The 44,480-nt window shown below is 49.0% G+C and carries 44 protein-coding genes; 16 read left to right on the top strand and 28 right to left on the bottom strand.

Features of this window, described 5'->3' with window-relative positions:
• The first annotated feature begins 318 nt into the window (after positions 1 to 318).
• Positions 319 to 873, top strand: coding sequence for an HD domain-containing protein (locus tag BGK46_RS00330; RefSeq protein WP_069586474.1), 555 nt, complete (start codon positions 319 to 321; stop codon positions 871 to 873).
• Here the strand turns inward: BGK46_RS00330 and nadE are convergent.
• Positions 855 to 1,694 carry an ammonia-dependent NAD(+) synthetase gene (nadE, locus tag BGK46_RS00325; protein ID WP_069586473.1) on the bottom strand — a complete coding sequence of 280 codons (840 nt, stop codon included), beginning with the start codon at positions 1,692 to 1,694 and terminating at the stop codon, positions 855 to 857. The two genes, BGK46_RS00330 and nadE, sit on opposite strands and share 19 nt — an antisense overlap.
• Before the next feature lie 207 nt (positions 1,695 to 1,901).
• Between nadE and BGK46_RS00320 the strand changes: the two genes are divergently transcribed.
• Entirely contained in the window at positions 1,902 to 2,426 is a 525-nt protein-coding gene (locus BGK46_RS00320) for a nicotinate-nicotinamide nucleotide adenylyltransferase (protein ID WP_069586472.1), read from the top strand.
• Here the strand turns inward: BGK46_RS00320 and BGK46_RS00315 are convergent.
• Positions 2,423 to 3,091 (bottom strand): hypothetical protein, encoded by a 669-nt coding sequence (locus BGK46_RS00315; RefSeq protein ID WP_069586471.1) that lies wholly within the window; start codon positions 3,089 to 3,091, stop codon positions 2,423 to 2,425. The two genes, BGK46_RS00320 and BGK46_RS00315, sit on opposite strands and share 4 nt — an antisense overlap.
• Before the next feature lie 195 nt (positions 3,092 to 3,286).
• Between BGK46_RS00315 and BGK46_RS00310 the strand changes: the two genes are divergently transcribed.
• Positions 3,287 to 4,429 (top strand): 1-acyl-sn-glycerol-3-phosphate acyltransferase, encoded by a 1,143-nt coding sequence (locus BGK46_RS00310; protein WP_069586470.1) that lies wholly within the window; start codon positions 3,287 to 3,289, stop codon positions 4,427 to 4,429.
• Positions 4,430 to 4,440: 11 nt separating this feature from the next.
• Here the strand turns inward: BGK46_RS00310 and BGK46_RS00305 are convergent, their stop codons facing one another.
• The gene (locus BGK46_RS00305; protein WP_069586469.1) at positions 4,441 to 5,370 is read right to left on the bottom strand and encodes a LysR family transcriptional regulator; all 930 of its coding nucleotides are present in this window, start codon (positions 5,368 to 5,370) and stop codon (positions 4,441 to 4,443) included.
• Between the two features lie 467 nt (positions 5,371 to 5,837).
• Here BGK46_RS00305 and chrA point away from each other — a divergent pair, with 467 nt between their 5' ends.
• Positions 5,838 to 6,983, top strand: coding sequence for a chromate efflux transporter (chrA, locus tag BGK46_RS00300; protein WP_069586468.1), 1,146 nt, complete (start codon positions 5,838 to 5,840; stop codon positions 6,981 to 6,983).
• A gap of 220 nt (positions 6,984 to 7,203) precedes the next feature.
• On the opposite strand, the gene BGK46_RS00295 is transcribed toward chrA, so the two are convergent.
• Positions 7,204 to 8,238 (bottom strand): Gfo/Idh/MocA family oxidoreductase, encoded by a 1,035-nt coding sequence (locus BGK46_RS00295; protein ID WP_069586467.1) that lies wholly within the window; start codon positions 8,236 to 8,238, stop codon positions 7,204 to 7,206.
• Here BGK46_RS00295 and BGK46_RS17530 point away from each other — a divergent pair.
• Positions 8,237 to 8,413, top strand: a complete 177-nt coding sequence (locus BGK46_RS17530; protein WP_175418614.1) for a hypothetical protein — start codon at positions 8,237 to 8,239, stop codon at positions 8,411 to 8,413. The two genes, BGK46_RS00295 and BGK46_RS17530, sit on opposite strands and share 2 nt — an antisense overlap.
• A 370-nt stretch (positions 8,414 to 8,783) precedes the next feature.
• Positions 8,784 to 9,668, top strand: coding sequence for a TPR end-of-group domain-containing protein (locus tag BGK46_RS00290; RefSeq protein WP_084781167.1), 885 nt, complete (start codon positions 8,784 to 8,786; stop codon positions 9,666 to 9,668).
• A 54-nt stretch (positions 9,669 to 9,722) separates the two neighbouring features.
• Here the strand turns inward: BGK46_RS00290 and yciH are convergent, their stop codons facing one another.
• Positions 9,723 to 10,046 carry a stress response translation initiation inhibitor YciH gene (yciH, locus tag BGK46_RS00285; protein ID WP_069586466.1) on the bottom strand — a complete coding sequence of 108 codons (324 nt, stop codon included), beginning with the start codon at positions 10,044 to 10,046 and terminating at the stop codon, positions 9,723 to 9,725.
• Between the two features lie 102 nt (positions 10,047 to 10,148).
• Positions 10,149 to 10,511: a DUF3319 domain-containing protein gene (locus BGK46_RS00280; protein WP_069586465.1), complete on the bottom strand. Its 363-nt coding sequence runs from the start codon at positions 10,509 to 10,511 to the stop codon at positions 10,149 to 10,151.
• Between the two features lie 213 nt (positions 10,512 to 10,724).
• Here BGK46_RS00280 and BGK46_RS00275 point away from each other — a divergent pair, with 213 nt between their 5' ends.
• Positions 10,725 to 11,678, top strand: coding sequence for a tyrosine-type recombinase/integrase (locus BGK46_RS00275; RefSeq protein ID WP_069586464.1), 954 nt, complete (start codon positions 10,725 to 10,727; stop codon positions 11,676 to 11,678).
• A 3-nt stretch (positions 11,679 to 11,681) separates the two neighbouring features.
• On the opposite strand, the gene BGK46_RS00270 is transcribed toward BGK46_RS00275, so the two are convergent.
• Together BGK46_RS00270 and BGK46_RS00265 are read right to left on the bottom strand one after the other, a co-directional pair.
• Positions 11,682 to 12,686 carry a D-alanine--D-alanine ligase gene (locus tag BGK46_RS00270; protein ID WP_069586463.1) on the bottom strand — a complete coding sequence of 335 codons (1,005 nt, stop codon included), beginning with the start codon at positions 12,684 to 12,686 and terminating at the stop codon, positions 11,682 to 11,684.
• Between the two features lie 226 nt (positions 12,687 to 12,912).
• The gene (locus BGK46_RS00265) at positions 12,913 to 13,395 is read right to left on the bottom strand and encodes an SPOR domain-containing protein (protein WP_069586462.1); all 483 of its coding nucleotides are present in this window, start codon (positions 13,393 to 13,395) and stop codon (positions 12,913 to 12,915) included.
• 268 nt (positions 13,396 to 13,663) lie between these two features.
• Between BGK46_RS00265 and BGK46_RS00260 the strand changes: the two genes are divergently transcribed.
• On the top strand, positions 13,664 to 16,363 hold the full coding sequence (locus BGK46_RS00260; RefSeq protein ID WP_069586461.1) for a bifunctional acetate--CoA ligase family protein/GNAT family N-acetyltransferase: 2,700 nt from the start codon (positions 13,664 to 13,666) through the stop codon (positions 16,361 to 16,363).
• A gap of 5 nt (positions 16,364 to 16,368) precedes the next feature.
• Here BGK46_RS00260 and BGK46_RS00255 read toward each other — a convergent pair whose 3' ends face one another.
• Entirely contained in the window at positions 16,369 to 17,280 is a 912-nt protein-coding gene (locus BGK46_RS00255) for a LysR family transcriptional regulator (RefSeq protein ID WP_069586460.1), read from the bottom strand.
• A 241-nt stretch (positions 17,281 to 17,521) separates the two neighbouring features.
• Between BGK46_RS00255 and BGK46_RS00250 the strand changes: the two genes are divergently transcribed.
• Complete coding sequence (locus BGK46_RS00250) at positions 17,522 to 19,153, top strand: DUF2813 domain-containing protein (protein WP_069586459.1); 1,632 nt, start codon at positions 17,522 to 17,524, stop codon at positions 19,151 to 19,153.
• On the opposite strand, the gene BGK46_RS00245 is transcribed toward BGK46_RS00250, so the two are convergent.
• Genes BGK46_RS00245 through BGK46_RS00195 form a run of 11 tightly spaced genes read right to left on the bottom strand, consistent with a single transcriptional unit; the run spans position 19,154 to position 28,387 of the window.
• Positions 19,154 to 19,705, bottom strand: a complete 552-nt coding sequence (locus tag BGK46_RS00245) for a DUF3833 domain-containing protein (protein ID WP_069586479.1) — start codon at positions 19,703 to 19,705, stop codon at positions 19,154 to 19,156.
• Positions 19,706 to 19,713: 8 nt separating this feature from the next.
• Positions 19,714 to 20,250, bottom strand: a complete 537-nt coding sequence (locus BGK46_RS00240) for a hypothetical protein (protein WP_084781166.1) — start codon at positions 20,248 to 20,250, stop codon at positions 19,714 to 19,716.
• Complete coding sequence (locus tag BGK46_RS00235; protein ID WP_069586458.1) at positions 20,250 to 20,765, bottom strand: DUF2878 domain-containing protein; 516 nt, start codon at positions 20,763 to 20,765, stop codon at positions 20,250 to 20,252. The genes BGK46_RS00240 and BGK46_RS00235 overlap by 1 nt, the downstream gene beginning before the upstream one ends.
• A 4-nt stretch (positions 20,766 to 20,769) precedes the next feature.
• Positions 20,770 to 22,011, bottom strand: coding sequence for an SAM-dependent methyltransferase (locus BGK46_RS00230; RefSeq protein WP_069586457.1), 1,242 nt, complete (start codon positions 22,009 to 22,011; stop codon positions 20,770 to 20,772).
• A 2-nt stretch (positions 22,012 to 22,013) separates the two neighbouring features.
• The gene (locus tag BGK46_RS00225) at positions 22,014 to 22,751 is read right to left on the bottom strand and encodes a DUF1365 domain-containing protein (RefSeq protein WP_069586477.1); all 738 of its coding nucleotides are present in this window, start codon (positions 22,749 to 22,751) and stop codon (positions 22,014 to 22,016) included.
• A gap of 8 nt (positions 22,752 to 22,759) precedes the next feature.
• Positions 22,760 to 24,016: an NAD(P)/FAD-dependent oxidoreductase gene (locus BGK46_RS00220; protein WP_069586456.1), complete on the bottom strand. Its 1,257-nt coding sequence runs from the start codon at positions 24,014 to 24,016 to the stop codon at positions 22,760 to 22,762.
• Positions 24,013 to 24,744 (bottom strand): SDR family NAD(P)-dependent oxidoreductase, encoded by a 732-nt coding sequence (locus BGK46_RS00215; protein WP_069586455.1) that lies wholly within the window; start codon positions 24,742 to 24,744, stop codon positions 24,013 to 24,015. The genes BGK46_RS00220 and BGK46_RS00215 overlap by 4 nt, the downstream gene beginning before the upstream one ends.
• Complete coding sequence (locus BGK46_RS00210; RefSeq protein WP_069586454.1) at positions 24,741 to 25,181, bottom strand: nuclear transport factor 2 family protein; 441 nt, start codon at positions 25,179 to 25,181, stop codon at positions 24,741 to 24,743. The genes BGK46_RS00215 and BGK46_RS00210 overlap by 4 nt, the downstream gene beginning before the upstream one ends.
• Positions 25,181 to 26,620 carry a deoxyribodipyrimidine photo-lyase gene (phrB, locus tag BGK46_RS00205; RefSeq protein ID WP_069586453.1) on the bottom strand — a complete coding sequence of 480 codons (1,440 nt, stop codon included), beginning with the start codon at positions 26,618 to 26,620 and terminating at the stop codon, positions 25,181 to 25,183. The genes BGK46_RS00210 and phrB overlap by 1 nt, the downstream gene beginning before the upstream one ends.
• Positions 26,611 to 27,441, bottom strand: a complete 831-nt coding sequence (locus BGK46_RS00200; RefSeq protein ID WP_069586452.1) for a MerR family transcriptional regulator — start codon at positions 27,439 to 27,441, stop codon at positions 26,611 to 26,613. Before BGK46_RS00200 ends, phrB begins: the two co-directional genes overlap by 10 nt.
• Positions 27,431 to 28,387 carry a YbgA family protein gene (locus tag BGK46_RS00195; protein ID WP_069586451.1) on the bottom strand — a complete coding sequence of 319 codons (957 nt, stop codon included), beginning with the start codon at positions 28,385 to 28,387 and terminating at the stop codon, positions 27,431 to 27,433. The genes BGK46_RS00200 and BGK46_RS00195 overlap by 11 nt, the downstream gene beginning before the upstream one ends.
• 279 nt (positions 28,388 to 28,666) lie before the next feature.
• On the opposite strand from BGK46_RS00195, the gene BGK46_RS00190 reads away from it, so the two are divergent.
• Positions 28,667 to 30,916: a putative bifunctional diguanylate cyclase/phosphodiesterase gene (locus tag BGK46_RS00190; RefSeq protein WP_084781164.1), complete on the top strand. Its 2,250-nt coding sequence runs from the start codon at positions 28,667 to 28,669 to the stop codon at positions 30,914 to 30,916.
• A 24-nt stretch (positions 30,917 to 30,940) separates the two neighbouring features.
• Here BGK46_RS00190 and BGK46_RS00185 read toward each other — a convergent pair whose 3' ends face one another.
• Positions 30,941 to 31,216, bottom strand: coding sequence for a GIY-YIG nuclease family protein (locus tag BGK46_RS00185; protein ID WP_069586450.1), 276 nt, complete (start codon positions 31,214 to 31,216; stop codon positions 30,941 to 30,943).
• Between the two features lie 5 nt (positions 31,217 to 31,221).
• A complete protein-coding gene (locus BGK46_RS00180; RefSeq protein WP_069586449.1) occupies positions 31,222 to 31,905 on the bottom strand; it encodes a YceH family protein in 684 nt (227 codons plus the stop codon).
• A gap of 213 nt (positions 31,906 to 32,118) precedes the next feature.
• Between BGK46_RS00180 and BGK46_RS00175 the strand changes: the two genes are divergently transcribed.
• Together BGK46_RS00175 and BGK46_RS00170 are read left to right on the top strand one after the other, a co-directional pair.
• The gene (locus BGK46_RS00175; RefSeq protein ID WP_069586448.1) at positions 32,119 to 32,556 is read left to right on the top strand and encodes a bactofilin family protein; all 438 of its coding nucleotides are present in this window, start codon (positions 32,119 to 32,121) and stop codon (positions 32,554 to 32,556) included.
• A gap of 40 nt (positions 32,557 to 32,596) precedes the next feature.
• Positions 32,597 to 33,025, top strand: a complete 429-nt coding sequence (locus tag BGK46_RS00170; RefSeq protein ID WP_069586447.1) for a DUF3069 domain-containing protein — start codon at positions 32,597 to 32,599, stop codon at positions 33,023 to 33,025.
• Between the two features lie 65 nt (positions 33,026 to 33,090).
• Here BGK46_RS00170 and aroG read toward each other — a convergent pair whose 3' ends face one another.
• A complete protein-coding gene (aroG, locus tag BGK46_RS00165) occupies positions 33,091 to 34,170 on the bottom strand; it encodes a 3-deoxy-7-phosphoheptulonate synthase AroG (RefSeq protein WP_069586475.1) in 1,080 nt (359 codons plus the stop codon).
• A gap of 246 nt (positions 34,171 to 34,416) precedes the next feature.
• Between aroG and BGK46_RS00160 the strand changes: the two genes are divergently transcribed.
• The gene (locus BGK46_RS00160) at positions 34,417 to 34,953 is read left to right on the top strand and encodes a hypothetical protein (protein ID WP_069586446.1); all 537 of its coding nucleotides are present in this window, start codon (positions 34,417 to 34,419) and stop codon (positions 34,951 to 34,953) included.
• Between the two features lie 216 nt (positions 34,954 to 35,169).
• Positions 35,170 to 35,367 (top strand): hypothetical protein, encoded by a 198-nt coding sequence (locus BGK46_RS00155; protein ID WP_131825065.1) that lies wholly within the window; start codon positions 35,170 to 35,172, stop codon positions 35,365 to 35,367.
• A gap of 523 nt (positions 35,368 to 35,890) precedes the next feature.
• On the opposite strand, the gene BGK46_RS00150 is transcribed toward BGK46_RS00155, so the two are convergent.
• Positions 35,891 to 37,207 (bottom strand): DEAD/DEAH box helicase, encoded by a 1,317-nt coding sequence (locus tag BGK46_RS00150; protein ID WP_069586444.1) that lies wholly within the window; start codon positions 37,205 to 37,207, stop codon positions 35,891 to 35,893.
• A gap of 124 nt (positions 37,208 to 37,331) precedes the next feature.
• Between BGK46_RS00150 and BGK46_RS00145 the strand changes: the two genes are divergently transcribed.
• Both BGK46_RS00145 and BGK46_RS00140 read left to right on the top strand, forming a co-directional pair.
• Entirely contained in the window at positions 37,332 to 37,862 is a 531-nt protein-coding gene (locus tag BGK46_RS00145; RefSeq protein WP_069586443.1) for an NUDIX hydrolase, read from the top strand.
• 94 nt (positions 37,863 to 37,956) lie between these two features.
• On the top strand, positions 37,957 to 38,436 hold the full coding sequence (locus BGK46_RS00140; protein WP_069586442.1) for a PaaI family thioesterase: 480 nt from the start codon (positions 37,957 to 37,959) through the stop codon (positions 38,434 to 38,436).
• 302 nt (positions 38,437 to 38,738) lie between these two features.
• Here BGK46_RS00140 and BGK46_RS00135 read toward each other — a convergent pair whose 3' ends face one another.
• From BGK46_RS00135 to BGK46_RS00120, 4 genes are all read right to left on the bottom strand, one after another.
• Positions 38,739 to 41,807 carry an efflux RND transporter permease subunit gene (locus tag BGK46_RS00135; RefSeq protein ID WP_069586441.1) on the bottom strand — a complete coding sequence of 1,023 codons (3,069 nt, stop codon included), beginning with the start codon at positions 41,805 to 41,807 and terminating at the stop codon, positions 38,739 to 38,741.
• The gene (locus BGK46_RS00130; RefSeq protein ID WP_069586440.1) at positions 41,804 to 42,901 is read right to left on the bottom strand and encodes an efflux RND transporter periplasmic adaptor subunit; all 1,098 of its coding nucleotides are present in this window, start codon (positions 42,899 to 42,901) and stop codon (positions 41,804 to 41,806) included. Before BGK46_RS00130 ends, BGK46_RS00135 begins: the two co-directional genes overlap by 4 nt.
• A complete protein-coding gene (locus tag BGK46_RS00125) occupies positions 42,898 to 43,935 on the bottom strand; it encodes an efflux RND transporter periplasmic adaptor subunit (RefSeq protein WP_069586439.1) in 1,038 nt (345 codons plus the stop codon). Before BGK46_RS00125 ends, BGK46_RS00130 begins: the two co-directional genes overlap by 4 nt.
• A 123-nt stretch (positions 43,936 to 44,058) precedes the next feature.
• Positions 44,059 to 44,480, bottom strand: a 422-nt coding sequence (locus BGK46_RS00120) for an Hpt domain-containing protein (RefSeq protein ID WP_217492710.1), incomplete at its 5' end; no start/stop codon positions are given.

Below are 44,480 nucleotides of genomic sequence, written 5' to 3'. Positions count from 1 at the left end.
AGAGGTGAATAATAGAGAGAGGTGAAAAAGAGAAAAGAAAAGGGATAAGAAGGAAAAGTGGGAGAAATGAAGCGAGAACGGTAGAAAGGTATGCAATGCCCAACCAGTGGTTAGAGGAGGGGGGGAAAGTTAATATTGAACAGGTAAGGACAGGGCATGTGTTTAGCATTTATGCTGAATGGAAGTGTGCATGAGCCGTATACGAGGTCCGTATGTACGGTTCTGTGAGAGGGATGAGGCGGCAACGCCTCACCCTACTCGATACAATTCACCGGATCCCTGATTTATTTAATAGTAGAGAGGTCAAGGGAGTCGGGGATGAGTCACGCGGTCGAACAAGCAAGAGAGTGGGCACGAGTCAGGCATGCGCTGCAACGATATGGTGCGCAGCCTTATCGCTGCCATCTCGATCATGTAGAGCGTATTGCTGCACCATATGGTGAGGACGCACGTATTGTCGCTCAGTTGCATGATATTCTTGAAGACACCGCCACGCGTGTCGAAGAGATCGCCGAACGCTTTGGGCCAACGATAGCGCGAGCGGTTATGCTGGTGACCGATCCGCGCAAACCGACCCGACATGAGAGAAAGCGGGCACTCAACCAGCGTTTGATCGCACTGGATCCTAGCGATGACGCCGCATGGCTTGCCCTGATTGTTAAAACCTGTGACCGTCTTGCCAATGTGATCGCAAGCAGTGAGCACAGTCCACCGCGTTTTCAGCAATACCAACGAGAGCATGGCGGCTTTCGGGTGGCCGTATACCGACCTGGTCTATGTGACAATTTATGGACGGAGTTAGATGGGCTGATTGATGCCGGCCAGCAAGCCGACCGGCATCCCGATCACCAACTTCACGCTTCGATATCGTAGATAGTCGGAATAGGTTGACGTTTGTGCTGGGTGGCTTGATAGACCTGAATGATCCTCTCTTTAACCGCCTCATCGACGGGCTTGCCTTCTAAGAAGTTATCAATTTGCTCATAGGTCAGCTGAAGCGCGTCTTCATCAGCTTTTTGCGGTGACAACTCCTCCAAATCCGCGGTCGGGATTTTATTGACCAATACCTCTGGCGCACCCAGTGCCGCAGCCAATTGGCGCACTTGTCGCTTGCTTAATCCAAATAGAGGAGCAAGGTCGCAGGCGCCATCACCGTACTTGGTATAGAAACCAGTAATGTTTTCCGCAGAATGATCGGTCCCAATCACTAATCCCTGAGTTAGTCCAGCAATCTCGTATTGAGCGACCATGCGAGCGCGTGCTTTGACGTTACCTTTGACGAAATCAAGGGTGCCTTCGTTATCGGGTAACAGATCCACCGCCGCGACGGCATCTAATACCGCACTGTGCGTGCCATCAACACCGGGTTTAACATTGACCGTGACCGTCTTGCTTGGCTTGATAAAGGATAATGCCAATTGTGCTTCGTCTTCATCTTTTTGCACGCCATAGGGCAAACGCACCGCGATAAATTGATAGTGATTGCGGCCGATCTCTTCGTTCAATTGCTCAACGGCTAGCTGGGCTAATCGACCACAAGTTGAAGAATCAACGCCCCCGCTAATACCTAATACCAGGCTGCGTGTTCCCGAGCGGGTGAGCATGGTCTTAATGAAGTGAATGCGGCGTGCAATTTCTGCTTGTGGATCGATAGAAGGTTGAACGCGCATTTCTTCGCGGATGTGTTGTTCCATGTTGTGTTCCTCTTGATTTCGCTTGCATGCGACCGACGTGATGATTCTTATTGGGTTTATTGTGCATGATCTCGCAAAGCTTGGGTATAGCTACGCCAAGATTAACCGTTATCACTGGTTACGAGATGGCCAATAACGTCGATCCGCTTCGCCGATGGTCGCGCAATCAGGCAGATACATGTAAACTTCGTGGCAAAGAGGAATGATATGACTGAAAAAATTGCCATTTTTGGCAGCGCGTTTAATCCGCCCACACGCGGGCATGCTTCTGTTATCGAACAGTTGACGCATTTTGATCGCGTACTGCTGGTACCGAGTTATAAGCATGCGTGGGGAAAATCGATGGCCTCGTTTGAGCAGCGTTGCCAATGGGTTGATGCCTTTATTCACGATTTGAACATGCCGCAGGCCACCTGCTGTCGCCTTGAAGCTGAGCTGGGTAAAAATAGTGACGCTGTCACAACTTATATGTTGCTGACCGCGCTGCAGGCACACTATTGCCACGCCGATCTGACTTTCGTCGTCGGGCCAGATAACTTATTAAAATTCGGCCAATTTGCACACAGTGAGCAGATCCTGGCGCGTTGGTCTGTGCTAGGAATGCCAGAATCCGTGAATGTACGCAGTACGTATATCCGCGATCGGCTGGCAAAAGGGCTGCCAGTCGACGACTTGACGACCCCAAGTGTTGCTAAGCAACTCAGCGATACAGCATTCTCGTTCTCTGATTAAGCGAGTACAGCGTGATATTCGTCGGATAGCGCAAGGGCGACATCGTAAGATAGCCCAAGCGACGTTGCCGCAGCTTCCAACTTGTTGCCGGATTTAAGCTGCGCCCTTAACTGGCGGACAGTGAGGTACTCGCACAACGCTGAATAGGTAAGCTGAGTGCAGGCCTGGAAGGTAAAATGCGCGTTGTCACCTTCGAGAGGCCGCCCAGCATTCGCTTGATCAACACAGGCCGCTACACATTGATAGCTAGCGTCCTTTGCGATTGCGGGTGATAGCGTCACCAGCTGATCGAGCAATACCCCATGCAGGCGACGCGTTGCCGGCGTGTTTTGGTTCGCACCGGATAACGGCTCAAGTGCTGTGAGTCCGGCATGCAATAATGCGCTGGGTATCACGTGGCCCGCAGACTGAGGAAGTGACACGGTCACTCTAGGCGATACCGTTAGCTGATGCAGGCTAGTGTGTGGCGTGATCATCAGTGCGTATAGACAATCAAACGGAAGCCAAAAGCCTTGGCCAGCGTACACGGGAATATCGTGTTTACCGAGACGTACGAGAACTAAACCGATTTCTACGTATAAGAAAGTGGCGGTATGGCGACGCTTTCGCGGGGTAAGCACGAGGCGATCTTGGTGATAGGCGGTGTATTCGCTGGTGTACTTCATGTCTGGCTCTCATTTTTACAGGCCGGCAATGTTGAGCACTTTTAAACAAGAGGTCAAGCCCCAATATGATTGAGGGAACTCATGAGTACAGTATAGGTCTGACCTCCAACCTCTATAAAATGTCGCTGGATTAACTTTGAATCCTTGTTTGACCGCGTAGAATGGCGCGGTTTTTATCAAATGAAACGGAAGAACGTGCAAATAGTTAACGATCCTTACCAAGACATCCGCCCTTATCATGATGATGAGGTACCTGCAGCGATTCATCGCTTGATCCAAGACGATGAGTTTATCAATGCGATCTTATCCTATCGTTATCCTCATGCTTCGGGCCCGCTAGGGTGGTTACTTAAGCCCGCACTTAAACTTTACCTTACCCAAAAGTGGCGCAACATTAAAACTGTACAAGACGTACAGCTGCATGTAGCGAGTTACATGCGCAAGATGATCAAAACATCATGTGACAACGTCACTGTTTCGGGGGTCGAGCACCTTTCGCCGGATAAAGCGTATCTCTTTGTCTCTAACCATCGTGATATTGCGATGGATCCCGCGCTGGTCAATTGGTGTTTGCATCAGCAAGGCTTAGATACAGTGCGTATCGCTATTGGTGATAATCTATTGCGTAAACCCTGTGCGACCGAGCTGATGAAGTTAAATAAGAGCTTTATCGTCAAACGCTCCGCCAGAGCGCCGCGTGAAATGATGAAATCGCTCTCTCAGCTGTCGGCGTACATACGCCATTCATTAGATGAAGGCCAGTCTATCTGGATTGCTCAGCGTGAAGGGCGTGCAAAAACAGGATTAGACATGACCGATCCTGCCATCCTCAAGATGTTCTACATGGAAGGGCGCAAAAACAAGCAATCCTTTGATGAGTACATGCAGGCGCTAAATATCGTGCCGGTGGCCATCTCATATCAAAATGATCCTTGCGACTTAGACAAAGCGACTGAGCTAGATGCCGTCAATCGTTTGGGCGCTTATGAAAAGAGTGAATTTGAAGATATTCAAACCATTGTAAAAGGCATTGTGGGGCAGAAGCGTCAAGTTCATGTCGCCTTCGGTGCGCCCGTGACGGTGTCACAAGCAACACCAGAGACGCTAGCGTCAGATATCGATCGCCAAATTCACTGTTTATATCGACTTTACCCTGCTAACTATATCGCTGCGGGGGAAGCGCATGACAGTGTTACCGCCGAAGAGCGCGCGCTGTTTGAACAAAAGTTGGCGCAAGCACCCGAGGCAGCACGCGATTATATTCGTCAGATGTACGCGAACCCGGTGATCAATGCGCAACGTGCCGCCAGCGATCAAGCGACGATATCGATAAATTAAGAGTGACAATGTCACTTATTGCTAGCGTGAAGGCGATCCCACACGGGCGGATCGCCCACTTCTTCGAGCATAAAGTCGATAAACTCGCGCACTTTAGGGGCTAAATGTTTGCGGCGAGGATAGACGATATAAATCGGGAGCGCGAGGCAGGGACGCCAGTCTGGTAAGATCTCAACCAGCTCACCTTTTTGAAGTTCATCATCGAGGAGGTAGGTCGCTAAATAGGCAATCCCCATCCCCGCTTTTACAGCTTCAAGCACGGCAGGGGCATTATTGATGTTGTAGCGGCCCGATACGCGAACGACTTGCCCATTGCCTGCTTTATTGAATGGCCATTTATCATAGCTGCGTTCGCGACTTTGATAAGTGATACAATCATGATGCCTCAAATCACTTAATTGACTTGGTGTTCCTTGCCGAGCTAAATAGTCCGGCGAGGCAACCAGTTTAAATTGGCAATCTGCGAGCTTGCGAGCCACCATTCCCTCCGGCGGTTGTTCATGGATCGCGACCCAGCAATCATAGCCTTCTTCAACCAGATTAGGGCGATGATCAAATAGTGTAATATCGAGATCGAGCGCAGGGTACTTTTGCCGAAATGTGGCAAAACTGCGAGTGATCAGCGTGTTACCAAATGACTGTGCGACACCGATACGCAATTTACCTGTTACTTCGTCACGATAACCTGCCACCATGGCTTCCGCTTCGTCTAGCGTTGCCATAAGTTGCGCACCATAGTCGGCGTATTGTGCGCCGATTTCCGTTAGCGACACTGAGCGCGTATTCCGCTGCACCAATTGCACCCCCAACCTGTCTTCCAAATAACGCACTTGCTTGCTGACTTGAGACTTTGAAATCCCTAACCGTTCTGCTGCGCGGGTGAAGTGTTGTTCTTGAGCCACGGTAGCCAAAACAACAATTTGTTGGAGGTGATCAAGCATTACTTACGCTTCCCTGAAAGTTGATAGCCAGAAGCGTACCACAGTTCAATCCAGCTCGGGAGAGCAGGGTATCATTTAGTGACACCGTCACGTCATAGTTAAGATACTCAAAGTTGGTATTGCACTTATTTCATAAAATACTATCCAAACGTGACAACCCACCAACTGCCAAAATCGTTTATCGCTTCAATCTTTATATGGCTAATAACGTATTCACCTATCGCCTTCCTGTTATCTACAACAAAACAAAATAAATATTTATCAATAACTTGAGCTTATTGTTTGCCAGTATAAACAATGGATAGCGTGAGTTGTAAGCACTCACTACAGTTGCTGTAATTTAATTACAGATAGGGAGTTACTGGGAATGATTATCAACTATTTATTAATTGTATTCATTTTATCAATCGATGATATCTGTTTATATTCATGGGCTAACATGGATAGAATTCAGGCTGGAGGTGGACATGATCGAATTACTCAAGCAGTTTTTTATCTTGGGCTGTATGTCATTTGGTGGCCCTGCGGCGCATATCGGTTATTTCGAGCGCGTTTTTGTGAAAGAGAAGCAGTGGCTGAGTGCAGAGACGTTTGCGTCAGGTTTAGCGATCAGCCAGTTTTTGCCGGGACCAGGTAGTAGTCAGCTTGGCATGTATATCGGCTATCAGCGCGCTGGTTATTGGGGGGCATTGGGGGCATTTATCGCGTTTACGTTGCCTTCTTTCGCGTTATTAACCGCAGCAGCGATGTTTAGCAGCAATGATACGGCGGGTTGGATAAGCACACTGATTAGCGCGGCTAAGTTATTGGCTGTGGTTGTGGTGATTGACGCGACTATATCGATGGGGCGAAAATTCATCCACTCGTTCACTACAGCGGTGATTGCAATTGTCACCACGGTATGGCTACTAGTGTCGCCGTCTGGCGTTGTTTACCAAGTACTCCCCATCTTACTCGCTGGCATGATCGGTGCTATTGGTTTTAAACAAACCAGTATTCAGACGGCTTCGATATCGATGGCGCACGCGCAACGGCGCAGCGGGATCATTCTCAGCCTGTTTGGATTTTTACTCACGGTTCCTTGGCTTTTCAATAGTGTCCTGCCGGTACAAGTCTTCAACCTGTTCTACCAAGCGGGAAGTTTTGTATTTGGCGGCGGCCATGTGGTGCTGCCGTTGTTAGAGCCCATTGTGGGTGACGTTGTCACAGACTCTGCATTGATTGAAGGCTACGCCGCCGCACAATTAGTGCCAGGTCCGATGTTTACCATGGCCAGCTATCTTGGTGCGACGGTTGAAGGACTATCGCCAATATGGGGCAGTATTATCGCCACAGTCGCAATCTTTTTACCCGGTGCGTTATTGATGTTTGGTGTATTGCCCGTGTGGGAGGCCGTTAAATCGCAGCCTAGATTGGCGGGGGCTATTATCATGATTAATGCCAGTGTTGTCGGACTCTTAGCGGCAGCACTTTATCAACCCGTATGGGTATCGGCGTATAGCCAGTGGACTGATTTAATCCCGATAGCCGTTGGCTTAGTGGCACTCATTAAATGGCGCTTATCGGTTTTTTGGGTGCTGTTAATGATGATTGGTTACCAGTGGTTCTTTTGATGCCTTCCAGCCCGATATGAGTTCGGGCTTTATTTTACTCCCTTAATGCACTATAACTTTATATGTTAATCACAAATTCAACACACTATCTGGTGGTCAAAGATATATCAGTAGCCAAGACAACAGGTATCATACCGTGTGGTGTCTAGATGTGGTGGGCAGAAAGTGCGGTGCCCCAAGCGGTTATAACTCTTGGGGCGATTGGTAGTGGAGATATCCTTTATAGCGAATATTGCCATGTCTGGCGGCTGCCGGTTTCCGATGCACGTTGAGCAAGTTCAATCGCGTAAATTACCTTAGTCGCTGATTCGGCGCTCACCGGGGAAGGGCGTTGATGTGTGATCGACTCTGCCAGTAAAGTAAAAAGTTGCTGGTATTGGCCAGTATGTAATGAACAAGTCATTTTAGTGACGCTGTCACCTTTCTCTAGCGTTGCTTCATGCGACTGAGTACCAAAGTTTTTGTCCAATATGGACATGGCTGCACGCAGTTGGTCTTCTTGAATATCTAACCCGTCGCAAGAGAAGGTTGCCTTTTCGCCGTGTACCGTAAAGCGCTCTGTGGTACCTGACCGATATGGGCTAGAGTTCAATATCACTTCGCTATCTGGGTAATGCAACGTGAGCTGAAAATAGTCAGTTGTTTGGCTGCCCGGGCGCAAAGCGCGACATTGTGCCGAAATAGCGTTTGGGTCTCCGAGCAGGGTTAGTGCTTGATCAATCAGGTGCGAACCTAAATCGAAAAGAATACCAGCCCCTTCGCCAGGCAGTTCTCGCCAACGTTGCCTTACTTCTGGGCGATAGCGGTTAAAGCTTGAATGCATGACTTTAATATCACCAAGCTCATCGTTTTCTAGCAGCGATTGGAGAGTCAGAAAGTCGCCATCCCAACGGCGATTATGGTAAGGACAGAGGATTAGGCCTTTTTCATCCGCCAATTTTGCCAGAGCAAGACCGTCTTCACTGCGCGTGACAAATGGCTTTTCCACCAGAACATGGCAACCGGCTTCGAGTGATTGGCGTGCGTGCTCATAATGCAGATGATTGGGTGTGGTAATGACGACCAAATCAGGACTTTCATGCTCAAGCAGCGTATTAATATCTGCGTAGCATGTCGCTTGGGGTAAATGCAGCCTGACGTTCTCGGGCTTACTGGAGACAACGGCCGTAATATCAAACTGCGACATCGCGTGAAGAAAAGGAAGATGGAATGTGTTGGCAGAAAAGCCGAAGCCAACCAATGCGGTTTTAATCATGAATAAACCCAAAATGGACGGTGTTTGGTTAAACCCTATAGAAAACCTCAAGGATGATCAATTGGCGCGCTCGACATCATCGATTATGCTAGTGCAATCAAGACTGAACGTATTAGAGAGACGCGGATGTGTCGTTATTTTAAAAGTGCTCAAGCCGGACACTGTTGAGCTATAATATACATCAAGTGCGCATTATGTATATTATGTTAAATGACATATCCGTCAGATCAAGATTGGCATCAATAAGACAAGCGCCTGCATTCCTCGTCGATACGTTTTGTCCTCTTCACTGTATTTACACGACTATTCAACGTAATTGTATATTTACCATAAAATAGCTAATCACCACTTTCTTTAATCCACTCAGTTCAAATGCTCCGCTTGACCTAAGGTGCTTCAATCTCGCAGTGATAAGCTAAATGATCATCTTTTATGGGTTATATTTAGTGTTATCTCAGCAGTTTCCGCCTGTTGACCTTTTTAGGTGCTGCAAGGTTTGCTACAGTTTTGCTAGTTTGTACGCGAACCGTTAAATAAGGGAAAAAATGAGAGCTCAAATAGTGGCTTGGCTGTTAGTCGCATTGACCAGCTTCAGTGTGTCTGCCGAGGATGAAGGCGAAGCCAAACAAGCCCCCGCACAACCTAAGTCGCATGCGGAACAAAGTATTTATGACAAGCCATTGATGGAACGCTATGTTATGGATGAGATTCGTAATCTCAGAACAGACTTCCAAGCTCTTGAAAAGCGTATGGTGGTTGAGATTACCGACCGTGAATTGGACGTAGCGGACAAATCACTTAACTATGCCAATGTCACTGTCACCTACTTTTTCTATTTGATTGCGGGCGCAGCATCACTGATCGCTCTAGTTGGTTGGCAATCGCTGCGTGATATCAAGAACAATACCAAAGAACTCGCTGATCAACAGTTATCGGAAATTGCTGAACAATATGAGCGAAAGTTCCAAGCGCTAGAGCGCGATTTGAAACGTAAAACACGTATCATCGCCGAGAATAACAAAGAAATTGAACGGATTAATGAGATCCATAACCTTTGGTTACGCGCACAGCATTCACAAACGCCAGAACAACGGATGGAAATCTACAATGAGATTTTAAAAATTCGCCCTGGTGATCTAGAAGCCCTTACTCATAAAGCGGATGCCGCGATGGAAATGGGTGAATACCACTGGGCGTTGAGTATTAGTAATCGTGTTTTAGAGGTGGATGACAAAAATGCCAACGCCCTCTTCCAGCGTGCTTGTGCTTATGCGCGTCTTGGTGCGGAAGAGCAAGCGATCTCCGACTTGGAAGTCGCAGTCGCGGAAAGTGCTTCGCTGCGTGAGGCGGCTCGTGAGGAAGCTGATTTTGAATCACTTCACGGTAACGAGCGCTTTGACGTGTTGATTGATCCGGAGAGTAATCCTTAGTCAGCATGCTGTACGACAAATCACTGACAATGGGCAGCATACGCTGCCCGTTTTTTATCCACCGGCGAGTTTGACGGTGTGGCCTTTTTTCTCAAGGTGGGCTTTGATTTGATCGCGTTTATCCCCTTGGATCTCGATAACGCCGTCTTTAATCGCGCCACCACAGCCGCATACCTTTTTAAGCTCGGCGGCGAGTAGTTTTAATGCCGCGTCTTCAAGGTCCAGCCCTGTTACTAAGCTAACGCCCTTCCCTTTGCGCCCTTTTGTTTGGCGCTGAATACGAACGATGCCATCTCCCTTTGGGCGAACTGGCTTTTCCGGTGCCTCTTTGATGCGGCCGGTTTCGGTAGAATAAACTAATCGGTTGTTGTCAGACATGGTGTATACGTAATGTGAAAACCTTGGTGAGACTATACCAAAACAAAAAGCGGCTTTGCAGATAAAGCCGCTTATCTTATTGGTTGGTATACATTGCGTGTATTAGGCGCGCAGTTTTTCGCCGTTGCGATCAATATAAAGTTTGAGGGCGGGTAAGGTTCCTTTCATCAGATTTCCCCGAACCATCATGTACCAGCCCTTTTCGTCTTTCTCGGGATCGTCATTCATCAGGCGAAACCCTTTGTACTCTTCAACTTGGCGGGTTTGTTTACGAGCAAGCGCATCAAACTCGGCAGGATCAGTCACCATGCTGGTATCGACCCACCACTCAATCGACTTTTTGACGCCAGTTAAGCTGCCAGACACAACTTTACCGCCTAGCCGCGCACGATACACCTCTTGGATATCACCAGAGCCTTCTACTTTCTCAATGGCGTAACCACGGTGAAAAAGGCGTTGGGTCATAGTTTCCTCCTGATGCCGTTCCCACAACAGTAATCTACCTATTATGAGTTACGAACCTAATAAATTTTTAGACTATTATCACGTTGAGTTCGAGGATTTTCACTCATTTTCAGACCTTGACAGACAGGTGAGTATATAAAGTGCGATATGTTTCAAGTTTCACTCTGTGGTTGATGATAATATAGGTACAAACAATAAAAGTTATAGTGCGTTATGAAGAAGATTAATCCCATTGATAACAACAATTTAAGTGCGAGCATTCAAAGATTTAATCAGGGCACACTCTCCATTGACGATTGGGATAGCGTGACAGAGTCTCGGTATAGTCGAAACTCACTACTGAGCTATCGAAATGATTGGCAAGTTTTTGTTTCTTTTTGTCAAAGCCAACATGTCACGGCGTTACCCTGCGCAGTGATAACGCTGCGTCGATTTGCGGAACTCACCTCCCAACAGCGAAAAGTATCGGCGATTCGCCGAATTATTGTCACTGTAGGCTTGGTACATCGCTTACACCGTCAGCGAGATCCGAGTAAGCATCGCGAAGTGAAATATGCCATGGCGCGGTTACTTGCCGCGAAACTCCCAGAAGCAAAAGAAGCCGCGCCATTTAGAAAAAGACACCTGTCAGCACTTAGAGAGCATTTCCAGTCAAGCAAGCGACTACGCGATATTCGTGATCTTTTGATTTGGTCATTGTGTTATGAGGGCTTACTCAAACGCAGTGAACTCGCTGCACTCGCCGCAGAAGATGTTCTGTATGACGGCGAAAAGGCCTATATGATGATTGGCGAGCAACGGGTTGTGCTATCTGAACAAACTGCAGTGACACTCGCTACTTGGCTCGAGTACAGTGGGATCCATCAAGGCCCCCTACTGCGACGAATTAATAAGCATGGCCACTTAGGCGACACGCCGTTAGACCCCTCGTCAATTTATCGCGTTTTTCGCCGCGCCAGTGACGTGTTAGGGGAATCAGTGGTGTTTTCTGGACAATCACCCCGCGTGGGAGCCAGTAAAGCGCTGGCAAAGCAGGGATTAAGTATCAAGCAAATCCAACATCTGGGCCGTTGGAAAAGCCCGGCTATGCCGGCGCAATATGTCGGCAACCGCGAAGCCAGTGAGCAAGCCAAAGCACGTTACCGACATAAAAAGCCTACAGAGTAGCGCCTAAATCATCCGTTTGCCTGTTGCCTTGCTAATACATTGGGCGAGGTATTCGTGGAAAGGATAACCATGATGTTCTACCAATTTGGGGAACATCGAAATAGGGGTCATTCCTGGGAAAGTATTGATTTCATTAAGTAAGATTTGGTTATCGTCACTCAAAAAGAAGTCGATACGAGACAAATCTTTTAAGCGTAGGTGCACAAACGCTTGACGCGCATACTGCTGAATCGCCTCTATTTGTTCATTCGTGAGGTTTGCCGCTTCAATGTGCGTATTGCTGTGGCTGCCGTCGCTGTACTTTTCCTCGTAGGTGTAGAAGGTGTCCTCAGGACAGCTGATTTCGCCCGGTGGGGTGACAATCACATCCTCTCCCATGTGAAATGCGGCGACTTCAAGCTCACGTGGTTTAATCGCTTTCTCGATAAGTACTTGGTCTGAAAACGTAAACGCATCTGCAATTCGCGCGTCTAGCTCATCTTCTTTCGCCACACGGTAGCAGCCCACGCTGGATCCCTGACTTGCCGCTTTTACAAAAACGGCCCCTTGCTCGTCATAAAAAGTACGTGCCCGAGTCAAGCTACTTGGGCTTTGATCGGTTAAAAATACATAAGGTGTGTTCGGAATCCCGAGGGCGTCAAACCATAACTTAGAGGTAATTTTATTAAAGCACACTCGGCTCGCTTCAGGTCCGCAGCCGAGATACGGCAAACCTGTGATTTCTAACAATGATTGAATATCGCCTGTCTCACCGGGAAAGCCGTGAATACAAGGCACCACATAATGGATTTGGGTGTGTTCTACCTTGCTACACAGCATGCCATCGGTATCCAAATGGCAGCGCATGCCATCCGCTAAATGCCAACCTTGATCGGTCATTTCCACTTTATGGACTTTCACTCGCGGCATTTTTGCCAGTTGTGACTCAAGGTACTGAGCCGAAATCAAAGAAATCGCATGTTCAGCGCCACCGCCACCACACAGCAAAAGAAGGTTTATTTTACTCATCATTTTCTCACAAGACGTGCCATGCACGTATTTTGCTGACTTTTAAGCCATAGTAGACAATTGTTCGCTAGCTTTCATTATCCAAACAGCTTTTATGTCCGCTTTGATAGCCGATTGCTTGTCAATTATACAAGTGAATGCAGCCCATCACAGGCGCTCAACTATGCGTTACTCACCACACACAAAAAAGCCGGCAAATCGCCGGCCTGTTCAGAAAATGGTGCGCTTAGTTAACGCGCACCATTTGTGGGTTGGACGACCGTTTGATATCCGCAATGGAGCGAACAAATGGTCCATATTGGCGCACTGTTTGTGGAAGCGCCTGAATCGCTTGCTTGGCTGCATCTCGGGTTGGGTATTCGCCATAAAGCAAGGTGTACCAAGGCAAACCATCGACCATTTTTTTATTGCTCCAAAGCGGCTGATCGCTGGGTAAGCGTTTAGCGTAATCGCTAAATCCACGATCGTGACTCAGTGCCACAACTTGAATAGTATAGCCCGGCCCTTGTTTCGCGGGTTTTACCGTTTGCTTTTTAGGCGCAGGCTTTGGCTGAGCTTGTGGCATCGGCTCCGCTTTCGCCATCTCTGGCTGTTCTGTCGCACGGGTATCGGTCGACTCAATGGTCTGACTATAAATTTCGGTAGTGACGCCGCCACCGCTGCATCCCGTCAAGAGCGCGGCAACAGCCAATAAGGCCAATTTTTTCATTGCAATTCTGTCAGTTATCCAAGTTTGTGTCATTGTGCCCCCGACCTAACAACCATTCAATAAAAACTTAGGTGGCGGCGTAAGGTTTCGGCTGCAGCTCACAGATGGCCACCCCTGCCTGTTTTTCAGTGTATCGTGTTGAATAAATTCTGCTCCGCACAGATCACATTGCGTTAAAAAAAACCGCTGAATTCAAGCATGAATAGATACACTAGCTGACAATCTGTCCTGTTTCTCGGCTTATCATGCCACGCAAAGGGGGAGCGTTATGTCAGGGATTGATCAGTTGCTTAAACCCAAATCAATCGCGGTTGTTGGTGCCTCAGACCGAGCTAACCGTGCTGGGTATGTGGTGACTCGCAATCTGCAATCGGGGGGATTTCAAGGTCCAATCATGCCCGTCACGCCGAAATATCAAGCGGTTGCGGGGATACTGGCCTACAAAACCATCGAAGCACTGCCATTAGTGCCTGACTTAGCTATCCTATGTACCCGTGGCGAGTACAATCTTAGCCTCATCGAACAGCTGGGCGAACGTGGCGTCAAGTTAGTGATCGTGCTAGCAGCGGGCATGCGCGGGCAATTTAATGAGCAAGGCGAAAGTCACTTTTCGCGCATGCAGGCCATTGCGGCGCGCTACACCATGCGGGTGCTTGGACCAAACAGTCTGGGGATGATTCTGCCTTGGCTGAATTTGAATGCGTCGTTTGCACCTGTGTCTGCCAATAAAGGAAACATTGCCTTTATTTCTCAATCCGCCGCTGTCTGTACCACGATTTTAGACTGGGCCAAAAATAAGCGAATCGGCTTCTCGACCTTTATTTCACTCGGCGAAGCCTGCGACATCGACTTTCCCGAGTTATTGGATTATCTGTGTCGTGACAGTAAAACCGATGCCATTCTGCTCTATGTCGACTCAATCCGTGATGCGAGACGGTTTATTTCCGCTGCTCGTGCCGCGGCACGTAACCGACGTATTTTGGTGCTAAAAAGTGGCCGCACTCGCGGTGGCTCGGTGGCCTTGGAACAACTGAGCCATACCAACATGGGCCTCGATGCCGCCTATGACGCGGCCATTCGTCGCTCGGGGATGCTGCGCGTAAATAACACTCACGAGCTATTTGCCGCAGTCGAAACCTTGTCACACTCCGTTCCTTTACGTGGCGAGCGTTTGGCCATTATTACCAATGGCGGCGGCCCTGCTGTCATGGCAGTCGATACACTGATGGATTCGGGCGGTAAATTGGCGTCTCTTAGTGAGAAAACTATTGAAGCATTGAATCAGGTATTACCCGCAAGTTGGTCGCGTACCAACCCGATCGATATCGTGGGCGATGCGGACACACAACGATACCAAGCTGCTATCGATATTCTCTTGGCGAGTGATGATGCTGATGCACTGCTTATCATGCATTCACCCTCCGTCACGGCGCCGGGGCTGGCTACCGCGAAAGCCATTATCGCTGCTCTCAAGGAAAATCCGCGCGCGCGGCGTTTTAATATTCTCACCAACTGGCAAGGCGAAGGCGATGACGCCACCGTTGCTCGACTAGCATTTACCCATGCTGGCTACCCGACCTATCGTACGCCAGAAAGCGCCGTTACCGCCTACATGCATTTGGTAGAGTACCGGCGTAACCAAAAGCAGTTGATGGAAACGCCCACGTCCACCGGACAAACAGACTACGACTTGCCGGCAGTTCGCGCCTTTATCGATCAAGCCGAAGATATTGAGCACCTCACTCTCACCACACATGAAGTCCGCCCTCTTCTTGAAGCGTATGGCTTGCACGTCATGTCCACCTGGCTGGCGAGTGATCCGGTCGAAGCGGCGCAAATTGCCGAGCAAGTGGGCTATCCAGTTGCAGTGAAACTGAGATCGCCGGATATCCAGCATAAATCGGATGTACAAGGCGTGATGCTCAATTTGCGCACAGCTGCTGAAGTAGCGAATGCTTCACAAGCTATTTTGGACCGCGTGTCTATGACGTATCCAAACGCACGCATTCAAGGCTTACTGATTCAATCCATGGCTCCCCGCGCCGGTGCGCAAGAGTTAAGAGTGACAATCACTAATGATCCCGTGTTTGGCACCATTATCTTATTGGGTGAAGGTGGTTCGGACTGGGACGTGACCAAAGATGCTGCGGTGGCGATCCCTCCGCTCAATATGGCATTAGCACGCTATTTGGTAATTGGCGCGATCAAGTCTGGCAAAATCAAACAGCGCGGCTTCCCCGTTTCCATTGATGTGCCCAGCTTGTGCCGCTTTTTAGTGACACTGTCACAGATGATTATTGACTGCCCGGAAATTAACGAACTGGATATTCACCCACTATTAGTCGCGGGCGACGAGCTCACCGTATTAGACGCCTCCCTACAACTGCGTGATTACGCCGGTAGTCAGCATCAACGTTTGGCGATACGCCCCTATCCTAAAGAACTCGAGCAGCAGGTCACCTTAAAAAATGGCGATACATTGCTATTACGTCCGATTCTTCCCGAAGATGAGCCGACCCACAAAGCGTTTGTAGAGCAAGTATCGGAGGAGGATCTTTATCGGCGATTCTTCTCTGACGTGGGTGAACTCAACCATGAGGCCCTCGCCAACCTCACTCAGATTGACTATGACCGAGAAATGGCACTAGTAGCGACCTATACCTCCCCTTCTGGACAAGAAGAAATCTGGGGAGTGGTCCGTTTATTGGCCGATCCTGAAAATACAGAAGCCGAGTTCGCCGTGTTAGTGCGCTCGGATTTAAAAGGCGTTGGCCTTGGCAGTATATTGATGACTGCGATCATCGATTACGCCAAACAGGCCGGCCTGTCTCGCATTACCGGTATGACGATGCCAGCGAACCGAGGCATGATTGGATTAGCACAAAAGTGCGGTTTTAGTATTGATGTGCAAATGGCAGACGGCGTGGTGGATATGCTGCTGCCACTACATAAAAACCAAGATGCATAAACCGACTACGGCGTATCAATTGGAATGTCACCGGCTTGCAAATAGGGAGCAAGCAGCTTAGGGACTTGCCGCACCAACCAAGATTTCGCATTGCCCATACGGTTGCGCTTCCACGCGAGTCCCATCTTTAACTCGAAAGGTGTACTGCCCTTCAATAGCTTAAGGCGACCCGCTTTCAAGTCATCTTGGACCCAAAACCACGGTAAAGTACCAATCCCCTGACCTGCCAATATCGCTTGATACTTATCATGCATCGAGCTGACGGTTAAACGCGGTTGATCTTCCAACACATTGTAGGTAATCGGCTGCATGCCGCGTGCAGTATCGGCAACCGCAACTCCCCGATAACCAGCCCGAATATCCGGGTCGACAGGTCGCGATTCCTTATGAATGGGATGGTCAGGCGTGGCAACCCAGTACGCACTCATTTCCCCCAAAGGCTGTACCTTGATCCCTTGAGGAACTGACGCTGGGATCGGCGCAATCAGCACATCTGCTCTATCTTGCGCGAGAGATTCCCAGCACCCGGCAAGAATTTCTTCTGACAGTTTCAAACGCGTGCTGCTTTTATTGGCAAGGCGCTCAATGAGCGGGAAAAAGAACGCACTTTTAAACAAACCGTCGTAGGCAAGCCGAATTTCGAGCTCCCATCCATGAGCTAACGACGCCGCATCGGCAATCATCTCATCGGCCGCGTTCAGTAATAAGCGTCCGCGCTCTACCAATAAATGGCCGGCGTCGGTAAATGTCGCGCGGTGACCGGACCGATCAAAGATCACTAGTCCAAGCTCATCTTCCAGCTTTTGAACTTGATAGCTCAGTGAGGAAGGGGCTCGATTAAGTGACTCCGCTGCGGCGGCAAAACTGCCTTTTCGCTCAATGGCATCTAAAACCTGTAACGCTTCAAACGACAACATAGTGCTTCTCTTAATCTACATCACGGAACGTCGTAAGGAGCTGACGACGTGCGACGCAAATGGGGACCTATAAAGTCTTAACACTTTAGCAGGGTTTTCAGTGCACTCCTACTTCAAAAGCCAATTTAAAACGACTATCAGATGATAAGATAAAGACAATAAATCAGCGATATAGCACAAAATCGTCACCGGGTTTATTTCCTTTCAACAAGAACTGTCATACAGTAAATGAGAGGTGACGATGAGACTAGACCGGATTGAAATAGCAGGCTTTCGTGGCATTAAGCGCCTGTCACTACAAGTTGATGAACTCACCGTTTTAATCGGTGAAAACGCGTGGGGTAAATCTTCCCTTCTCGACGCATTAGAAATCGCGTTGCATCCTAGTGGTGATCGCCCTAGCTTCAAACGCTCGGACTTTCATGTTGACCACACCCTAGGGATTGCCCCAGAACAACAATTTCAAATCGTACTGCGTTGGCAAGAAAGCTTTGCTGGCGAACATAAAGCTCGCCGCTATCGACGCTTTACACCGGTGTGGAATGGCGAGCATGAGGGTTGCCGTACTCTCGATTATCGCTTGAGCGCCACCACAGAAGAAAGCAAAGTCCACGTACGTCGCGAGTTTCTATCCAGTCAGGGCGATGTCATTCAAGATATCGAGAGCGATGCGCTGGCACAGCATCTCATGCAGATCCACCCTGTGGTGCGGGTACGCGATGCAAGACGCATGCGAGTGCCCGGACAAACAGTGACCAAAGACAATACTCGCCTTGAGCAACGGCTCGATAATACCTATCGCCGGTTGTTAATGATGCCCGGACACGTTAATAAAGGAGAGATTAAGAGCGGACTACATGCGATGCGGCAACTGCTAGATCATTACTTTGCCGTGCAAGAGCACGACCGCCCTCCCTATCCCATCCATGCTCCCGGAACGCTAGCTTTTACCCATAATCAAATGCATCCCTTAGAAGCGGTGGCCAACAATACCTCCAATCAAAGCCACCTTATCCTGATGGGACTGTTGAGCGCATTTGTGCGGGCGAGAGGGCCAAAGCAGCTTAAGCGAAATGCGCGACCGATCATGGTATTTGAGGATCCTGAAGGTCGCCTGCACCCCACCTTATTGAATCAAGCTTGGCGCCTTATCCAGTTGATGCCGATGCAAAAAATACTGACCACCAATAGTGGTGATCTTTTGGCGGGGGTTCAACTTGATCATATCCGAAGATTGGTACGCCATCCGACCGAAACACGCAGCCACCAAGTCCCCTCACAGCTGTTAAGTAAAGATGAACGCCGTCGCGTTACCTTTCATGTCCGCTTTCATCGCCCCAGTGCCTTGTTTGCGCGCTGCTGGCTGTTGGTTGAAGGCGAGACGGAGATTTGGTTATTTAATGAGCTCGCTCGCTTGCAAGGTTATGACCTCGCTGCCGAAGGCGTCCACTTAATTGAATTTGCACAAAGCGGTCTACGTCCATTAATCAAAACCGCCAAAGCCTTGGGGATTGAATGGCACCTCGTCGCCGATGGTGATATGGCCGGGAAGAAGTATGCCGCAACAGCGCGCGGACAGATTGAGAATCAGCCGGAGGGCGTCAGGCTTACCGTTTTGCCGGATAAAGACATTGAACATTTCTTGTATAACAACGGCTATGAACCTTTGTTCCGAGATATGGCAGGCATGACAAGCCAACAGCCTCACATGAATGACAGGCGCATCATTACCAAGGCACTCAAGCGTTACGCCAAACCTGATGCCGCGCTCGCGATCATCGCCTATACCGAGAACGAACTAAAAACGCCGATCCCTAAGTTACTCCGGTGGATCTTACAACGCGCGATCGGCTTAGCCAGAGGGATGGGCTAATTAGCCCTCCTTGTTGATACGTTGGAAAAACAGCGTCACTTTCCCAACTTCAACTCCCCATTTGCGCATCGAGGTGACATTAAACAAATGGTCTGAATCTTGTCGGAACATCCAGTCGTCAAAGTGCAGTTGATACTCGCTATCGCCAACGGGCACAACCAAATCATAGCGCCAATTTAACGCATTCCCTTCGACAACCCCTGTCGCAGTGCCCACGATATCTCCGGCGGTCCCTGAATAGGTGCCGTCTGCGTGGCGGGTAATCGTCCAAACACGCGTTTGGGTCTCGCCGTCGTCATACACAAAGGACTCGTCGAGTGTCAGTGTATCGCCATCCACAGTACCAATGATATCTACCTCAAAACGCCGACGTTGCTCACCAGAAAAATCTTGCACCATACCCCATGCTTTTGTGTGTCCTTCAAAATACTCAAACAAGTCAAACGCAGGGGTACGAGCTTTGTAGTCTTCAATGTCCGCTGAACACGCTGTCAACAGAAGCGCCGCTACGGCGAGCAAGGCCCACTGAATACGCTGCCGGATCTGCCTCATCGGTAGAATCATGATGGCTCTCCTAATAATGCTTTACGGTGATCGGGGTAATCGGTATTTTCTGATAACCAAATGGCCAAGAAGGCGTCGGCCAATGCCTTATCGGTCAGGTTAAGTGTTAGCTGCCAGTTTTGGTCCGCGCGTTGGTAATAAAATGTACCGCCGGTCCGAGTACGGACAAAAGCGAGACGATCGTTCTCCTTGATATCGCCCCAAGCTGGCGAGATTGTTTCCAGCCACACTGCGCGTTGCGATGCAGAGAACCCAAGGTGCTGCCACTGATCGTCCGTCGCTTCCATCAGCCGTTTGTCGCTGATATCTCGAGCATAGGTAATCACCAATGCATGTGGCTGTTGTGGTTGATACTCTCCGTCAGGTGCACGCAACTCGGAGCGATAGATCGTCCACCAGCCCCATGTGAGTGTTGCCTTGCCAACTTGGGGCCAAGATTGCCATGCATTCTCCATAGTAGGAGATGCCGTCTCGGCAGAACTCGGCCACGAGAGGATTAAGGTAAGCCAGCCCACAAGCAGAATAGCTTTCATCACTCACCTCCTGAGGCCAACGTCGTTGACTGTGTTTTTTCTACCAGCCAACGTGTGAGGTGGATAAAGATCACACTGTACACCGCCCATACCGCCACCAGAACGAGACTTGTGGTGAGCCAAGGTTGCGGAAAAACAATCGCGCCAAGCCGTTCTCCAGCAACATAACTGCTCGCGCCACCCAAAGCGCCAATCAGACTCATCGCCCATAGAGAATGGGCGAGAATGATCTCACGCAACAACCAAACGAAGGCGCAGAACCCGCACCAAAGTAGACCCAGCCACACTGGCATCCACGCTGATGCAGGTTCAGTGGCAAGCCAGCCAAAATGGATTAACACGTTGTCACCGACAAGGCCTATCGGCGTTAAGGTGATGATCGCCCAAAGGACATCGCGCTGATAGACAATCGCCGCGGCAAGCATGGCGACTAGCAACCACTGGGTGCTACTTTGCCCCAACGCCGCCGTGAACCAAAACACGTTAAAAAGCAGGGAGATCACCACAAAGCGCATGATGTTAGGCCTCACGCCAAGCGGGGCGACTAAACAGCAACTGCACAGCGCTGATGGTGCGCTCGCGGAATCCCCCCTCGCAGTAGCAGAAGTAGTATCGCCACAAACGCGCAAAGCGTTCATCATAGCCAAAGGTTTGTAGCGTATCTGCGTTTTGGTTAAAGCGCTGATGCCAATCGGCGAGTGTATTGGCGTAATCGATACCAATATCTTTTAAATCACGCATCACAAAATCGGTCTGCGCGGTAAAATGATCCAGCAATACATTCACTGATGGTAAGAAGCCACCAGGAAAAATGTGCTTTTGGATAAAGTCCACATTCCGGCTGTAGTGTTCATAGCGCTGATCGGCAATAGTGATGGCTTGAATGGCCATCAGTCCCTCAGGTTTGAGTAACGATTGACACTTTTTCACAAAGGTATCGAGATACTCTTTACCTACCGCTTCGATCATTTCAATCGAAACGAGCTTATCGTACTCACCGTCAAGATCGCGGTAATCTTCTTTTAACAAGGTGATTTGGTTTTGCAGACCCGCTTGTTCGATCCGAGCTTTTGCCCAAGCATACTGCTCTTCCGAAATCGTCGTAGTGGTGACGCGGCAACCATACTCTTTGGCCGCGTAGATCGCCATTGCTCCCCAGCCCGACCCAATCTCAATTAAGTGATCCGATGGTTTGAGCTTGAGTTGCCGACAAAGGCGGTCCATTTTCTCCACTTGTGCCGCTTCCAAGCTCACGGTGTTCTCGGTATAAATAGCGCTAGAATAGAGCATCTGCTCATCAAGAAAGTGGCGGTAGAGATCATTACCCAAATCGTAATGCGCTGAAATATTTCGACGTGCGGTGTCTTTTTCATTGCGGTTTCGCCAGTGTGCCAGCTTGTTGCCAAGATTCACCAACCAACCAGTGTGTTTTTCAATGCGATCAATGGCAGGTAGGTTGCGAGCAAAGACACGGATCACATCGGTCAGATTAGGAGATTCCCACCAACCATCCACGTACGCTTCAGCGGCAGCAATACTTCCACCAGTCAACATACGTGTGTAAAAGCGCGGATCGTGGACGAGCACAGAGGCATGAAGGCTAGCTTGTGGATCACCACATTGTAAGGTTTGCCCCTGCTCGTCGACCAAAGAAATACAGGCATCTTTAACATGTGCCAGTAACGTGTAAACCAACTGCTTAGCATAATGCTCTTTGCGTGTCAGCGTGCGTTGAGTTTGAGAAACGTCCGTCGCAGACATAATTACTCCTTCTTCGCACCTGGGTGCGGATAAAACGGTGCGCCCTTTATCCATAATTTGAGCGCCTGCCAATAAATACCAATGAGAACTTTTACTGTCTCGATCGGGGTTCGGATCAATAGTTTATTGAGGGTTTGCGTGGTAAAGGGGCGCCGCTTCATGCCTAACGTGGCATCGAACTCTCGATCATCTCGGTGCGCTTCTAAATGCACATGCACACGTTCACCTAGCGGCTTGAGTCGCCAGTGATACCGTTGCTCAATCGGGTTGAATGGCGAGACATGAAAGGCTTTATCATGCTGCCAGCGCTTCCCCGCTGGTATCGCATAAAAATGCTTTTCTCCCCAAGGGGTATTGCTCACCTCAGCCAATACATACCGCCACTGATTATCTGTGTCATAGATGTAATAAAGGTTCACGGGACTAAAGTACACGCCCAAATAGCGAAGTTGGCACAATGCGTAGACTTTGCCGGCAATGCGCTCACCGGTTAGCGCATAGAGTTTATCGAGACAAGCCGCTTTGGTGTCCGACTCCCCCGCGAAATAGTCGGCATGATGAAAGGCGGCGAACCCCCACTTCCCGAGTCGAAAGCCGCGCACACGCGCCGCCAGTGTGCTTAGCTCATCCAAATCAATCAGAGGCATAAACACGGGATAGTTAAAGGCGTGTTTGATCGGCGTAAAGCGTCGGTGTCGAACTTGGCCGACATAAAGCCCGCTTTGAAGTGATTCTGCCACTGTACTCACTAACTCATTTCCTCAACTACATCGAGCGCACTGCGCACACCATCTTCATGGAAGCCGTTGTACCAGTAGGCGCCACAGAACCAGCTTCGTTGCTGGCCATTAATTCGATGGCGCTGTTGCTGCGCGGCGACGCTTTCGGTATTAAATACCGGATGCGCATACACAAACTGCCGTAAAATCTTACTCGGATCGATTCGATCCGTTTGATTTAGCGTGACACAGAAGGTTTCAGGCGCCTGAATTGACTGCAATATATTCATATTGTAGGTCAAAGCTGCAGGTTGCGTGTCTATATCTTCTGACACGGGCAGATGATAGTTCCAGCTCGCCCATGCCCCTTTGCGAGTGGGAAGTAATGAGGTATCGGTATGGAGCACCACCTCGTTATCTTGATACGGAATTGCGCCTAACACTTCACGTTCAGCCGTTGAGGGATCGGCTAGCATCGACAGGGCTTGATCGCTATGGCAAGCAAAAATGACATGATCGAACTGATACTCGCCACTCTCTGTGGTGAGCACAACGCCGTGCTGGTGACGGGTTACTTGCCTAATGGGGGTGTTTAATTGGATCTTTTCAGCAAACGCTGGGGTAAGCTTTCTAACATATTCACGCGAGCCACCCGGAATGACGTACCACTGCGGGCGATTCGTAATATCCAGCAAGCCGTGGTTTTGGAAAAAACGGAGGAAAAATGCCAGAGGAAATCCGCGCATATCTGAAAGTGTGGAGGACCATATTGCCGCCCCCATCGGTAAGATATAGTTTTGACAAAAATAGTCGCTAAATCCGTGCTGGTTAAGGAACTCCCCCAAGGTGTGCATAGCCAATGTATCTGACGCTTGGCCGCGCTGATGAGCCTCACGCGCCAAACGGTTAAAACGCATAATCTCGGCTAAGAAACGGTAAAACCGAACATTCACCACATTACGTTTTTGCGCGAACAGCGACGCTAAGCTATGTCCGTTGTATTCCAGACCATTTTCATCGTTACGCACACTAAAACTCATCTCAGAAGGCTGTCGACCTACACCGATTTCTTCCAGTAAACGTTCATAATTCGGGTAAGTACGATCGTTAAACACGATAAAGCCCGTGTCGATCGCATAGCGTCCACTCTCAACCTCTACGTCAACGGTAGCCGTGTGGCCACCGAGATAGTCGTTGGCTTCAAAGAGCTGAATGTCATGACGCTTATTTAAATAATGGGCACATGTCAGGCCCGCAATACCGGAGCCGATAATCGCAATTTTCATGCTTGTTTCCTTGTCATGCGTCGAGCAATGGCGATCTGCCATGATGTAGGGAGTAAGGCGATAATTTTCAGGAAATAGGTAAACTTACGCGGAAAGTGAACTTCTGCTTTGCGTTTCTCAAGCCCTGCTTGAATGGCCGCCGACGCTTGCTCGACAGTCACGCGCATCGGCATGGCGAAATCGTTTTTATCTGTTAGTGGCGTTTTAACAAACCCAGGCGAAATCAGTGACACTGTTACCCCTTGATGGGCGAGATCAACCGATAACGTATTGGCGAGATAGCTGATAGCAGCTTTAGACGCGCCATATGCCTCTGCGCGAGGTAAAGGCATGTAACTCGCCGAGGAACCAACGATCGCCAAATGGGTACCCGGCACAAAGCTTGCCTGCAAGGCTTCGATACAATTAAGGACGCCAAACACGTTGATATCGAATACGCGTTTAAACAAGGGTACATCGATTTTTCCGTAGTCGATGTATTCACAGGTACCAGCATTTAGGATCACCAAATCAGAGCTTGCTGATAAGGCACCGAGCGCTTGGTGGGTTTGATCCCTGTCTGTGGCATCAAACACTAACGGCTCGAGAGAAGCATGATCGCGCTGCATCGCATCTAGCTTGTCTTGGTTACGGCCACACGCAATGACGCGCCACCCTTGGCGCGCATAGTCTCGCGCTAATTGCTCGCCAATCCCCGATGTCGCGCCAGTAATCACAACCTGTTTCATTGTCCTAACCTCGCTTTTATGTAAGTGAGTAGTCGACCCATCAACGGCAAGGCCTCATAAATCATTTCGCCCATGTCAAAATAGTCGCGGTGACGACTGATTCGCCCATCCGTAAACGTCAAATGCGAGCAACCATGCACCTGTCTCGGTCTACCTTGTTGTACACGCGGATGAGAAAACGTCATGGTCCACGTCACGAAAGCATCATTGTCCCCCGCCGTGGTATGGTGAATGTCAAACTGACAGCTAGTGACGTTTTGATACAAGGAAGCAAAGTACGCTAGAAACGCAGAGAGCCCTTCAATACGGTGTGCTGGGTCGATAAACACAATGTCTGGGTGGTAAATCGTTTCAAGCGATGCCAAGTTGTCTTTACCGAGGGCCTGATAAACTTGCGCAAAGCGCGCCACCTGAGTTTGAACGCTCTCGATCTCCATTATGCAGACTCCTTGGGCTGATTTTTGGCCGCCTCAAAAATCGCTAGTGCCTGTTTGCGCTGCTTGGCATGATCAACAATCGGTTTGGGGTAATCTAATGACTGCGCATACTTTTCTGCCCACGACCAAGGTTGATGGATTTGCTTACCAGGCACCTCTTTTAGTGCCGGTAACCAACGACGTATGAAGCGGCCATCACTGTCGAAGCGCTCCCCTTGGGTTGTCGGATTAAAAATTCGAAAGTAAGGCTGTGCATCGGTGCCAACTGACGCTGACCATTGCCAACCACCGTTGTTGGACGCAAAGTCGCCGTCAATCAGCTTGGACATAAAGTAGTCCTCCCCCCAACGCCAATCGATGAGCAAGTCCTTGGTTAAAAAGCTTGCCACTATCATCCGCAGGCGGTTATGCATCCATCCGGTGGTGTTCAATTGCTGCATCGCAGCATCCACAATCGGAAAGCCGGTTTTACCTGCTTTCCACGCCTCAAAGCGTGCGTTGTCGTTATCCCACACCACAGACTCTCCCCACTCTAAAAAGCAATGCTTTTTGCTAATACTGGGGTTTTGGGCACTCACTTCTTGATAGAAATCGCGCCAGATTAGCTCTGACAACCAAGTTGCTGCGCCTGAATCGGGCTCGCGCCAGTGCGGATGCTCAGATTGCAGTCGCGCTAAGCATTGGCGAGGGGACAATGCGCCAATGGCAAGATACGGTGACAGCTGACTGGTGCCCTCAATGGCAGGGAAATCCCGGTGCGTCTTGTAATCTGCCGCTTGTTCACGGCAATAAGTGCGTAACTTATCTAAGATGGCTTTTTCCGTGGTCGGCCATGCGGAGACGGACTTGGTTGGATAGTCAAATTCAATCGGCTCAAGAGAAGCAAAAATAGCGGCTAACCGCTTATCGTCAGCACGTGGGACTGGTGCCTTAAGCGGTGACTGATCCATGCCTTCTAATGCACGTAGACAGGCTTTTTTAAATGGGGTAAAGACTTTATACGCGTCGCCTTTACCAGAACGAATCGTGCCGGGCGCAAACAGATTACGGTCATGGTAGGCGTACCAATCAATGCCCTGCGCCTCCACTTGTTGCTGTGCTTGGCGATCGCGATTTTGCTCATTCAGCTCGTATTCACGATTCACAAACACGGCGTTGATATTCAGCGAATTCGCAAGGGTTGCGACCATTTCAGACGCCTTCTTATAGTCAGCGGCTCGTGTCACCAGCAGCGGAATGTTAAGTGCTCCGAGTTCGTCACGCAGCGCCTTAAGCCTTGCTTCAATCAATCCCGCCTGAATCGGGGCCATATGGTGGGCAGCCCATTGGTCCGGTGTTTCCACAAAAAGGCCCACAACAGGCTCGTTTGCTTCGCACGCTGCATGCAGTGCACGATTGTCGAGGCAGCGCAGATCGCGTCGAAACCAAACTAAATGCATAACGGATTGTTCTCCTTGAGTTCTTTTAGCTCGTCTCCATGTACGGAGCAAATAAATGGCTGGCTCACAATGTGAATGTCAGATTGTGCGTAACACTGCCGAAGCTGGTTAAGCTGGGAACGATCGAGGCGGTGCGCAGCCATCACTGCGAGCGTGGGGATCTTTTGCTCTCGCATCACTTCGAGGATAAGGCCAAGTTGGGAATGTGGCTCACGCAAGATAGTGACGTTGTAACCTTTCTCATTCAGACGCATCGCCATCATGGTGCGCTGATAATCTTCTGTGTCAGTAAGTGTCACTAACCAACAAGGGAACTTACTGTTGCGTTTTGCGTTCGCCAACATTGCCGCTTGGCATTTTTCGATTACCGTACTGCGCCACATATCTTTCTGCAGAGAACTGATGGCACTTTGCTCCTCATCCAACCACGTATCAAGCGGCGTAAATACGTGTTCGATGAGCCAATAAAACGGATATTCTTTTAATAAGGTTTCAACGTGCTGGCCGAGTTTTTTCAGTGATAAGTCATGAATCAACTTCATCAGCTCACGGGCTAACGTGTCATCTTCGCTATCTATTTGGGTCTCGGTTTGCGACAGTAACGGTTTCACCTTGCTGATCGGGACACCTTTGTCGAGCCAGCGTAAGATCCGGCCAATCATGGCGACGTCTTCATCACTGTAAAGACGATGACCTTTCGGTGTTCTGGCCGGAGACAGCAAGCCATAACGGCGTTGCCATGCGCGCAATGTCACTGGATTAACGCCGGTACGATCAGCGACTTGGCTGATCGTCAGCGTGCTTTCGGGATTAGAGTCCATAACGTAACCTTAAGGCATCTGGATACGGCTTCAGATACGCTTGACTAGCAAGGTAATCATCTGGGTGGTTGTGCAAATGGTGAGCAATGAGGGTCAACGGCGCTAACAATGGCATAGTGCCTTGACGGTAAGCATGAATAAGATGAGTCAGCTCCGCTTTTTGGCTCTTATCGAGGTTGTTCTTAAAATAGCCTTGCAGGTGCATTAGCACATTGGTGTGCTTTTTTCGTGTCGCACGGATAGCCAACGACTGCATAAACTGCGTGCGATACTGGTGGAAGAAATCATCAATATCGTACTTCGCGATGTTCGCCATAAAACGGCCCAACTCTCGGTAACGCTCAGGCGAATGCGCCATCAACACTAATTTGTATCGTGAGTGGAATGCGACCAGCGCTTTTCTTGTCACGCCACTTTCAACACTGCGATATAAATCGTCTAACGCAAATAACCGAAACACAAAATTCTCACGCAGGATAGGGTCGTTTAATCGGCCATCTTCTTCAATCGGCAGCCACGGCATACGATCCATCAATGCTTGGGTATACAGTCCTACCCCAGAAATGTCAGAAGTGTAACCATTTTCCCGATAGACTTTGACACGCTCCATGCCACAAGTGGGCGACTTGGCACAAACGATATAGCCACGTAGTGCTTTATGGGCCAATTCATCCGCTTTTCGTTCACTAAAGGCCACCATTCTTTCGGTGTGATCTTTGCTGGCGTCTTTGGTCTCAACCAAACGAATATCGCCCACATTCCCTTTGTCTAGTAAACGAATTGTCGGTCTTGGCACCGGTAAGCCGATCGCAACCTCTGGACAAACTGGGACAAAATTAACATAGGGAGCGAGCTCTTTAGTCACAAATGGACTGCGTTTATGACCGCTATCAAAACGCACCTTTTCACCAATCACACATGCGCTAACACCAACTGGAAACGACATGCTTCACCTCTTCTTATCAAGCGGCATGAGCCGTAGAGTTGTACATTTATATTTTGTTGTACAACTCAATGTAGGCGAAGGATCACTTTTGTACAATATTTTTTATTTGTACAACTTTACTCTGGTTCTTGATATACCCTCACGCAGTCCTCTTAACAGCTGCTACGCTTTACCTATCCCTTATCAAAGAGGGAGTCTCACATTTGTCTCACTATTGATACGACTTGAGTCACTCGTGTCACATACACTTGAAGCCACCATGATATAGCTCTCACGACCATGCCCTTACAGAGAACGACACTAAACATCGATGACCGTCTCTCCATTGCGAAGCGCCCATTTCGACCTCGCGGCCGCGCTATACTCGTGATTGCGATGATCTGCTTTGCTATCCTGATTGCCACTTTTTCCTTATTTAATACCGCACAAGAACAACAACGACTGCGCACCGAGCAGCTATTAAGCGTCGAAGCAAAATCCTTTGCTGACGCGTTAACGCGTCACATGAATGCTCACCTTAATGAACTCAGTGTGCTTGCCAGCGAGATAGAAAGAAACATTCCCTCGACGTACTCGACATGGCAAGCATTAGTGCAAGCCCATCAGGGGAATGACGTTCATTTTCAAGCCTTGTTCTGGGCTGAGTCTGATCGCACGATTCGTTGGCATTACCCCCAAAGTGATGCAGAAAAGCCCGAGCAATTCCCGTTTGACGTTTTAGGAGACGGTAACGCTCAGCTTTTGCGTATGGATGTAGAGTCGCTCCATGACTGGCATATTGCACACCCTATCTATACGCAAAATCGGAATACGCCTGACTACTATCTCGGTGGTACTCTCGATATTGCAGAACATATCAGCCACCTAGCATCTGATTATCTCGATACGTTTCAGAAACTCACACTCTACGCTGCAAGTGATGGGCACGTTGTATTCGGAGACATACCGCCCAATGAAGCAGCAACAGGACAAGTTGGGCTCACGCTAACCGGCGCCAGCCCGGAATTTATCGTTACATTGTGGAACAGCCCTGAATCGGAACACTTTTTATCTTTGCCAATGCTCATTTACATCTCTGGGTTGGTCGTCACGATCTTAGTAGGTATCGCCTTGTATTTAATTGAAATCAATTTGATGGCGAGAAAAGCTGAACAAGCGACGATTACTCGACTGCAAAATGAAATCGCTCAACGCAAAGACGTTGAAAATCAGCTACATTTTATTGCTAATCATGATCCCCTGACCTATCTGCCAAATCGCCATGCACTGCTTAATCACATTCAGCACACCATTAATAAGACGCTCTCGGCAACGCGTACGCTGTCGCTGATTTGTATCGACATTGATAATATTAAGGAAATCAATGATCTTCATGGCTACCGCATTCACGATGACGTATTAACTACCATCGCCAAACGCTTACAAAATCTATTGCCTCCACAAGCTTATTTAGCCAGAACCAGTGATGAACATTTTGTCATGCTGCGCACCGATCTATCGCCGTTAGAAGCCGAGGTACACGCCAAGCAGGTGCGTTTAACTGTAGAGAAAGAATGCCACGCTCAGGGAGTGACTGTTTTACCTAGCTGCGCGATTGGTGTGGCGTATCGCTATGACACATCTATGCCGGCTCATGAGTTACTACGCCACGCCGATACCGCTGCGCATCGAGCTCGACAACTCGTGCACCACCGTGTGGTCGTATTTCAAATGGCGATGCGTGACCACCTTCAGCAAAAGCGCGACATCGAATACACCATTCGCAAAGCCATCCAAGGCAATGAATTGATGCTGCATTTTCAGCCTCAGGTTGATTTAAAAACGCAGCGTATCGTCGGCATTGAAGCCTTAGTCCGCTGGCAAGATGAAGGGGGGACTATCATTTCGCCTGACACCATCGTCCGTACTGCTGAAGATACAGGGTTGATGCAGCAACTGGGGAATTGGATCATTAACAAAGCGCTAGAGCATTATGCCATGCTACTCACCGAGGGCTGCGCACCGCCGATGCTTGCTATCAATGTCTCTGGGCATGAATTTCAAGACAGTTTTCTAGCTGATACGATTTTACAGGCCATCGAACGCCACCAAGTGCCAGCAGAGCGCGTGCAAATTGAATTGACCGAGCAAGTGTTTATTGAAAATTTGGAACAAAATCAACAGACACTGCACACACTCACCGAAGCGGGTATATCACTAGCGATTGATGATTTTGGCACCGGCTATTCATCACTGGCCTATTTGAAACATTTCCCTGTCGATACGGTTAAAATTGATCGCAGCTTTATCGACCAACTCCCCGAATGCAAAGACGATGCAGTGATTTGCCAAGCCGTGATCGGTATGGCGGATCTCTTAGGCTTGAAAGTGGTCGCAGAGGGCGTCGAACACCAAGCCCAGAAGGACTACTTAGCCCAAATCGGCTGTCGTTATATTCAAGGTCATTTGTACTATCCCGCCATGGGCGTCGATCAACTCCTTACCTTACTGAAACAGCATATTCCTTACCTACGCTACTCAAATTCATAGTCAAGCAAACGATGCATATGCCCTTTACGACTCCCATCGATGGACGTCATCACAGCCCTGACATAAGGCTTCTTTGCGCTGTTTGGGCCACTGTTTTATCTGATATTCCAACTGCATAGCGGCTTGTTTGCTCATTGCAGGAGATTGCCACACCAGAGAAAGTGGCCCTTTCCCTCGCAACGCACGCGCACCTTTGCCACTGAGGTGCTGTTGAAAGCGGCGCTCAACATCCGTCGATACGCCACAATACAAAGCATTATGCCGCGTACGAACCAAGTAAACGAACCACGACTCGCTCATCTCTCTTATTTCGATAATAGCGCGTTTAATGCCTCACGCAGGCTGGCGACCTCTTGCTCAAGCACATCAACCCGAGCTTCCAATGTATGCTGCGTCCCGTGAGATGGGGTTGGCTCCGCGGCGTTATCTGCGCTTAGCTCTAGCATTTCTGTTTCGGGTCTCATTTCGCTTTCAGCGCTCGCTTCGGTTGATTCACCAAATAAATGGATGTAGCGCGATTCCCGTTTACCCGGCTCACGTGCTAGCTTCATAATCCATTCGGCCTCTATCATGGCACTCAGCGTGCTTTCTACTTGCTGCATATCGGCAAATTCACATAACCTTTGCGTTCTTGTGCGCAGCTCACCCGCAGTCTGTGGGCCACGTAACAACAGCACGCAAATAATCGCTTTTTCTTGATCCGTAAACGTCAAATTACCGAAAGGCGTATTACAGAAACGATGCTGGTACTTGCAGACACGGCTCCCCATCCCTTCCTGTGGGCTGATAAGACGTGCATCGATAAGCGCATTCACGACGTCTAACACATCGGCGTCGGTGAGCGTATAGACAGGCTCTCGATTACTCTTTTGATTCACTGCCGTCGTGAGTGCATTTAAGGTCAGTGGATAGTAATCAGGCGTGGTCACTTCTTTTTCAAGCAAACAACCGATGACACGTTGTTGATAGGGCGTTAATAGCATTGACATGATCCATGTCCTCATCGAGATAATAATCGTGTTATAGCAAGTTGGGCATAGCCGAGCAATTGCGCTCCAACTAAGTGCTGAATAATTCGGCACAAACAGGCACACAGACTGGTATCAGGATCACATGTTAGTCAGGCTTGAGTGAAAAGATCGCAACACATAGCCTGACACCAGATGATATACTGGTAGGAAATGGATTGTGGAGTACAAACTATGGGCCTGTTTCGTTCAACCCCAAACCGTAACCTTGGTTTGTCAATCGTGGCGAAAAACTGCAAGGTTGTTGGTGACATTGAGCTTGACGGAGATATCCAAATTGATGGCTTTGGTGAAGGCAATATCACTCAGGCTAATGCCGTGGTTATCTCAGCAACCGGACACTTCCGCGGTACGATTCATGCCAAGCATATTACGATTAACGGTTTGGTTGAAGGACAATGCGAAGCCGATGCGATTGACATTCTCTCGCAAGGTAAAATGAAAGGCGTGCTCAATACCGAGCAACTCACTATTGAGAAAGGCGGTTTACTCGCAGGTGAAAACCGAGCCACCTTAGCCACCGATACCGTCGTGACACTCGACGACCAAACACGCAGTGAGCGTACAGAGAATAACGAAAAGAAAGACCGAAAAGCCGCAAGTCGCTCATAACGACGTGAGCTTAGTATAAAAAGTGAAGGAGAGTCGGTGCATGTCCGATACCAGCAGTACCAATGTGAGTTTTGATGAGTTTTCCCCAGAGCTGCAAAGCGTGATTCGCTATGAAAACGCCCCTGAGGCCATGTACACGATGATCGCCTCCGTCCATGACGCGGCAGAGCCTAGTGTTCGCGAAGCATGGGAAAAGCTCCCTGCTAGTGCGCAAAATGTGCTCGACAGCTTCGATCAGTTTCATGCTTTGGTAGCAATCAGCCAAAGTTATGTCGGGATTGATACGCTCAACGAACTGCAAAACGTCAAACTCGATGACATGTCCGAGGACGAGCAAGAGAACTACAAAGCGCAGGTACTGGACGATGTGCTTAAACGTTGCGTTAAAGACTTATCCAAGCAATTAAAACAGGCGCGTTTAAAACCCGCGCTCAAGCGCGAGTTTCAATCTATCTTTCAAGCGCAGTAATGTTCACACAGTAAGACTGTCGCACGATAGTAAGGGCCTGCATTGTACGCTGGCCCTTTTCTTTTTTAAGCACGCTTACGCTGCTGTTTTGCGCCTCGTCTGGCTCTCACAGCGTCCGCTAGCTGACGCAAAGTTAGTTCGGTGTCTTCCCAGCCAATGCACCCATCAGTGATGCTTTGTCCATAAGTGAGAGACTGGCCTTCAATCAGATCTTGGCGCCCCTCAATCAGATGACTTTCAATCATGACGCCAAAGATTGCGTCATTGCCGCCAGCAATTTGCCCCGCTACATCGTTGCAAACCTCTTTTTGCTTTTGATATTGCTTGCTGCTGTTCGCGTGACTGAAGTCGATCATTACTTTTTGGCGCAACCCGGCACCTGCAAGCGATGAACAGATCTGATCAACATCTGTTGCGCTGTAGTTAGGCGCCTTGCCGCCGCGAAGGATCAGGTGGCAATCATCGTTCCCTGCCGTTGCAACAATGGCAGAATGGCCGTATTTGGTTACCGATAAGAACTGATGCGGCGCGCTTGCTGAGCGAATAGCATCCGTCGCAATCTTAATATTGCCATCCGTACCGTTCTTAAAACCAACCGGGCACGACAAGCCTGATGCCAACTCACGGTGCACTTGAGACTCAGTGGTACGCGCACCAATAGCGCCCCAACTGATTAAATCGGCCATGTATTGCGGCGTGATCATATCGAGGAATTCGCCTGCCGCCGGTAGGCCCATATTGGCAATATCAAGGAGGAGTTCCCTTCCTAAACGCAGGCCATCGTTAATCTTGAAACTGTTGTCTAGATAAGGATCATTAATCAAGCCTTTCCAACCCACCGTCGTACGCGGCTTTTCAAAATAAACGCGCATCACCACTTCCAAATCGTCATTAAGCTCTTCTCGGAGAGCTTTGAGTTTGCTGGCATATTCTTTGGCAGCATTTGGGTCGTGAATGGAGCAAGGGCCGACTACGACCACCAATCTATCGTCTTCATCATTCAAAATATGATGAATGGATTGACGTGCGTCGACCACGGTCTTCTCTGCTATCTCTGTGGCGGGGAATTTTTCTAAAACAGCGATCGGTGGCAGCAACTCTTTGATTTGTTGAATTCTTACATCATCTGTCGGGTGTACACTCATGGGCTTGATCCTGTGCTTGCGTGCAGCTTCATCGGGCTGCTTTTTCTTCATGAGCCTTTACGCTAACGTGAACACCGCGACGGTGCAAATATTTTTTTACGAAAAAAACATAGATAATTTTAGGATTAAACTTGCAGTTTCAATTTAACCTAAAATCACATATCGAACTAACAACCTGATAAACCAAAGTTGCACAGTACGATCTATGTTCTTTAAACTAGGCTCTAATTATTAAGGAGTAACCTAGTGCACTATCTAACTAAGTTTGGCTTCATATCAGCGCTGCTGTTCTCATCAGCAGCAGGAGCGACGAATTTTAACTATAACTACCTTCAATTTGACGTCCTCTCAAACCCCGGAGGGTTAGGCGCTTCGACCAAATTCGTAATCGCTGACGGCGCTCATCTTGTCGCGAGAGGTGACTCACAGTTTGAAGGCGACTGGTTTTCCTCTGTCGGAGCTGGTTTTCATGCCCCCATCAATGACTTTGTCGATATCTACGGAGAAATTGAAGGAGCTTGGCTAAAACGCCCCGAAGCGCCCCACTATGAGACAGGTGAATTGACGACGGTTATAGGCGGGGGACTTAGAGCATGGTTAGCTCCATCTTTTGAAGCAGACACATACATAGGCTCGATTATTTTCGACAAAGATGACAGCAAGAGCATTGTCGAGTTTGGCGGTCGCTTTCATTCAACAGAGACACTTTCACTGGGTGCGACGTGGCGGGCAAACGGTCTTGAAGAAAATAGGTTGATTTTTTCAGTCAGATACCTGTATTAATAGGCCACGGTCATCCACCCTATTCTTTCCTACTCTGGGTGACCGTGTCAGTGTGACCTCTCTCACTGGCTTTATCGCTATATTAAACTAACTTTATGTGAGATACGTATGCCATCTACGAAGGTGGTGTGTGTCTTGTGTGCGTGGTGATAAAACCCATGTCAGGACGTTCGCCGTCATTGTGCGTGGGAACTGTCGGAGGGTAAAACGATGGTGATGACTCAACGTATTGATGAATTTGAAAGAAAAATTCAAGAGGCCTATCAAGAAGGTAATATCGAAACCGCACATCGCTTGGAAGAGCAAGTGTCGATGTTACGTCGACGGCTTACAAAACCGGCTGCGGATTTTAAAGCCGCGAGCCAAGTTGAAGATTTTCATGAGGTAGCAGACGGCGATTACTACGACAACTAACCTCACTTCCCTCTTCAGTACGCGCCTATTCGGTGCGCGATAAATAACAAAGCCTTCTCGAAAGAGAAGGCTTTTTTACTGACAGAATGAGGTTTTAAAGGGCCTAGTCAGCAAGTTATCTCGTGAGGCGCTTATTGCGCGGCACGTTCGCGGCGCACAATCCACGCAGCAGCAGTGATAAAAGCAACGACCAATGCAGTTTCCACAGCGTTTCCTATTAATAGTTAATGAATCTTGTATGCAGCCGTCAACTGCACACGCCAACCCGCATTTGCTTAACCATCAAGCAACGATTGCTGCACAGTGTACGTAATATGTAATTAAATTGCTGCAAAAAAGCACAGTTTCACCAAAGAAAAGAGAGATTTTTGGGCATCATAGCGTTAAGCAAAACAAAGTTTCATTGGTGTACAAAATTTAGTGATATACAGCGAATATCTTCCTGATGGTAGCTAGCCGCCGGCATAATAGATAAAACAAAGGAGGGATACCCCTACTTTTATTCGATAAACGGTATTTTGCCCTATTCTGGTTTAGGTTTTTTCCGCATCATGGGCATATCGCCAGCAGGCACATTGTTATAAAAGCTCTTATCGCGTTTCTTGGGCGCTTTCGGCTTCGCCTTTTGAGTTGGCTTTTTACGTTTCGCAGGCCCTTTCGACTGAGGTTTGGCCGACTTTTTCTCTTTGAAACCTTTAAATTTACCCGTTAGGCCCTCAATCGCAGTGAAAGATAAGCTCAAACGCAAAAACGCTTCAATATTCTTAAAGCTTCGCCAGTCTTTCGGGCCAACCAATGAATAAGCCAAACCTTGATGCCCAGCTCGCCCTGTACGCCCCACACGGTGAATATATTCTTCCGCATGCTTCGGTAAATCAAAGTTGATCACCATAGAAACGTTAAGCAAGTCCAGCCCCCGAGATGCTACATCCGTAGTGACCAACACATCATGAATGCCGCGCTCAAATTCATCCATAATGCGATTACGAGATGACTGGTTGAGCTCACCGCTCAAGGCAATAGCTTTATAGCCGGCTTGATTGAACCGCTCTGCGAGACGCTCAGTGTCTGCGCGCGTTGCGGTAAAGACCATCACCTGTTTATGGGTATTGGCTTCCATTAAGTGATCCAATAGCGCATGCTTGTGATCAAGATGATCACTCAGTACAAAATGCTGTTCAATGTCACTATGTAGCGTATGCGTTTCTCCCGCCGCAATGCGTTTGGGGGACTTAAGCAACCCTGCAGCCATGTCTGTCACTTGCTGATGGTCCAGCGTCGCAGAAAACATGAGCGTTTGGCGTAAACGATGATTGGCTTGCTCGTTAATGGCATCTAATTGCGCCTTGAAGCCAAGATCGAGCATACGATCGGCTTCATCAAGGATCAGCATTTCCAATCCAGCTAACGACAAGTGATGCTGTTTAAGATGATCGGCAAGACGTCCGGGTGTGGCCACAACGAAAGTGGGTGATTGACGGAAAACTTTCGCTTGTTCGTTAAAGTTTTCACCCCCCAATACCAATGCGGCTTTATGGGGTGTACCACTGGTCAGCATACGCAATTGCCCATACACTTGCTTTGCCAATTCTCGTGTTGGCGCGAGCACCAAAACACGTGGGTCACGACGACTGAGAGCTTTAGTACGTAGCACGCGCTGCATCGCCGGCAATAAAAAAGCCAGCGTTTTCCCTGAGCCCGTTTTTGAGGAGGCCAAAAGATCCTTCCCGGCCATAACAACAGGAATCGCCTGTCGCTGGATATCGGTTGGCTTTTCAAATCCACGGTGGGCAATGAGCGACAGTAAACGTCTATCTAATCCCAGATCGTCAAATTGCAAGGTATTACTCCAATGGTATTTCTATGACAAAGCGCGCAGTAGCGCCATTTAAGGTCGCGAATGCTACCATACTTTACACCAAAACACTGCACTAAAAACGGGTGCAACACGCGTTGAGGATAGGATGAAAGAGACGATTTACCACCAATGGAAACGCTTGTCGTTGGTAGAGGCACAAACCGTATTGCCTGATGGACGCAATCATCGGCATCATGTGATTCGTCATCCAGGCGCAGCGGTCATTTTACCCATACTCGAGGATGGTCGCCTTGTATTGCTCAATCAATTTCGACCCGCTGTTAATCAATGGTTGCTAGAAGCACCCGCCGGGACGTTAGAGGGTGATGAATGCTCACTGGAAGGTGCAAAGCGTGAGCTTGAAGAGGAAACGGGCTACCAAGCCACTTCGTGGCAGTCGTTGGGTTCTGCGCTCCCCGTGCCCGGATTTTGTGATGAAGTCCAGTACTTCTATCTGGCTTCTGGCCTCACCCAGACTGAAATGAATCTGGATGATGATGAGTTTATCCAACTCCGTCTGATGACCGTGGCCGAGGCAAGAGCACGCATTGCGTCAGGAGAGATAAACGACAATAAGACCGTTGCCCTTATTGCACGTGCTGATTATCAAGGTTTACTGCCACAGCCTCAATCTTAGCTACCCACTCCGCATTGTTGTTAATGAAATGTTGACGCCGCAGTGCAGCAACGAGTAGCTTGAACAGGTATGACCAGATTAACAAGGAGTGTGTATGTTTTCTTCCCCTTTGGCTCGTGCTAATCAGCACCTTTCGCTGTTTGGGTTTCTCAAAGTTCCCATGATTGGTTGGTGTCGACCCAAAATTCTTGCCATTGACGATCAGCACGTACAAATGAGAATCCCATTAGGACGCCGGACTAAAAACCACCTAAACAGCATGTATTTTGGCGCGCTAGCGGTAGGTGCCGATGTGGCAGGCGGTTTTCTTGCCATGGCGATGGCCGAGCAACACGGGATTAAAATCAGTCTCGCTTTCAAAGCCGTCACGGCAGATTTTCATAAGCGACCAGAAGACGATGTGATTTTTACCTGCCTCGATGGGCAAAAAATCCAAGCCATGATCCGCGAAACCATCGAAACCGGTGAGCGTGTCAACCAGCCTGTCACCATTGTGGCGACCTGCCCCACGCTTCATGGCGATGAGCCCATGGCCACTTTCGAGTTAACCCTATCCCTCAAACAAATCAGCTAGTTTCTCTCTATGGTGTAAAGCAGCCTTACCGTTTCGGTAAGCTGCTTTACCATGCCAACTCAACCTCTTACGCTCTCTTTTTGGCAATCAAACAGTTACATTTAGCATCCGGTTTGAGTGTGACTGATCTATAAAAGTCTTACTCAGCATATTGACATTTAACTATCGCGCTTCTGATGACCCTTAGCGACGTAATTCACCGAGTTATTTACTGTTTTTGTGGATAGTTCTGCAATTATCCACAGCCTCAACCTTGAGACACTGACATAAAAAAAGCACCGCGGTTGCGGTGCTTCGTCGTATCAGGCATTACGGTGATAATGGATTTGATAAAAAATCCGGTACAGTACAGGCACCACAATCAGTGTTAGCACGGTCGCAAAGCCCAATCCAAACATGATAGTCACTGCCATTGGGCGGAAAAATACATCCGGTAACAACGGCAGCATCCCTAAAATGGTCGTCACCGCAGCCATGCAGACCGGACGAACACGACTTACTGCCGCGTCCACTACCGCTTGGTAGCGCTGTTTGCCACTGGCAACCTCTAAATTGATTTGGTCAATCAATACAATCCCATTTTTCAGCAGCATACCACTTAGGCTCAAGAAGCCGAGTAATGCCATAAAGCCAAACGGCGTATTCAGTAAGAGCAGACCCGTGGTCACCCCAACGACTGCAAGCGGCACGGTTAACCAAACAATTAACGACTCTTTCACCGAGTTAAATAGCAGTATGGTTACCAAGAACATAAAGAGGTAACCCAGAGGCATAATACTAAACAGCCCTTCTTTCGCTTCTGTGGATGACTCATGCTCACCGCCCCATTCAATGCGGTAGCCCTCTGGAAGAGGAATCGACTCGATATCACTGCGGACCCGCGTCAATAGCGTCGCCGCGGTGACACCACCGAGCGGATCGGGATCAGCCATCACTGTCAGCATGCGTTTGCGATTTTTACGCATGATGATGGGGTCTTCCCAACGCAGGTCATAGTCGAGGATCACCTGTTGCAAAGGAATATAATCTTTCAGCACAGGGCTCCAGATCTTCATCCCTTCGAGGGTATTAATATTGACGCGCTCCTCATCCGGCAAGCGGGCTACAATGGGCATTAAATTGGTGCCATCACGATACACGCCAATACGTTTGCCACTGAAGGTCATGGTCAAAAGGTCGTCCACGTCTTTTTTCGTAATCCCGTAGCGACGCGCTTGGCTCTCGTTAAACTCAGGTTCGAGCACTTTAGTGCGTTCGCGCCAGTCATGACGAATATTGACGGCGTCTGGATCTTGATGAAGACGCGCTTCTACCTGCTTAGCAATAGCTCGTAGTTCCGTCGGCTCAGGTCCGATGATCCGCGCTTCAATTTTTGACCCCGAAGCCGGCCCTAAAGTGATCGGTTTGAGCTTAAGTTGAACATTCGGATATTGCTGCTGAATATGTGTACGTACCAGTCCCATCGTGGGTTTTACATGGGCATACTCATCCACACGGACGATCAGCTCACCGTACGCGGCGTAAGTTTTCTCTGGTGAATAGGTCAACATAAAGCGCTGAGACCCTTTCCCAGCACTGGTCGATACATAGCTCACGCCCTCTTGTTCACTCAACCAGCTTGAGACATCATCCAAAGTGCCTTGAGTCGCCCGAATATCTGTCCCTTCAGGCAGCCATAAATCCACCATGAACATCGGTGTGGTCGAGTCAGGGAAGAAGGATTGTTTCAGGTGGCTAAACCCGTAAATACTGGCTCCCAGCGCAATGACCATGACTAGCAGTGTCAGATAGGCATGATGCATACAAAACGATAAGAATCGTTTATAGATCACAAACAGCACGCCATTGTAGGGGTCCGATTGCTCATCACCCTCGGAGACGGTGGTTTCTTTGAAAAACATGCTGGCAAAAAAGGGCGTCAGCGTAATGGCCGTAAACCAGCTGAGCATCAAGGAGATCAGCAGAACCGTAAACAAGGTGCCGCAATACTCACCGGTTGCATCTTCAGATAAGCCAATCGGCGCAAACGCTGTTACCGCAATCACGGTCGCCCCCAACAAAGGCCACTTGGTTTGAGTGACAATATCGTGCGCGGCCTGCATTCGCGTTCGGCCACGCTTTAAGCCGACTAATATGCCCTCGACCACCACAATCGCATTATCCACCAGCATACCAAGCGCAATGACCAAGGCACCGAGTGAAACACGCTGTAAATTAATATCGAAGTAGCGCATAAACACGAACGTGCCTAGCACAGTTAGCAACAACACCAAGCCAATTAAAAGGCCCGAGCGCAGTCCCATAAAAAAGAGCAACACGATAATAACGATCGCCACCGCTTGCCCAAGACTAGACACAAAACCGCTGACCGAGTTGTCGACTTCATCGGGCTGGTTATACACATGATGCACTTGAATACCAACCGGCTGATTATCATTGAGCTCCGCCAAACGTTTATCGACGTTCTGGCCAACTTCAACCACATTGACACCATCAGCAAAAGAAATACCGACTTGCAACGCCTGCTTACCGTTATACGACAGGACTTGGCTAGGTACTTCTTGGTATCCCCGTTTTACATCCGCAACGTCGCGTAGGTAAATCAGGCCTTGTGAGCCCGCTTCGGTGAGGATTAGGTTGCCCAATTCATCCACAGACGAAAACTCGCCGGTGGGGTGAATGCGAATATACTCATCCCCCACTCGCACAGCGCCCGCATTGCTCACTAAGTTTTGGGTTGCCAGCAGGTTAAATAAGGTATTAGGAGAGATACCCAAGCTGCTCAAGCGCTGAATCGACACTTCGATAAAGACTTGTTCCTGTTGCGCACCGGTCACTTGTACTTTGCCCACCCCTTGGACTAATTCAAGCTCACGACGCAAATAATCCACATAGTCTTTAAGCTCGCTGTAGCTATATCCGTCACCGGTTATCGCCAATAAAATCCCATACACATCACCAAAGTCATCCATCACTTGTGGCGGGTTCACGCCGGGAGGGAGTTGTCCCCGCGCATCGTTCACTTTTCGGCGTAGCTCATCCCATATCTGGGGAAGGTCATCCGAACGATATTTGGGTTTCATTTTAACCGTGATCTGGGAGAGGCCACGACTGGAAATAGAGCGAACTTCATCGACATAGGTAAGCTGTTGAACCGCTTTTTCGAGCCGATAAGTGACCTCTTCTTCAACCTGCTGCGGCGTTGCACCAGGGTAGCTGGTGATGACCATTGCATCTTTAATGGTAAAAGCCGGATCCTCTAAGCGCCCTAGCCCCAAAAAAGCAATCGTCCCCCCAATCAAAAAGATCAGCGTAATCATCCAACTGATGACTTTATTTTGAATAAAATAGCCTGCCACGCCTTGCTTCATGATCTCTTTTCCTCTTTTGACGCGAGCTGTACGGTTTGTCCGTCGGCCAGTTGATTCGCGCCGTCAACAACAATGCGATCGCCCTGTTTCAATCCTTCAACCACTTCAATCCGATGACCATGGATGCGCCCCATCTCAATCTGTTGCTTGTGCACGGTGTTGTCTTTAGCATTCAAGAGCCACACATAACTGTGCTCGCGATCAAGCGGGTCACCATCTTGGTTAAACACCGCTTCTATCGGTATAGAGAGCCCAGTACGGGTTAGCTGCAAGCCTTGACGAGAAATACTGACTTGAACGGGCATACCATCGAGAATGAATTGTTGCTCTGGCATCGGCATCGTTAAGGTCACCACAAAGGCACCGCTTTGCGGATCTGGCTCGGCGGTATATTCGTCGATCGACGCCTTGAAGGTATTGCCTTGTTGGGTAATCACTTCGGGGACCAATCGCGTTTGCACCGATTGCGTGTTCACACCCGCATTGCGACTAAACAAAATATCAGGGACTTGAATGCGAATGTCGGCACGTGTGGCATCGTGGATATTCATGATCGCTTGCCCCGGCGCAATGGTTTCAAATGGCTCTACACTGACACGAGAGATGACACCATTTTCCGGTGCTTTAAGCTCAACGTAGGATAAATGCAGCTTCGCCAGCGCCAACTCTGCTTGCGCAATTTCGCGCTGTGCTTTTAGCTCATCAAATTGTGATTGAGCCAGCATACCCTGCTCGACCAAAGGTGCCGAGCGACGATATTGAGCATCCGCGACATCAAAGCGCGCACTGGCGTTCTCAACCGCTAAGCGATAGTCCGTAGGTTCAAGTCGCGCCAGCACATCGCCTTTCTTGACCAGATCCCCCGCTTTTACGTTAATTTGCTGCACCTCGCCAGGCACCCGAAACGCTAACGTTGCCTTGTCTGCCGCAGCAGCTACCGCGGGGAAGGTAATGCGCTCATCTTGTTGCTGATGGTGTACCGTAAAGGTTGTCACCACTGGCGTTGCTACCTCGCGAGGAGTCGACTCAGGCTGGCACGCCGAGAGGAGCATCACACAGCCTCCGATACCCAAGAGTTTTACGACTGATTTCATAGTCCACGCTCCTTCACCCAAGCTCGTACCCGATCGCCCTCTTGAAGCGCACCCGCACCGGTCGCAACAATCACATCGCCATTTTCAAGGCCATCACTCACTTTGCCATCCTCTAAACGAATGGGCGTGAAAGACACAACACCTTGCGGATCAACTCGCCAAACACCAAGGTCTTCTCCTTTCGTGATCAGTGCTGAGTCAGGAATGGAAGTCTGTGCATCTGTCGGTATAGTGACACTCACCTTCGCTGCCATGCCCGGTAATACATTCACTGCTTGTGGCCGCATTAAGCTCACCGTGACCCGATAGGACGCTGTTTTCGTGTCCGCTTCTGTATCCATCTCTTTAAACTGGGCAGGAAAACGACGTTCGCCATACGTGTCAAACGTTACAAATGGCGTGAGCTGCTTGGCTTGTTGGCTAAAGTAATGAAAGTATCGTTCAGGTAACTGAAAGCTGACGTTAATGATATCTTTCGACTGAATGTGGAGGATAGGCTCTTGAGCTCGGGCAAACTCATTGACTTCTTTCATGCGCAAAGACACGGTTCCTGAATATGGCGCTTTTAGCTGCGTATAATTCACGTTCGCCTGTGCTTGCTCTAAACCAGCAGCAGCCTCACTCAACGCCGAGCGCGCTTCATCAAAGCGCTGCTCGGATATGACTTTGTCATTGTGTAGACGATCTGCGCGATTGAACTGCACCTGAGCCAGTTGATACTGCGCTTTGGCCTTGTCTAGCTGCAGGCGATATTGTTGGCCATCCAGCTCCGCTAAGGTATCTCCCTGATTGACATCCATACCTGCTTTCACCGGCATGCTCTCAATCACGCCTGAGACGCGAAAGGAGAGCAACGCCTTATCATCGGCTTCAACTTGGGCGGGAAATTGACGGGTAATCCCTTCATGACCCATCACTACCGTTAATAACTTTGCGGGTCGAGATGGTGTATCGGATGGTGCAGAGGTCGCCTTTTCACCACAGCCGCTAAGCAGTAAGGTGACGGCGCAAACCAGCACAGCACTTTTGTTCATCTGCCTTTCCTCACAACAAAACCTAGTACTCGACTAAATAGTCAAGCACTAGGTGTTTGATTGGTCTTTAATTTTTAATCTAATTTGACACTATACCCATGCTAACGAGCGTGACAGGATGTATCAAGGTGTTTCCGGTAGGCCAGAGACCTGCTCAACAATAGCTTGGGTGTGTTCACGAATTGTCGGTAAATACGTTTTGAGTGTTTCAGTATCTTCCGCGGGTGATTTTTCAAGTTCTAAACAGATCCCTGAAAGCGTATTCGCACCAATCATCGCCGCCGCACCTTTCATCTTATGAGCGAGCTTCTTAACAGCAGCGACATCTTGCTCATCGAACGCCACTTCCATTTTTTCTAAGTCATTGGTCTGATTATTCACGTACTTGTCAAGGATCATTTTCACCAGATCCATGCTATCGCCCACCTGTTCTTTGACATGAGCAATATCGACGGGAGACTCAGTGGATTCCATGGTTGCCGCTCCATTCACATGATCATCGGGGTCAGGTTCAATACCTGTATTTGTGTCTGTGTCTGTGTCTG

This window comes from Salinivibrio sp. SS2 (assembly GCF_001722075.1).
GTDB lineage: Bacteria > Pseudomonadota > Gammaproteobacteria > Enterobacterales > Vibrionaceae > Salinivibrio > Salinivibrio proteolyticus.
Note: the sequence above shows the minus strand (reverse complement) of the source record. Positions and strands in the feature narration are given on the sequence as shown.

Coding starts and splice junctions, on each gene's coding strand:
- BGK46_RS00260 (WP_069586461.1), top strand. CDS start 13,664: ATGTCAGGGATTGATCAGTTGCTTAAACCCAAATCAATCGCGGTTGTT.
- BGK46_RS00240 (WP_084781166.1), bottom strand. CDS start 20,250: ATGAAAGCTATTCTGCTTGTGGGCTGGCTTACCTTAATCCTCTCGTGG.
- aroG (WP_069586475.1), bottom strand. CDS start 34,170: ATGAGTGTACACCCGACAGATGATGTAAGAATTCAACAAATCAAAGAG.
- BGK46_RS00140 (WP_069586442.1), top strand. CDS start 37,957: ATGTTTTCTTCCCCTTTGGCTCGTGCTAATCAGCACCTTTCGCTGTTT.
- BGK46_RS00255 (WP_069586460.1), bottom strand. CDS start 17,280: ATGTTGTCGTTTGAAGCGTTACAGGTTTTAGATGCCATTGAGCGAAAA.
- BGK46_RS00145 (WP_069586443.1), top strand. CDS start 37,332: ATGAAAGAGACGATTTACCACCAATGGAAACGCTTGTCGTTGGTAGAG.
- BGK46_RS00305 (WP_069586469.1), bottom strand. CDS start 5,370: ATGCTTGATCACCTCCAACAAATTGTTGTTTTGGCTACCGTGGCTCAA.
- BGK46_RS00130 (WP_069586440.1), bottom strand. CDS start 42,901: ATGAAATCAGTCGTAAAACTCTTGGGTATCGGAGGCTGTGTGATGCTC.
- BGK46_RS00195 (WP_069586451.1), bottom strand. CDS start 28,387: ATGTCGTTTCCAGTTGGTGTTAGCGCATGTGTGATTGGTGAAAAGGTG.
- BGK46_RS00330 (WP_069586474.1), top strand. CDS start 319: ATGAGTCACGCGGTCGAACAAGCAAGAGAGTGGGCACGAGTCAGGCAT.
- BGK46_RS00315 (WP_069586471.1), bottom strand. CDS start 3,091: ATGAAGTACACCAGCGAATACACCGCCTATCACCAAGATCGCCTCGTG.
- BGK46_RS00280 (WP_069586465.1), bottom strand. CDS start 10,511: ATGACCCAACGCCTTTTTCACCGTGGTTACGCCATTGAGAAAGTAGAA.
- BGK46_RS00185 (WP_069586450.1), bottom strand. CDS start 31,216: ATGAGCGAGTCGTGGTTCGTTTACTTGGTTCGTACGCGGCATAATGCT.
- BGK46_RS00215 (WP_069586455.1), bottom strand. CDS start 24,744: ATGAAACAGGTTGTGATTACTGGCGCGACATCGGGGATTGGCGAGCAA.
- BGK46_RS00250 (WP_069586459.1), top strand. CDS start 17,522: ATGAGACTAGACCGGATTGAAATAGCAGGCTTTCGTGGCATTAAGCGC.
- BGK46_RS00235 (WP_069586458.1), bottom strand. CDS start 20,765: ATGCGCTTTGTGGTGATCTCCCTGCTTTTTAACGTGTTTTGGTTCACG.
- BGK46_RS00190 (WP_084781164.1), top strand. CDS start 28,667: ATGCCCTTACAGAGAACGACACTAAACATCGATGACCGTCTCTCCATT.
- BGK46_RS00270 (WP_069586463.1), bottom strand. CDS start 12,686: ATGAGTAAAATAAACCTTCTTTTGCTGTGTGGTGGCGGTGGCGCTGAA.
- BGK46_RS00295 (WP_069586467.1), bottom strand. CDS start 8,238: ATGATTAAAACCGCATTGGTTGGCTTCGGCTTTTCTGCCAACACATTC.
- chrA (WP_069586468.1), top strand. CDS start 5,838: ATGATCGAATTACTCAAGCAGTTTTTTATCTTGGGCTGTATGTCATTT.
- BGK46_RS00175 (WP_069586448.1), top strand. CDS start 32,119: ATGGGCCTGTTTCGTTCAACCCCAAACCGTAACCTTGGTTTGTCAATC.
- BGK46_RS17530 (WP_175418614.1), top strand. CDS start 8,237: ATGAATAAACCCAAAATGGACGGTGTTTGGTTAAACCCTATAGAAAAC.
- BGK46_RS00170 (WP_069586447.1), top strand. CDS start 32,597: ATGTCCGATACCAGCAGTACCAATGTGAGTTTTGATGAGTTTTCCCCA.
- BGK46_RS00230 (WP_069586457.1), bottom strand. CDS start 22,011: ATGTCTGCGACGGACGTTTCTCAAACTCAACGCACGCTGACACGCAAA.
- BGK46_RS00210 (WP_069586454.1), bottom strand. CDS start 25,181: ATGGAGATCGAGAGCGTTCAAACTCAGGTGGCGCGCTTTGCGCAAGTT.
- nadE (WP_069586473.1), bottom strand. CDS start 1,694: ATGGAACAACACATCCGCGAAGAAATGCGCGTTCAACCTTCTATCGAT.
- yciH (WP_069586466.1), bottom strand. CDS start 10,046: ATGTCTGACAACAACCGATTAGTTTATTCTACCGAAACCGGCCGCATC.
- BGK46_RS00245 (WP_069586479.1), bottom strand. CDS start 19,705: ATGAGGCAGATCCGGCAGCGTATTCAGTGGGCCTTGCTCGCCGTAGCG.
- BGK46_RS00320 (WP_069586472.1), top strand. CDS start 1,902: ATGACTGAAAAAATTGCCATTTTTGGCAGCGCGTTTAATCCGCCCACA.
- BGK46_RS00125 (WP_069586439.1), bottom strand. CDS start 43,935: ATGAACAAAAGTGCTGTGCTGGTTTGCGCCGTCACCTTACTGCTTAGC.
- BGK46_RS00200 (WP_069586452.1), bottom strand. CDS start 27,441: ATGGACTCTAATCCCGAAAGCACGCTGACGATCAGCCAAGTCGCTGAT.
- BGK46_RS00135 (WP_069586441.1), bottom strand. CDS start 41,807: ATGAAGCAAGGCGTGGCAGGCTATTTTATTCAAAATAAAGTCATCAGT.
- BGK46_RS00265 (WP_069586462.1), bottom strand. CDS start 13,395: ATGAAAAAATTGGCCTTATTGGCTGTTGCCGCGCTCTTGACGGGATGC.
- BGK46_RS00275 (WP_069586464.1), top strand. CDS start 10,725: ATGAAGAAGATTAATCCCATTGATAACAACAATTTAAGTGCGAGCATT.
- BGK46_RS00290 (WP_084781167.1), top strand. CDS start 8,784: ATGAGAGCTCAAATAGTGGCTTGGCTGTTAGTCGCATTGACCAGCTTC.
- BGK46_RS00180 (WP_069586449.1), bottom strand. CDS start 31,905: ATGTCAATGCTATTAACGCCCTATCAACAACGTGTCATCGGTTGTTTG.
- BGK46_RS00155 (WP_131825065.1), top strand. CDS start 35,170: ATGACTCAACGTATTGATGAATTTGAAAGAAAAATTCAAGAGGCCTAT.
- BGK46_RS00220 (WP_069586456.1), bottom strand. CDS start 24,016: ATGAAAATTGCGATTATCGGCTCCGGTATTGCGGGCCTGACATGTGCC.
- phrB (WP_069586453.1), bottom strand. CDS start 26,620: ATGCATTTAGTTTGGTTTCGACGCGATCTGCGCTGCCTCGACAATCGT.